Raw genomic sequence first — 57242 nt, forward strand, 5'->3', positions numbered from 1 at the left:
CGACTGTCAGATCCGCATTGATCTGCTTCAGCCGGATCGCAGCCGACAGGCCCGCAGGACCCGCACCCACAATCACGACGTCGAATTCCATGCTCTCCCGCTCCGGCAACTCGATCGCGTCAGTCATTCACTCTCTCCGCTTGGCCGGCATCCCATGATATCGGATCGCAGCCTCATCCCCTTTGGGCGTCTTCCCCGTTTCGTTTATCTCTTGTCAAAATGGAAAGGGATTGTCGAGCCGGGAAGCGACAGGCAATCCCCAATTCGCTCACCGCATCAAACAAGTTAATTTACTCTTACGTTAACGTCAATATTCTGACGGCATCCGCGATCACCATGAGAGCATGACTTTCATAATTGCCCGATGGCGCTCTATAAATAGCGCTCAGGATTTTCGAACAGCATGAAAGGTGTTCAAGATGGATCTTCGTATCGGCGGAAAGCGTGCGCTGGTGCTCGCCTCGTCCAAGGGCCTCGGCCATGGAATCGCGGTGGCGCTGGCCCGCGAGGGCGTGAATGTTCTGCTCTGCGGCCGCAGCGGCGAACGGCTGGAAAGCAACTGCAAGACAATCAATGCCGAGGGCAAGGGCCGGGCCGACTGGATCTGGGCCGATCTCAACGACGAGAATTTCGTCGATGTCGTCAGCAAGGCCGCTATCGAAAAACTCGGAGGCATCGACATCCTCGTCAACAACAGCGGCGGACCGACGCCCGGAACGACGGAGGATATGACCGCCGACCGGCTGGAAATCTATTTTGTCTCCATGGTGGCGCGGATCATCGGCCTGACCAACGTCCTGCTGCCGGGCATGAAGGCGCAAGGCTGGGGGCGCATTCTCACCGTCGCCTCCTCCGGCGTCATCGAACCCATCCCGAACCTGGCGCTTTCCAACACGCTGCGTCCCGCCCTTGCCGGCTGGAGCAAGACCTTGGCAAGCGAAGTGGCGGCCCACGGCATCACGGTCAACATGCTCTTGCCGGGCAGCATCGCGACCGATCGATTGGCCGAACTCGATTCGGCCACGGCCAAACGTGGCGGCAGAAGCCTGGAAGATGTCAGCGCGGAGCGTCAGCAACGCATTCCTGCCGGTCGCTACGGCCGCGTCGAGGAGTTTGGGGCGACGGCCGCCTTTCTCTGCAGCGAACCGGCAAGCTATGTGACGGGCACGATGGTTCGCTGCGACGGCGGAGCGGCACGCTCTCTCTAGAAAGGTGCGGGCCCTTCAAAACAGGGCCCGACAACACATTTGCGTGAGCAGTCACAGCATCCGCTATAAGCGTTGCGATGCATCTTCTGACTATAAAAGCCGCATAAGGCTTTTCGATCACCCGATTATTACATAACGGCAATCAAAAAATAGCCATTTAGCTTTCTGCTGCAGTGCAAAAGCGGGGGCAATGCGAAAGCTTTCCAAGCTTTAATTTTTCGTCCCGCCGAACTGTGATAAATTGCACTGGATCAGCGTTCATGAATACACGTTATAGGGACAGAATTACCGAACGTTAGCGGTAACAGCGATGTGATGGATTGCGGCGAAACCCGTCTTTGTTGTGCGGCGCAATAAATACACCTCGATGTCATCGTGTTTCCCGCAACTTGCCTCGACCGGTTCTTTAAATATGAAAAAAATCTGGCTTCCCCTCGGCCTTCTCGTCGTCGCAGCCCTTCTAGTCTGGGGTTATCGCGATCGCATTCCCTTTCTTTCCTCATTCGTCGACCAGGCTTCCGCAGAAACCAAGGATGGCGGCAAGGCAGCGCAGGCCGGCAGCAAGCGTCAGGCTGGGCCGATCTCCGTGAAGACGGTTGCCGCCGTCAAAACCACGCTTCCCATGGATGTCTCCGCGACCGGATGGGTCGTGCCGATCGATTCAACGACGATCGCCGCACAGGAAGCTGGGCTGATCACGCAGATCGCGGTCAAAGATGGCGCAACGGTTAAATCCGGCGACCTGATCGCAAAGCTCGATCCGCGTACGGCACAGGCCGCCGTCAACAAGGACCAAGCGACCCTTACAAAAGACCAGGCAAACCTTGCCCAGGCGCAGACCGCGCTGACCCGCGCCAATAGCCTGCTCACGAGCAGCGCCGGCACTCAGGCGACTGCCGACGAAGCACGAGCGACCCGCGATGCCGCTGCCGCCACGCTCAGCGCGGACCAGGCACAGCTTGCCGCGGATCAGGTCCTGCTCGGAAACACCGACATACGGGCACCCTATGACGGCCGGCTTGGCGATGTTCAATTGAGCCTGGGCGCTTATGTCAGCGCCGGCACGCCAATCGTGACGATCAGCAAATATAATCCGGCATACATCAAGTTCACCATGCAGGAAAACAACCTGCGCGAACTGCAGGAGCAGATGGCCGCAGGACCTGTCCAGGTCACCACCGTTCCCCGCTCCACACAGGGCAAGCCCCGCACCGGAACCATCACCTTCTACGACAACACGGTCGACCAGGCTTCCGGAACGATCGCCGTGAAGGCAACCTTCGAGAATGCCAACGGCGCCTTGTGGCCGGGACGCTCCGCGAACATCATGGTTCACTTTGCCGACAACGAGCAGCTTGTCGTCGTGCCGACCGTTGCCGTCAGCCCGGGACCGGATGGCTACATCGCCTTCGTAGTCAAGGACAACAAGGTCAAGATCACGCCAGTGACGATTGCTCGCGCCAATGGCGGCCGCACGGCCGTCGCCACAGGCCTTTCGGTCGGCGATCATGTCGTTGTCGAAGGTCAATCGCAACTTAACGATGGCACAGAAATCAAGGAACAGTTTAGCGCCGATCCAAACGAGAAGGTCGCTTCGGCCGATGATGGAAAAACCGAAACCATCGCAGTTGGAGCGCAACAATGATCCCGACCTTCTGTATTCAGCGACCGGTCGCGACGACGCTTCTCGCCATCGGCGTAGTGCTTGCCGGTCTTGCCGGCTACCAGCTCATCCCCGTCGCAGCCGTGCCGCAGGTGGACTTCCCGACGATCAACGTCTCGGCTCAGCTGACGGGTGCCTCGCCACAGACAATGGCGACATCGGTCGCCACGCCGCTGATCAAGCAGTTCGAGACGATCCCCGGCATCAGCGAAATTTCCTCGACGAACTCGCTTGGCAATACCAGCATCGTGCTGCAGTTCAATCTCGACCGCAGCATCGACGCCGCCGCCGGTGACGTGCAGGCGGCGATCTCGACCGCGCAACGAAAGCTTCCCAACAACCTGACCACCCCGCCGAGCTACAGGAAGACCAATCCGGCCGACGCGCCCGTCATGCTGATCGCCGTACAAAGCGACACGCTGCAGCGCAGCAAGCTCGACGATATCGCCGAGAACATCATCGCTCCGTCGATCTCGACACTGCCTGGCGTCGCCGAAGTGACCGTAAACGGCGCGCAGACCTACGCGGTGCGTATCGACGTCGATCCGAACAAGCTTCTGGATCGCGGCATCGGTATCGACACGGTCAATACAGCCGTTGTCAACGCCAACAACCAGGTCCCGGTCGGCACGTTGCAAGACGCAGCGCAGAGCATGACGATCAACGCGAATACGCAGCGCGTCAACGCCGACGAGTTTCGCACACTTGTAATCGCCAATCCCAATGGCAATCCCATTCATCTCGGCGATGTCGCCGACGTTCAGGACAGCGTCGAAAACCAGAATATCGGCAGCTGGTATGATGGCCAGCGGGCGATCATCCTGGCTATCCAACGCCAGCCCGACGCCAATACCGTCGACGTCGTCGATGCCGTCAACAAGACACTGCCGAAGCTGCATGCCGAAATGCCGGCTTCCGTCAAAATGACCGTCATGAACGACTCGGCCCAGCCGATCCGCGAGGCCATCTCGGACGTCAAGTTTACCTTGCTGCTGACCATCGGCCTCGTCGTTCTCGTCATCTACCTGTTCACCGGCCACGTAACGGCAACGATTATCCCCGGTCTCGCCGTACCTCTTTCCCTGATATCAACCTTCGGCATGATGTATGTGCTCGGCTACAGCGTCGACAACATCTCACTGCTCGGATTGACGATCGCGGTGGGCCTCGTGGTGGACGACGCGATCGTCATGCTGGAAAACATCCTGCGGCACATGGAAGAAGGCATGCCTGCGCTGCAGGCGGCCATCAAGGGCGCGGGCGAAGTCAGCTATACGATTATCTCCATGTCGATCTCGCTGATCGCCGTTTTCATCCCGATTCTGCTGATGGGCGGCGTCGTTGGCCGTATCTTCAACGAATTCGGCATGGTGGTGGCAATCGCCATCGTTTCGTCCGCCGTGGTCTCGCTGACCGTCACGCCGATGCTCGGTTCGCGTCTCTCCAACGCCCACAGCCATCCTCCCCTGCCGGTACGCCTCTTCAACAAGGGCTTTAACTGGACCGAGGTCAATTACGGCAAGGGCGTGGAATGGTGTATTCGCCATCGCTACATCGTGCTTGGGAGCTTCCTTGGCTCGGTCGCGCTCTCGGGCTATCTCTTCCTCACCCTGCCAGCCAGCTTTTTCCCGCAGGAAGACATCGGCCGGCTGCAGATTTCAACGCGCGCCCGCCAGGACATTTCTTATCCGGCGATGCGTGACCTGCAGAATCAGGCCGCTGCCGCGATCAAGGCGAACCCTGCCGTGCAGCACGTCATGTCGGTTGTCGGCGCCAGCGCACGCCAGACACTCAACAACGGTACGATCTACGCTCAGCTGAAGGATAAGAAAGAGCGTCCGCCGCTCGACCAGACCTTGCGCGAAATGCGCGCCGCCGTCGCCAAGATCCCGGGCATTCAGGTCTTCATCAACCCACAGCAAAGCCTTCGCTTCGGCGGACGCCAGACCGCCAGCCAGTATCAGCTTATCATCCAGGCACTCAACGCTGATCTGACGAACCAGTGGGCCAACAAGATGCTGCAGGAGATGCGCAAGGATCCACGTTTCACCGACGTGACCACAGACGCGCAGTACAATGCATTGCAGGCCAATATCGTCGTCGATACGGAGAAGGCCGCCGCCTACGGCATCAACAACAACCTGCTGCGCACCACGCTTGAAGAGGCCTTCAGCGACTACGCCGCCGCACAGATCCAGTCTACGGGCGACAGCTATGACGTGATCATCGAATATGATGCGAATCAGCCCTGGGACGACCAGAAACTGTCGCGCATCCATGTGACGTCTTCGAAGGGCGACCAGGTTCCATTGTCGGCCTTCGCGCACATCGACCGCAACACCGGCCCGGTCACCATCAACCAGACGGGCCAGTTGGTCTCGACCACGGTATCCTTCAACCTGCCCGCCGGCGAAGCGCTCGGCGACGCCACCGCGCAGATCGACCAGATCAAGAAGGATATCAACATGCCGGCGGACGTCTTCACGTCCTACGGCGGCACGGCGCAGATCTTCCAGCAGTCTCAGGGCAGCACGCCTTACCTGATCCTGGCGGCGGTGCTGACGATCTATGTCGTTCTCGGCGTTCTCTACGAGAGCTTCATCCACCCGCTGACCATTCTGTCCGGCCTGCCGGCCGCCGCGCTCGGCGCCCTGCTCGCCCTGAAGGTCTTTGGCTTCGACCTGTCGATCATCGCTCTCATCGGCCTGCTGATGCTGATCGGTATCGTCAAGAAGAACGCGATCATGATGATCGACGTGGCGCTGGAAACGCTGCGCTCGAGTACGGGCATGTCGCCGCCGGAAGCGATCCACGAAGCCTGCGTACGCCGTTTCCGCCCGATCATGATGACGACCTTCTGCGCCCTGCTCGGTGCCCTGCCGATCGCCGTCGGCGGCGGAGCGAGCTCCGAGCTGCGCCAGCCGCTCGGCATAGCAGTCGTCGGCGGTCTTGTGGTCTCGCAGATCCTGACGCTGTTCATCACGCCGGTCATCTTCCTGGAAATGAACCGCCTGAACGATTTCCTCGGCCGGCTCGGCAAGCGGAAGGACGCGGATCCGCATCACAAGGAGCCGCCAGCGGCCATCGCTGCGGAATGAGATCGACGGGCGCCGAAAGGCGCCCGTTTCGCTTGTCGGGGATCCCGGCCCGCGTTCGGGGAGGGATTGCGGCCAGCGGATACGGCGACAAACAAAATAAAGGCTTTGCCACGACTTGAACTTGAGGCTCAGCCATGTCATGACGCGCCCTCTTTGCGACAAGGCGCGTCTTGCGTCTCTCAGGGGGCTTGGCCCCAATCCAGACAATTTCGACGGAAAGGAGTGCGGGCATGGCTCGGGCGCTTGGTTTCGACTTCGGCACGACGAACACGGTCCTGGCGATGGCCGATGGACCTGCAACACAATCGGTTGCCTTCCACAGCGCGGCCGGCACGGCGGACAGCATGCGTACCGCTCTATCCTTCATGAAGGATGCGGGGCTGGGCGCGACCGCGCTCAAGGTCGAGGCCGGTCATGCGGCGATCCGGCAGTTCATCGACAATCCCGGCGATTGTCGTTTCCTGCAGTCGATCAAGACCTTCGCGGCGAGCGCCCTCTTCCAGGGCACGCTGATCTTCGCCAAGCGCCACAGCTTCGAGGATCTGATGGAGATCTTCGTACGCCGCCTGCGCGCCTATGCCGGAGACGGCTGGCCGGCGGACGTCTCCCGCATCGTCACGGGGCGCCCCGTGCACTTTGCCGGCGCCAATCCCAATCCGGCACTTGCCACGGAGCGCTACAACGCCGCCCTCTCGCGGCTCGGCTTCCCGGAAATCCATTATGTCTACGAGCCGGTGGCGGCGGCCTTCTATTTCGCGCAGCATCTGAAGAAGGACGCGACCGTACTCGTGGCCGACTTCGGCGGCGGCACGACCGACTATTCGCTCATCCGCTTCGAAACCCAGGCCGGAAAGCTCTCCGCCACTCCCATCGGCCACTCCGGCGTCGGCATCGCCGGCGATCATTTCGACTTCCGGATGATCGACAACATCGTCTCTCCGGCCATCGGCAAGGGCAGCTTCTTCAAGAGCTTCGACAAGCTGCTGGAAGTGCCGACCTCCTACTACGCCAATTTCGGACGCTGGAACCAGCTTTCGATCTTCAAGACCTCGCGCGAATATGCCGACCTGAAGACACTGGTGCGCAGCAGCCTCGAGCCCGAGAAGCTGGAGACCTTCATCGAGCTGGTCGAGCATGACGAGGGCTACCCGCTCTATCAGGCCGTATCGGCGACGAAGATGGCGCTTTCGAGCGAGGAAGAGGCAGAGTTCAACTTTCCTCCGCTCGGCAAGGCCGGTCGCAAGCAGGTGCGCCGCGCCGATTTCGAAACGTGGATCGCCGAGGATCTCGCGCGCATCGAGGGCGCTCTCGACGACGTGCTCACCACCACGAACACATCGCCCGATACGATCGACAAGGTGTTCCTGACAGGCGGCACATCCTTCGTGCCGGCCGTGCGGCGCATGTTCACCGAGCGCTTCGGTCAGGAGCGGATCGAGACCGGCGGCGAATTGCTGTCGATCGCCCACGGCCTTGCCCTTATCGGCGAGCGCGACGACATCGCCCAGTGGACGGCTTGAGATAGCCGACCACCCTGCCCTTTCGTTCCCGCTCCGCATTGGCTAGAGTTCAGCCATGATTTCCGCCAGCGACCTCACACCGGCCGAACTTGCCGCCCTTCTGCATTTCCATGCGGATGCCGGCGTCGATTGGTTGCTGGAAGAGCAGCCGGTGGATCGCTTCGCCGAGTTCGAGGCCATGCGCGCCGCGCGGCAAGGCTCGCGGGCGACGCAGCCACGGGCCGAAGCACCGCCGGCCGCGGCAAGACCGCAGCCTGAGCGTCGCCAGGCCGCAAAGCCGGCCGCCGCCTCTCCTGCGCCGCCGCGCGCCGCACCCGCCATTCCCGACGAACAGGCCGTGGAGCAAGCCCGATTCGCGGCCGAAAGCGCGCGGTCGCTCGCAGAGTTGAAAACTGCGATCGAAGCCTTCAACAGCTGCAACCTCAAGAACAGCGCCCGATCGACGATCTTTGCGAGCGGTACGCCGGAAGGCCGCGTCATGGTGATCGGCCCGATGCCGAGCGCCGACGACGATCGCGAGGGTGCGCCGTTTGCCGGCCGTTCGGGACAATTGCTCGACAGGATGCTGGCCGCCATAGGCTTGCAGCGCGACGCGATCCTGCTCACCAATGTCATTCCGTGGCGTCCGCCCGGCAACCGGGCGCCGTCCGCCCATGAAATCGAGATATGCCGCCCGTTCATAGAACGGCAGATCGCGCTTGCCGAGCCGAAGGCCGTGCTGCTGCTCGGCAACTTCACCGCGCGTCACTTTTTCGGAGGCGGCGAAACCATTCACGGATTGCGCGGACAGTGGCGGGAATTAAGCATTCTGGGCCGTACCGTACCGGCTATCGCCAGCCTGCATCCGCAGGAATTGCTGACCGCCCCGATCAACAAGCGACTGGCCTGGAATGATCTTCTGGCCTTCAAGAATTATATCACCGCCGAAATATTAGGCTGATTTTCTTAGTCATTAACGAAAAATGACACTAGCCATGCGTTCTTCGCATGGCAGTCCTCTTTTACTGTGCATTGCAAAATCCATGCTGCACCGCAATATATGGAGGTGTCTTGGGAGGAATCTCTAAAGGAACCAAGGCCATGACTGCACGTTTTCGTCCTATTCACTGCGGGTTTGATACCTTGCGCCGCGCCATCGAGCCCGTGCGCGCCACAAGCGGACATCGCAACCTCGGCATCGCTGCCAACGAGCAGATGATTGCACGAGGCACCGGCGTTTCAGCTCGCGTCGGCCGCCCCACGACCTTCTTTGCCGATTTCCGCGTCTGCTGACCGGCAGGACGCGGAAATCCAGCGTCGTATTTGATTATCAGGAACCACATCATGTCTTCGGGTTTGCGCTCGCTCATCGCGCTGTTTGATTCGGTCGGCCACATCGGCTCCGCGGTACGGGCCGCCGAGGAATTCGAACGTGCGCGCAACTTCCGCAAGGGCGACTGCCCCGACACAACCGCGGCAAGGGCGACGGCAAGCATCCCGCTTTGAGATATGAGAGGCGGAATTGCACCGCCCTGTCGCGCGCTTTCCGGAGACGGGGCCCGCACATCTTGCCCCTCCCCTGCGGATAGCTAGTTCGGATCGCCACGATCCTCGTTGGACTGCGCCCAGGAAAAAGCCTCATCGACTGCCGCGAGCTTTATGGCCTGCCATCCGCAATATTGATCCAGAAAATCACGCGATACCCACATGCGCGTCTTCCGGGCTTCGTCGTGCCATCCGATGTCTCCGCGCTCGGCCGACTTGCGCAGGAGACGCTGCAAATGGGTTCGCGATATCATGAAATGCGTGGCCAGCGCCCGCGCGTCAAAGCGGCCGATATCGATTCGATCGCCGCCTTCTCCGGCAAGGTCCAGCTTCGACATGATATGATCGACGACGAGGCCGCCGGCCTCGGTCCAAAGAAACAGGCCGACGCATTCGGGCGGATCGCGCCAGACGTCGGTAGCAAGGCAATTGCGCGCCATGCGCGGCTGTGCCAGATCCATCAGCATCGGCGAGGCAACGAGAGCGGCTGCGCGGCCGCCACCGTCGAGCAAATCGATGGCAGCCAGATTGGCGAGATACCAGCCGAACATCGCCGTGTAGCTGACTTCGGTCGGCACGTAGCGGCGCGGACGTCGGACAGGCCCCGGAGCCAGCTCCAGGAAACGATAGGTCAGCAGCTCCTCTATGAAGCTCAACACGGTATTGCGGCTGGCAATACGATGGTGGGTAATGACGTCCCGCAGAGCGACCACGGTAAGCCCCGAGCCCGGGACCGCCGAATCGTATTCAAGATGAAGTGCATAGGCAGTCTGCGTCAGAAGCCAGCGTTGGTGCGAGGCGAGCATGCGCGCAATCCTCGGACCGCTATCGTAGCGATTGCGCAATGCCTCGGAGAGAAAGCGCAATGACGGCACGAACTTGGGATGGCGAGCAAGTTGCTCGATAGAAAAGCTCAATCGGGCCTCCTTGGGGTGCCCTTCTCAATCTACGACAAAAAGATGATGTTTCATTTTTGTGAACAAATTCACCGGAATCGATCATAATTCCGATACCTAATAGCATGCTATAGGTATGCAAGAGCGCTTATATCGCAAGAGGTTAAACAAATAATTTACTTTAAGTTACTGCTCCGGCGACAGTGGAATATTGATGATACACCTGAACGCTATGGTAGCAATTGCGCCGACAGTTTGCAAATTCAGGCAGAAAGCGGCTTATAACCAGTCAATATCCATTCAATAATTATCCTCGACCGGGCGACGACGGCGGAGCGCAAAGCGAATACTTATTGTGCCATAACAAAACATGTCGATGCCGCGACATGACTTTAACTTTGGTTCAGATTTCGATGTAATGATGCGGCCAGTTTCAGTCCGGAGGAGGGCTTCGGACCGTGCCCGCCATAGCATAGCCTGATCAGGATAGACCATGCGAACAGATACCGGCCAGATCGTCAATCTGGCAGACTACCGTGCTACCGACTTCGTTCTGGAACGCGTGGACCTTACATTCGATCTGCATCCGACCGAGACGAAGGTGGAAGCACGGCTGATCTTTCATCGGCGGGAAGGCACGGATCCAAAGGCGCCGCTCGTGCTGGACGGCGATGAGCTGGTGCTGTCCGGGCTGCTGCTCGACCAGGTCGAACTCCCCGCCGCGCAATATGATGCAACTCCCGAAAGCCTGACCGTCCGTGACCTGCCGGAAGCTGCGCCCTTCGAGCTGACGATCACGACCGTCATCAATCCGGAGGCCAACACGCAGCTGATGGGCCTCTATCGCACCGGCGGCATCTATTGCACGCAATGCGAAGCCGAGGGTTTCCGCCGCATCACCTATTTCCCCGATCGGCCGGACGTTCTCGCGCCCTATACGGTCAACATCATCGCCGACAAGGCGGCAAACCCGCTGCTGCTGTCGAACGGCAATTTCCTCGGCGGCGCCGGTTATGGCGAAGGCAAGCATTTCGCGGCCTGGTTCGATCCGCATCCGAAGCCGAGCTATCTCTTCGCGCTTGTCGCCGGCGACCTCGGCGTAGTCGAAGATGCGTTTACGACCGCATCCGGCCGCGAAGTCGCGCTGAAGATCTACGTCGAGCACGGCAAGGAGCCGCGCGCCGCCTATGCCATGGATGCGCTGAAGCGTTCGATGAAGTGGGACGAAGAGCGGTTCGGGCGCGAATACGATCTCGACATCTTCATGATCGTCGCCGTGTCGGACTTCAACATGGGGGCGATGGAGAACAAGGGTCTCAACGTCTTCAACGACAAATATGTGCTGGCCGACCCGGAGACGGCGACCGACGCCGATTACGCCAATATCGAAGCGATCATCGCGCACGAATATTTCCACAACTGGACAGGCAATCGCATCACCTGCCGCGACTGGTTCCAGCTCTGCCTCAAGGAAGGTCTGACCGTCTATCGCGATCACGAGTTTTCCGCCGACCAGCGCTCGCGCCCGGTCAAGCGCATTGCCGAAGTCCGGCACCTGAAATCGGAACAGTTTCCGGAGGACAGCGGCCCCCTCGCCCACCCGGTTCGCCCGACGAAATACCGGGAAATCAACAACTTCTACACGACAACAGTCTATGAGAAGGGCAGCGAAGTCACCCGCATGATCGCGACGCTGCTCGGCCGCGACCTGTTCAAGAAGGGCATGGACCTCTATTTCGACCGGCATGACGGACAGGCTGTCACGATCGAAGATTTCGTCAGATGCTTCGAGGATGTCAGCGGCCGCGACCTTGCGCAATTCTCGCTGTGGTACCATCAGGCCGGTACGCCCCTCGTAACCGCCTCGGGCGCCTATGACGCCGACGGCAAGACATTCACGCTGTCGCTCGAGCAGATGGTGCCGGCAACACCGGGCCAGACGGTCAAAAAGCCGATGCACATTCCGCTGCGCATGGGCTTGCTCGCCGAAGACGGTTCCGCGATCGTTCCTGCGTCCGTGACCGGGGCGGAGCTCACCGGCGATGTATTGCACCTGACGAAGAAGGCGCAGACGGTCACCTTCCACGGCATTCCCTCGCGGCCGGTTCTGTCTCTCAATCGCAGCTTCTCGACGCCGATCAACCTGCAATTCAGCCAGAGCGCGCACGATCTCGCGCTGATCGCCCGCTACGAGACCGATCATTTCGCCCGCTGGCAGGCACTGATCGACCTCGGCCTGCCCAATCTGCTGCAGGCGGCGCGCGATGCGCGCCAGGGCCTCGATATCAAATGCGATTCCGCCTTCATCGACGCGTTGCTCGCAGCTGCGGCCGACGAAAGCCTGGAACCGGCATTCCGGGCTCAGGCGCTCGCCCTCCCGAGCGAATCCGACATCGCTCGCGAGCTTGGCGGCAATAACGACCCAGACGCCATCCATGCCGCGCGCCAGACGATCATCAAGCGGGTCGCGGAGGCTGGAAAAGATGTGTTTGCTGCGCTCTACGACAGCTTGCAGACACCCGGCCCGTTCACTCCGGATGCGGCAAGCGCCGGCCGGCGCGCATTGCGCAACGCGGCGCTCAGCTACCTCTCTCAGCTGGACGAGGCGCCGGCGCGAGCGAAGGCAGCCTATGACGCCGCCAACAACATGACCGATCTCAGCGCCGCACTCACCATCCTCGCTCAGCGCTTCCCGGATACGGCCGAGACGGCAGCGGCACTTGCGCACTTCCGCGACCGCTTCGCGGACAATGCGCTCGTCATCGACAAATGGCTCGCCATTCAGGCTGCTATCCCCGGCGCAGGCGCGCTGGAGCGCATCCGGCTGCTGATGGAAACGCCGCTGTTCAAGCGCACCAATCCGAACCGCGTACGGTCGCTCGTCGGCACTTTCGCCTTCGCGAACCCGACCGGTTTCGGCCGGGCAGACGGCGCCGGATACAATTTCCTGGCCGACGAGATCCTGGAAATCGACCAGCGCAACCCACAGCTTGCGGCCCGCATCCTGACGTCGATGCGCTCCTGGCGCCTGCTGGAGCCGGTGCGCGCCGATCATGCCCGCTCGGCACTGATGCGCATCGAGCGCGCAAGCGGCCTTTCGACCGACGTGCGCGACATCGTGGACCGCATTCTCAAGGAGTGATTTCGGTCGCTCCGCATGCCGATTTAAAAGGCCGATGTGCATCGGCCTTTTCATCCTCAGCGAGTCCCGAATTCGCGCAACTTACCGCTGCGTGTGCAAATCATGCTGAAATCGCAGATGGTTAAGAAAGTTTTACCTCACCCTCTGGACAAGCCGAATCGCGAATGATTCATTAAGGCAGATTCGGGCGAGCGGCGCAGCGAATCACACGAGGGACAAGGCTAAAGCGATGGTGGACGTGCGGCGGACAACCGCGGCCGATGGACGGCTGCGTGTTAATTTCGACGGCCTGAAATCCTGGCATAGCGGCGTTGCTGATCGAACCGGAGTGCGGATGGAGACGATCTCCGGTCGTTTTCCGCAGACCGAACATATTCTCAAGCGCATCATTCCGGTCCTCATCGTTTCCTTCCTGATGGTCGTCGCCGCCTCGCACTTCTTCGGCATGGTCACGGAACATAGCCGCATGGCGGCTTCGGCTCGTCGCTCGACCTCGCTTTCCATCGCAGCCGCAGCCGCCGCATTTTCGAACGATGCCAGCCTGTTCCAGGCTGGCGACCGCGGTGGCGCGGAGCGGAAACTGGCCTCCTACCTGCCGCAGGATCGACTGGACACCGGCGCTTTCGTGCTGCTCGTGCAGTCGAGCGGGCGCGTGTTCGGCTCATCCGCCGCCGGCTCCGCCTATATCGGCATGTTGGTCTCCGACTTCTTTCCCGAAGTGTCGGCCATCCGCAATTTCGGCGACCAGGCCGGCGTGATCGAAACCATGATCGGCGGCGAGCCCTATTATGCGGCGATTTCCCTGATCGGCGACAAGGGCGATTTCATTCTGTCGGCCGCCTCGATGGACCAGATCGACAAGCTCTGGCGTGACGAGCTGACGCTCAACGTCACGCTCTTTGCGGGCATTTCCTCCATCCTGCTCGTCATCCTCTATGCCTATTACACCCAAGTAAAACGAGCTCGAGACGCGGACGAAATCTTCCTCGAATCCAACCTGCGGGTCGAGACGGCGCTGTCGCGCGGCCGCTGCGGCCTCTGGGATTTCGATTTCACCAGCCGGAAGTTCTTCTGGTCGCGGTCGATGTACGACATGCTGGGCTTGCCGGCCGCCGACAAGCCGCTCGCCTTCACGGATGCGGCGCGGCTGATGCACCCGGATGACAACAGCCTGCACATGCTCGCCCGCGCCGTCACCCGCGGCAATGCCGGCCAGGTGGATCAGATCCTGCGCATCCGCCATGCCAAGGGGCACTATGTCTGGATGCGCGCCCGCGCCCAGGTCATCCGCGCTCATTCGGGCCGCGTGCACATGATCGGCATCGCCATGGACGTAACCGAGCAGCATCGGCTGGCACAGCGTTATGCCGAAGCCGACCAGAGGCTCGCCGACGCCATCGAATGCACCTCCGAAGCCTTCGTGCTATGGGACAAGAACGACCGGCTGGTCATGTGCAACGCGCACTTCCAGCAAGCCTACGGTCTGCCTGACAACGTGCTCGTGCCCGGCACCGAACGCGCCGTCGTCAATGCCGCGGCGGCGAGACCGGTCATCGAACGGCGTATCGTCGATCCTGGCCGTATCAGCCATTCGCAGACGACCGAAGTGCAGCTTGCCGACGAGCGCTGGCTACAGATCAACGAACGCCGCACCCGTGACGGCGGCCTCGTTTCCGTCGGTACGGACATCACGCAGCTGAAGCGCAACCAGGAGCGCCTTCGCGAGTCCGAGCGGCGGCTGATGGCGACGATCAACGATCTTTCCGCCTCGCGGCAAATTCTCGAACGGCAGAAAGCCGAGCTTTCGACCGCCAACACCAACTATCTCGCGGAAAAAGAGCGCGCCGAAGCCGCCAACAGGGCGAAATCGGAATTCCTCGCCAACATGTCGCACGAGCTGCGCACGCCGCTCAACGCCATTCTCGGCTTCTCGGAGATCCTGCACGATCAGATGTTCGGACCGCTCGGCTCGGCCCGCTACAACGAATATGCCAAGGACATCCACGACAGCGGCAAGCACCTGCTCAACGTCATCAACGACATTCTCGACATGTCGAAGATCGAAGCGGGTCATATGAAGCTCTCCTGCGAGCGGATCAATCTGGCGCCGCTCATCGAGGAATGCCTGCGTTTCACCCGCATTCCCGCCGCGCAGAAGAACATTCTCGTCGAGCAGAACATTTGCTCCGACATCAAGCTCAACGCCGACCGGCGGGCGATGAAGCAGATCGTGCTCAACCTGCTTTCCAACGCCGTGAAGTTCACCAATGACGGCGGCCGCATCGCGGTTCGCACACGCAAGGTCGAGGATGCGGTGATGCTCGTCATCGCCGATACCGGCATCGGCATTCCGAAATCCGCCCTCGGCAAGATCGGCCAGCCCTTCGAACAGGTGCAGAGCCAATATGCGAAAAGCAAGGGCGGCTCCGGCCTCGGGCTTGCCATTTCGCGGTCGCTGACTGCGCTGCATCACGGCCGCATGCGTATCCGCTCCCGGGAGGGCGTCGGCACGGTCATCGCGATCCGCATCCCGGATCAACGCTGATCAGTTTCCAACCGTCGCCTGGAAAATCTTGCGCACCGCCTTCGACAAGCGCTTCAATTCTGCTTCCAGCGTGCGGATATCCGGGCAGTCGCCGGCGCGGCAGACGAGCTCGATCAGCCCCGAGGGCGCATTTTGCGGATCGAACGAACCGTCGATGCAGAGCCGAATGAGCTGCGACAGCTCCGTATAGAGATGCAGAGCCTCCAGGCAGACGTCCAGGTCGTTGCGGTCCATCAGGCTGCCGCCGAGCAGTTTCAGCGCTTCCGCCGTGCTGAGCCCGTTCGCATCGATGCCGACACCGCGCTCCGGCGCGATCAGCCGCAAATATTGCGCGATGAATTCGATGTCGATCAGCCCGCCGGGAATAAGCTTCAGGTCCCAGATGTTTTCGGGCGGCTTTTCCTGTTCGATGAGACCGCGCATCTCGCGAACGTCCTTGGCGATCTTGGCGACGTCCCTCTTTGCCGAAAGAACCTCGCCAATGACGCGCTCGGCATCGTTCACCAGTTCCTCGTCGCCGCCGATCAGCCGCGCCCGAGAGAGCGCCATGTGCTCCCAGGTCCAGGCTTCGGTGCGTTGGTATTTCTCGAAGGCGTTGATGCGGGTGGCGACAGGTCCCTTGTTGCCCGAGGGGCGCAGGCGCATGTCCACCTCGTAGAGGATACCTTCGGCCGTCGGGGCCGAGAGGGCGGCAATCAGGCGCTGGGTGATCCGCGTGAAATAACGCGTGGCATCGAGCGGTTTCGGACCATCGGATTCGCCGGCCGTGTCGTCGTAATCGTAGAGCAGGATGATATCGATATCCGATCCCGCCGTCAGCTCGAAACTGCCGAGCTTGCCCATGCCGACGACGGCGACGCGGCCGCCGGGATATTCGCCATGGGCCGAGCGGATTTCCTTCATCACCGCATCCAGCGCCGCCTCGACGATCAGATCGGCGAGATAGGTGAAGGCGCGGGCGGCCATCTGGCCGCCGATCGCGCCCGTCAGCAGGCGAATGCCGATCAGGAAGCGCTGCTCGGATGCGAAGATGCGCAGGCGGTCCAGCACCTCTTCATAATGCCGTGCAGGCGCCAGGAAGCTCCTGATGCGCTCCGCCAGATAGTCGCGCGTCGGCAGTTCGGCCATGAGGCCCGGATCCAGCATGCCGTCGAAAACATGCGGCTTGGCTGCGATGATCTCGGCAAGACGCGGCGCCGAAGACATGATGTTGACGATGAGGGAGAGCAACGCCGGGTTCGTGCCGAGCAGCGAGAACAGCTGAATGCCCGCCGGCAGGCCGGAGATGAAGCTGTCGAAGCGCAGCAGCGCCTCATCCGCACGCTTGCTCTCGCCGAAGACCCGCAACAGCTCCGGCGTCAATTCCGTCAGCCGCTCGCGCGCCTCCACCGATTGCGTGGCGCGATATCGCCCATAATGCCAGGTGCGGATGACGTTGGCGATGTCGGACGGCCTTTCGAAGCCCAGGCGGCGCAGCGTCTCCAGCGTGTCGGGGTCGTCGCCCTGACCGGTGAAGACCAGATTGCCCGTTTCGGACGACAGTTTCGTCTCCTGCTCGAACAGGCGCGCATAGCGGCGCTCGACGGCCCTCAACGTCGTCACCAGCGCCTCGGAGAAAGCCGATACATCGGCAAAACCCATCATGAAGGCGATACGCCGGAGTTCCACATCCGTTTCCGGAAGCAGATGCGTCTGCTCGTCGCGCACCATCTGGATGCGATGTTCGACATCGCGCAGGAACCAGTAGGCCGATGTCAGCTCGTTGCGCGTTTCGGCGTCGATCCACTTCGCATCCGTCAATTCGGCAAGCGTCCGCTCCGTCGACCGGCTGCGTAGCGCAGGCATACGGCCGCCGGCGATCAGCTGCTGGGTCTGCACGAAAAACTCGATCTCGCGAATGCCGCCGCGGCCAAGCTTGACGTTGTGACCCTTGACCGCGATCGCACCGTGCCCCTTGTGCACATGGATCTGACGCTTAATGGAATGGATGTCGGCGATCGCGGCGTAGTCCAGATATTTGCGGAAGACGAAGGGCACGAGATCGCGGATGAAGGCCTGACCGGCGGCAAGATCGCCGCCGACGGCTCGCGCCTTGATGAAGGCGGCACGCTCCCAGTTCTGGCCCCTGCCCTCATAATAGATCATCGCGGCATCGACCGGGATCGCAAGCGGCGTCGAGCCGGGATCGGGGCGCAGGCGCAGGTCGGTGCGGAAGACATAGCCATCCGCCGTGCGCTCCTGCAGGATGCGCACCAGCCGCCGCATCAGCCGCGGAAAGATGTCGATGGCGTCATCCGGATCGGGGACAATGCCCGCCGTCTCGTCGAAGAAGACGACCAGGTCGATATCGGAGGAATAGTTCAGCTCCTCGGCGCCGAGCTTGCCCATGCCCAGCACGATCAGCCCCGATTTCTCGCTTGGGACGGCCGGATCGGGAACGGAAATCTTGCCAGCTTCGTGCGACGACAGCAGCAGATGGTCGATCGCCGCGGAAATCGAGGCCTCCGCAAGCCTGCTCAGCCAGCGGGTCGTCGTCTTGCCATCATAAATTCGGGCAAGGTCGGCAAGCGCGACGAGAAAGGCGGCACGGCGCTTGGCGACGCGCAGACGGCTCATCACCTCGGATTCCGATGGCGAGGGATTCCCTTCCTCCGCCGGCAGCCATGCGCGTCGAGCGTCTTCGACCAGCGCTTCTATCTGCGGCGACAACGGCTTCTCGATGGCGGCAACGAGCAGCGGCGGTTCGAGATTGGCGATGTCGCGCAAATGGGGGGACAAGGTGAGCGCCGCGACAATGAAATCCCGCAGCGCGCTTTCGCCAGCCAGCAGATTGGCGACGGCGGGTTCGCTCCCGCCGATCTGCTTGAGGTCGGCCAGCGCGGACTTCGTCTCCGTCTGGTTCAACGGCCGCAATCGCCCGGACGGAACATCCCGCAGCCAATCGCTTTGCGTCGTCGTCATGCAGTTCTCCCCAACAGCAAGCGGATACTGCAGGATTAACCTATTGTTTCTGCATGGGGAAGATCATGGTGACCGTTAATCCCTTGGCGTCGGGACTTTCAGGATCGGTATGGGAAAGCTCCAGCCGGCCGCCATGCAGCTCCATGACGGCCTCCACCAGCGAGAGGCCAAGGCCGGTTCCCGGCTTCGAGCGGCTCTCGTCGAGGCGGAAGAAACGCTTGACCACGTCGGCGCGCTGATGGGCGGGAATACCGGGGCCATGGTCGGCCACGGCGAGCGTGACCGCATCATGGGTGCGCGCCAGCTTGAATTTGATCGTCTGCTCGCCGTTGCAGCCCGTCGCGTATTTGAGAGCATTGTCGATGAGGTTGAAGAGGGCCTGGCCGATCAGTTCGCGATTGCCCTGCACCTCGACATCGGGTTCGATGTCGGCCGTCAGCGCCAGTCCCACTTCTTCTGCGACCGGCTCATAGAGCTCGGCCGTGTCGGCGACGATGGACGAAAGATCGACACCGGTCATCTCGGCGGCAACCGATCCCGCCTCGACGCGCGAAATCATCAAGAGTGCATTGAAGGTGCGGATCAGCTGGTCGGATTCGCCGATGATGCCCTCGAGCGCGGTACGGCGACCCTCGCTGTCAGCATTGTCGAGCGCATCGGCGGCCTTGTTGCGCAGGCGTGTCAGCGGCGTCTTCAGGTCGTGCGCTATATTGTCGGAAACCTGCCGAAGCCCTTCGTTCAGCTTCTCGATGCGCCCCAGCATGGCGTTCAGCGACGCCGACATGCGGTCGAATTCGTCACCGGAACCGCCGACAGGCAGGCGCTGCGAGAGGTCACCGGCCATGATCTTGCGGCTGGCGGCCGTCATCCGGTCTATGCGCTTCAACGCATTGCGGCCGATGCCGAACCAGATGACCAGTGCGCCAAGACCCATGATCGCCAGAGCCAGCATCAGCGCCTGGCGCACCAGCACACGAAAACGCTCCGGCTCGCCAAGGTCGCGGCCGATCAGGATGCGCAGACCGTTGTCGAGGATGAAGATATTGGCGATCGCCAGATGCTGGCGCTCCGGATCATTGGAGGCATCCGTATAGCGCTCATAGATGAACGGCAGCTCCGTCCAGCCTGCCTGGCCGAGCACGCCGGGCTGCACGGACGCGACGTTGCCGGCAAGGATATCGCCCGAGGGACCGGCAATGACATAGAGATTGGCGCCCGGCTGACGCGCGCGACGTTCCATCGTGCGCAGAAGCAGATTCAGCCCGCCGATGTCGTAGGCGCGCTTGACCTGATTGACCTCCTGCTGGACGGCATCGCGGATCTGCCCCGTCAGCAGCCGTTCGGACATGGCCGTGACGTAGAAAACCAGCGTCGCGGCACAAAGCGCAAAAAGAAGGATGTAGAGGGCGGAAAGGCGGACTGCTGTGGACTTGAAGAGGACGCGAAAGCGACTCATCCCTCGTCCTTGATCATGTATCCGGCACCGCGGATGGTCTTCAGCAGCGGCTGGCTGAAATCCTTCTCAATCTTGGAGCGCAGCCGCGAAACGTGGACGTCGATGACGTTCGTCTGCGGATCGAAATGATAGTCCCAGACATTTTCCAGCAGCATAGTGCGGGTCACCACCTGGCCGGCATTCTTCATCAGATATTCCAGCAGGCGGAATTCGCGCGGCTGCAGCAGGATTTCCTTGCCGCCGCGGCGAACCTCATGCGAAAGCCGGTCCAGCTCCAGATCGCCGACGCGGTAAAGGACATCCTGTTCCGGCGTGCCCTTGCGGCGGCCGAGCACTTCGACACGCGCCAGCAATTCGCTGAAGGCGTAGGGCTTCGGCAGATAATCGTCGCCGCCGGCGCGCAGGCCCGTGACGCGATCGTCAACCTGGCCGAGCGCGGAAAGGATCAGAACCGGCGTATGCACGCCCTTGCGGCGAAGTTCGCTGATGACGGAGAGCCCATCGCGGCGGGGCAGCATGCGGTCTATGATGGCGACATCGTAGGCGTTCTCCGTGGCCATGAAGAGACCGCTCTCCCCGTCGCTCGCGTGGTCGGCAATGATGCCGGCTTCACGAAACGCCTTGGTGAGGTAAGCCGCCGCCTCGAGATCGTCTTCGATAATCAGAATCTTCATGTGGGCGACACTACCTGTCGAGGGTGCATCGGCACAACCAGAATCGGCGGAATTCACGGCATGTTGGCCAGCGGTTGTCATCTTTCACCTGCCTTGGAGCCAGTCAATTTTGACGTCTTTCAAAAGGGAAGCCGCACAAGCCGTGGCCTGCGCGGCTTCCCGAAGCACTCTATCGTCTGAAGAGATCAACCTGCATTGATCGGCAACGCGACGAAGCGGCTGCCATCACCGGACTGAATCTGGAACAGGGCGCGCGTGCGGCCGTCCTTCTTCGCCTGCTCGATGACCTTGGCGATGTCGCCGGCGTTCGAGACCTGCTGGTTGTTGACCGAAGTGATCTTCTCGCCTTCCTTCACGCCCTTGTCGGCGGCATCGGAATCGGGATCGACGGCGGTGATCGCAACACCCTTGCCATCGTCGGAGGGGCCGACGGTCAGGCCGAGATCGGCCAGAGCCTTTTCAGAAGACGGCTGCTGCGGCTGGTTCGGCTGCGAGTCGTCATCGGAGGCCTGGTTCTGATCGGCAGGCAGGCTGCCGAGTTCAACCGTGACCGATTGCGACTTGCCAGCACGCCACAGCGAAACCTCGACCTTGGAGCCCGGCTGCATGGCACCGATGCGACGAGCGAGATCGCGCGGATCCTTGACCGTATCGCCGTTGACGGCCGTGACGACGTCGCCGTTCTTGATGCCGGCCTTCTGGCCCGGAGAGCCATCCTGCGGAGAAACGACCAACGCGCCGCTCGCTTCGGAAAGGCCGAGGGATTCGGCGATATCCTTGGTGACGGGCTGGATCTGTACGCCGAGCCAGCCGCGCGAGACGGTGCCGGTCTTGATCAAGTCGGTAACGACATCCTTGGCGGTCGTTGCTGGAATTGCAAACGCGATGCCGACGCTGCCGCCCGACTGCGAGAAGATGGCGGTATTGATGCCCACCACCTGGCCGTTGAGGTTGAAGGTCGGGCCACCGGAGTTGCCCTTGTTCACCGGCGCATCGATCTGGATGTAATCATCGTAGGGACCGGAATGGATATCGCGGCCACGAGCCGACACGATACCCGCCGTCACGGTGCCGCCGAGGCCGAAGGGGTTGCCGACGGCAACGACCCAATCGCCGACGCGGACCTTGGCGTCATCGGCCCAGTCGACATAGGTGAACTTCTTGCCCTTGCCGTCGACCTTCAGCACGGCGAGGTCGGTACGGGAATCCTTGCCGACAAGCTTGGCGTCAAGCTCGGTGCCGTCGTTGAGAACGACGACGAAGGCAGCGCCGTCGGAAACGACGTGGTTGTTGGTGACGATGTAGCCATCTTCCGAGACGAAGAAGCCCGAGCCCTGGGCGACCGGGCGCAGGCGGCCCTTGTCGTCGGAATTCTTCTGCTGGTTCTGGCCATGCTGCGGGCCGCGACCCTGCTGCTGCTCAAACTGGCGGAAGAACTTCTTCAGCGGGTGATCGTCGGGAAGATCGTCAAAGCCGCGACCGAGGCCAAAGGAGTCGTCATCATCGGCGACCGGATTCACTCGGGATTCGACACGAACGGAGACGACGGCCGGAGACACGGCGTCCACCACGTTGGCGAAGCTCGGAACCTGCGGAGCCTGGACATTGACGGCATCGGCATAGGAACGGCTGACTTCGGCCGGAACACCCATGGCCAGGGCAGCGACAGCGAGGCCGGCGACGGCGGTAGCCTTCATAGCGGTGCTGCGAGACAGGGTGTCCTTGATATTCCTGAACATATGCGAGTTACCTTCTCTTTTCTCGTCGGATTTGTGCCGGGGGAACCGGCTATGGTGCGTCATGATAAAGATATAGGGCACGACACCTTACAGCGAACTGTCCGCCCCATGAAAAATTCGTAATGTAAGGAAATGATTGCAGCGGCGTGAAGGAAAATGACGGCCGCGTCACTTTTCCAGGATCTCGTTCAATTGCGCCTCTTCTTCGGCGCTGAGGGGCTTGCCGGTGGGCTTGCCGACGCGGCGGCGTGCGTAGACGGCAAGCGCCAATCCCCCGACCACGAAGAGCGCGACCGGAGCGCCCCAGAGTATGAGCGTCTTTTCGCTGAAGCGCGGCTTCAGCAGGACAAATTCGCCGTAGCGGGAGACGATGTAGTCCAGCACCTGCTGATCGGTGTCGCCATCGGTGAGGCGCGTGCGCACGAGCAGGCGCAGGTCGCGGGCCAGATCGGCATTGGAATCGTCGATGGACTGGTTCTGGCAGACCATGCAGCGCAGTTCGGCGGAGATCGTGCGCGCCCGCGCTTCCAGGGCCGGATCGGACAGAACCTCGTCCGGATTGACGGCGAAGGCGGACAGCGGCGCCAGCAGCGCGACAAGGCAGAGGCAGAGACGCGTGAAGCCGCCCATGCGCCTTGCCGCCATGTCAAGAGATTTGAACCGCCTGCTCATTCGGCCGGCTCCATCGCCGGGCGAACCGGCTTTACCTTGCGGCTTGGCGCGCCAACGCGCAGGCGACGGTCGCTGAGCGACACGAAGCCGCCGATCGCCATGACGAGCGCGCCCATCCAGATGCAGAGAATGAAGGGCTTCCACCAGATGCGAACGACCATGCCGCCATCCTTGCTGGCATCCCCGATCGACACATAAAGCTGGCTGAGACCGAGCGTGAGAATGCCGGCTTCGGTGGTTCCCGTCCGGCTCGCGGTGAAGACGCGTTTGGAAGACGACACTTCGCTGAAGGCGACCCCGCTGCGGCTCACCGTGAAATGGGCACGATCCTCGGTGAAATTGGGGCCGACACCCGGCTGCATACCGTCGAAGCGAAGGCTATAGCCGCCAAGCTCCGCCGTTTCTCCCGGTTTCATGCTGGTGATGTTCTCGCCCTCGAATGTGGTCACCGCAATAATGCCGAGCACGGTGATGCCCAGGCCCGCATGGGCCAGCGCCGTGCCGAAGGCGGAACGCGGCAGCCCGCTCAGGCGACGCCAGGCAACGTTCAGCGCCACCTTGCCGATACCGGCGCGATACCAGAGATCGGCCACCGCGCCAAAAATCAGGAAGAAGCCGGCAGCAAGACCGAGTATGGCGAGCACCGGACCGCCATGCCTGACGTAGAAGAGGACCAGACCGGCGATAAAGGCAAGGCCTGCCACGACGTAGAGCCGTTGCAAGGCGCCGAGCAGGTCGCCCCGCTTCCAGGCGAGCAGCGGGCCGAATGGCACGGCAAGGAGGATCGGCGTCATCAGCAAGCCGAACGTCATGTTGAAGAAGGGCGGGCCGACGGAAATCTTGTCGCCGGTGAGCGTTTCGAGCGCCAGCGGATAGAGCGTGCCGGTCAAAACCGTACCGCAGGCGACCGTGAGGATCAGGTTGTTCAGCACCAGCGCGCCCTCGCGCGAGATCGGCGCGAACAATCCACCGGCGGCAAGCTTGGGCGCACGCAGGGCGAACAGCGTCAACGCTCCGCCGATAAAGATCAGAAGAATGCAGAGAATGAAGATGCCGCGCGTCGGATCGCTGGCAAAGGAATGCACCGAGGTGAGCACGCCGGAGCGCACGAGGAAGGTGCCGAGCAGCGACAGGGAGAAGGTCAGGATCGCCAGCAGCACCGTCCAGATCTTCAGGGCGTCGCGCTTTTCCATGACGAGCGCCGAATGAAGCAGCGCCGTGCCGGCAAGCCACGGCATGAAGGAGGCGTTTTCCACCGGATCCCAGAACCACCAGCCGCCCCAGCCGAGCTCGTAATAGGCCCAGTAGGAGCCCATGGCGATGCCGAGCGTCAGGAAGCTCCAGGCGGCCAGCGTCCATGGACGGACCCACCGCGCCCAGGCGGCATCGATGCGGCCTTCGAGAAGTGCGGCGACAGCAAAGGAGAAACAGACGGAGAAGCCGACGTAGCCGAGATAGAGCAAAGGCGGATGGATCGCCAGGCCGATATCCTGCAGGACGGGATTGAGGTCCTTGCCCTCGGCCGGGGCCGGGTCGAGGCGGATGAAGGGGTTGGAGGTCAGCAGGATGAAGACCAGGAAGGCCGAGGAGATCCAGGACTGCACGGCAAGCACATTGGCGCGCAGCACCTCGGGCAGATTGCGCCCGAACAGCGCGACGAGCGCGCTGAACAGCACCAGGATCAGCAGCCAGAGCATCATCGATCCCTCGTGATTGCCCCAGACGCCAGAAATCTTGAAGATCAGCGGCATCAGCGAATGGGAATTGGCCCAGACGTTCAGTACGGAAAAATCGGAGGCGACATAGGCATAGGTCAGGACGCCGAAGGAAAAAGCGACGAGCAGGAACATCACGATCGCGCCGACCGGGGCAATATCCATCATCGACACGTCGCCGCGGCGCGCGCCGACGACAGGCAGAATGGAGACGATGAGCGCAGTCGCGAGCGCCAGCACCAGGGCATAATGTCCGAGCTCGATGATCATTGGGTGGCCTCCTCGCCCTTCCACACGCCATCGGCCTTCAGCTTGTCGGCGACCTGCTTCGGCATGTAGCGCTCATCATGCTTGGCCAGCACGCTGTCGGCAACGAAAACGTCGCTGCCCGGTTCGAACTTGCCTTCGGTCACCACGCCCTGCCCCTCGCGGAAGAGATCGGGCAGAATACCGTCGAACCTCACCTTGATCGTGTCGGTGCCATCGGTGACCGAGAACTGAACCTGCGTGCCCTGACCGCGCACGACGGACCCTTGGCCGACAAGGCCGCCGAGACGGATCAGCGTACCGGCATTGACCGGGGTCTTGGCGAGATCGGCCGGCATGTAGAAATAGGCGACCGATTGGCTGAAGGCGAACAGCACGAGCAACACGGCGGCGGCGATAAAACCCATGCCGCCGGCGATCACGGCCAGACGTTTCTGCTTGCGGGTCATTGCTGCGTCACCTCCGTCGGCAGTCCCAATTCCTTCGCCAGCGCCAGAAGCTGCTGGCCCTGCCCTCCATCGGCCGGAAAAGCCGCAAGACCGCGCTTCAGCGCATCCACGGCCCGATCCCTGTCGTTCAGCACGGCATAGGAGCGGATCAGCCGCATCCAGCCTTCGAAATTGTTTGGATCTTCCTTGAGCTTGGCATCGAGGCTATCGACCATGCCGCGGATCATCTGCTGACGATCGCCGCTGCTCAACGCATTGGCTGCCGCCACGTCCTGCGCGGTCGGATTGCCCGGTGCGTTCACATTCGCGGATGCCATCGGCTGGCCGCCATTCTTGACGATGTGTTCGTCGACGGCGGCGAGCCAGGGCGCATCCGGCGGCGATTGTTTCGCAAGGGCCTCGAAAGCGGTCTTCGCATCGGCTTCCTTGCCCTCCTGTTCCAGCGCCAGCGCCAGATAGAAAAGCGTGCGCGGATTGGCGGCGTCGAGCGCCAGCGATTGCTGCAGCACGCTGCGCGCCTCCGCGGTCACCACGCCATCGGCCTTGACGACAAGGACCTCGCCCAGATCGCCGAGGCGTGCCCCGTTCGGCCCCAGCAGACGGATGACATTGCGGTAGGCAAGCTCGGCATCGCCGACACGATTGGTCTTGAAATAGATCGGCGCCAGGACCTCCCAGCCCTTGGCATCATCCGGGTTCTTCGCCAGATGCTGCTCGATCTTGACGATCGAGATGGCGAGATCGTTTCCGGGTTTTTCCAGCCGGGCGTCCAGCGGCTGCGCCGGCAGGCCGGGATCGCCGTTCGCAAGATAAAGACAGAGCCCCACCGCGGGAAGGATAACGATGATAAAGGCCTGGGCGAGACGATAACTGCCGCCGACGGACGATTTCGCTTCCGCCTTCTCGTCCTTGGCGACGGCGATCAGACGCCGGCCGATTTCGGCGCGGGCGTAGCCGGCCTCCTGCGCGGAGATCAGGCCGCCGGCAAGATCGCGATCCAATTCGCGCAGCTGGTCACGATAGACTTCAGCCTCACCGGAACGACAGTCACCCGCCTCCTTTGCGCCACGCAGAAGAGGATAGAGCAATACAGCGCCGACAACCGCCGTGAGAACGGCCACGAGAATCCAGAACAGCATACACGCCCAATACTTTAACGGGGCGCTTATTCCAACCGGGAAAGGCCTTCTGACGAAGATTTGAGGCGTTTGGCCGCGCTTTGCGGCGCAAAGGCCGATAGCGATTGCCTGCCCGACCGAAGCAGGAGACCGCCAAAGGCCGCTGTTGCCGCGCAATTCCTCTTTCGAGGAAACGCCCTAGTTCAGCGGCGTCCAGGTGCCGTCGTCATTGCGACAGGCCGCGCCCCTCGCCGTCGTCGGCTTGTCGTCGACGGTGATGGTATGGGTGTATTGCCGGCAGTTCTGGGAACCGACCTGGTAGGGTGCGGCAGCGATAACCTCACCACTTGCATCCCTGCCCTTCCAGGCGACGGGCTGGCCGAGCGGCGAGCTTTCAAGAGCCCGGTACTCCGCTTCCAGTGCGCGCTGCTTGTCGCTATCGCTGAGCTTGATACCGGTGCGCCCGACGATACCACCTTCGAGTGCGTCGATGAAGGTCGCGGAAGCCGGCGGCTTTGAAGACGGAAGTAAACTCGTGCCGCTGCCCTTGCCGCCCGTTGTGGAACAACCAGAAAGCGCAACCGCGACAGAAAGAGAGGAGGCGATCAAGAAAAAGGTACGAAGCTTCATACAACCGAACCAGTATCAAAAAGCAAAACCATAGGTACTGCGCCGCGGCATCATCATGACCCACAACGCCTTTTTGGCATCATGCCGTTCCTCACGCAACATCCTTCGTCAGGCCCGGCAAAATTAGGCTCGCGCGAAGCCCGCCCCAGTCACCCCGGGAGAGTTCCAAACGGCCCTGATATTCATTGGTAATCTCGCTGACGATCGACAGGCCGAGCCCGGTGCCAGGCTTGCTCTCATCCAGCCTGCGCCCTCGTTTCATGGCTTCGCGGATCTGATCCGGCTCCAGGCCCGGGCCATCGTCCTCAACCACCAGTTCCACCCAATGGCGCCGGGCCGGATCGATGCCCTTGATTTCGGACGGCGCCTCGTTTGCAACCACGCGCACCTTGTGCTCGGCAAAGCGGGCGGCATTTTCGAGCAGGTTGCCGACCGTCTCCTCCAGATCCTGCTGCTCCATGGCGAGCGCCAGATTGGGCGAGACGGAAAGCTCGAATTCCTTGTCGGCGTTCAGCCGCCGCATGACGCGGACAAGCCGTTCCAGCGCCGGCTCGGCCTCGGTGCGCGCCAATACGGACTCGCGCTGCGCGGCGATGCGGGCACGATTGAGGTAGGATTGCACCTGTCCCTGCATGGCTTCAGCCTGGTTCTTCACCAGATCGCCGTGCGAGCGCTCCAGTACGCGGGATTCGTTGAGCAGCACGGCGATCGGCGTTTTCAGGGAATGGGCGAGGTTGCCGACCTGCATGCGGGCGCGCTCGACGATACGGCGATTGCTTTCGATCAGCGCGTTGACCTCGTTGGCAAGCGGCAGGATTTCGCGCGGGAAATCGCCCTGCAGGCGCTCGCTCTCGCCGGCGCGGATGCGCTCCAGCGCGGCACGAGCCTTGTCGAGCGGCTTCAGGCCATAGAGAATGGCGAGCGCATTGACGATGAGGCTGCCGACACCGAAGCCGACGAGCGCGAAATAGAGACTGTGCGAGAAATTACGCACATCGTCCTCGACCACGGCGACATTGCCGGTGACGCGAAAGCGCGCGGCGCGGCCATCCGTATCGAGCACGACCTCGGTTTCGGCCACCTGCACGCGGTTTCCGAAGGCGTCGGTGACGATGTAATAGCGCTCGTAGCTCTTGTCGAAGGGCGCTTCCAGCACGGACAGCACCGGCAGGTTCGAAGCACCGAGCGAGGGAGAGACCAGCGGCGTCGCCGTATAGGTGCCGAGCGGCTCGACCATCCAGTACCAGCCGGTCTTCGGCTGCGCAAAGCGCAGGTCGCCGAGCTGCGGGCTGCCCGATAGCGCACCCTGATCGCCGATCGTCACGGAGTTGATGACGTTGTAGAGCTGGGCGCGCAGCAGGTCCTGAAAGCCGCGCTCCGCGCTTTTGCGGTAGATATTGGAGATGACCAGGCCGATCACCACCAGCGCCACGGCGGACCAGAGCGTGGTCAACAGCAGGACGCGGGCGGTAAGTGACTTAATTCGCATTGGTCGGCGCTTGGATGCGATAGCCGAGACCGCGGACCGTCTCGATCAGATCGACGCCCATTTTCTTGCGCAGGCGACCGACGAAGACCTCGATCGTATTGGAATCGCGGTCGAAATCCTGATCGTACATGTGCTCGACCAGCTCGGTGCGCGAGACGACCTCGCCCTTGTGATGCATGAGATAGGCAAGCAGCCGATATTCGTGAGAGGTGAGCTTGAGCGGCTTTCCATCCACCGTCGCCTTCGAGCTCTTGGTATCGAGCCGTACCGGACCGCAGACGATTTCCGAGGAGGCATGGCCGGCGGCACGGCGGATCAACGCGCGGATGCGGGCGAGCACTTCCTCGACATGGAAAGGCTTGGCAACGTAATCGTCGGCGCCGGCATCGATACCGGCCACCTTGTCGCTCCAGCGGTCACGGGCGGTCAGGATCAGCACCGGCACGGCCCGACCGGCGCCACGCCATTTCTCGAGCACGGTAATGCCATCCATCTCCGGCAGGCCGATATCCAGGATGATCGCGTCATAGGGTTCGGTATCGCCGAGAAAATGGCCCTCCTCACCATCAAAGGCCGTATCGACCACATAGCCCGCCTCTTTCAAGGCTTCGGCAAGCTGGCGATTCAAGTTGATATCGTCTTCGACTATGAGAATGCGCATGTCTGGATCCAATGTCCCCGGTTCGAAAAACAGTACTGTAAATCGCGCTACAGTGGAATCACGGAAGCAATAAGATTTCCGGTGAGATTCAAAGCTTTAGATGGTCCATTGCATGTTGGCGCCCGAAATGCGCCGCGTCACATCGGCACCTTCATCGTTACCTTGCGCGGACGCTGCCCGTTGCCCTGCACGAGGACGGTGATGATGCAGCTGTCGCCCGACGGTTGAGCCGAAAGAAGCTGCCCGCCAGTTTTGGCAACGACCTCCTCGGCGGCCTCACTGCAATCGCTGTTGGCCCGAGCGACCAGGGTCGACATCGGCGCTGGCGCCGGCAGAACAGCCGAGCCGGCCAGGACAAGGGCCGCCGCTGCTATGCTTGAAAATGAGGCCATGCTTCAGACTTCCCACAGGGACATTAACTTGGGCGATTATTTACCCAAACACGTCTGAATGGCAAATGAATGGGCTGTAATTTTCCGCCCGCAGGCCGGGCAAGGCCTTCAAACCACAGTCTAACCATTTGAAATTATTGAGCTGAGAGACGCCAGATCACGGAAAAGGCAACCAGCCGGCGTTCCGTTGCCCGGCTTGGATACAATCTATCGGCGATACGCAGGAAGCAGCTGATTTCGAATGCATGGCCCATGCCGGTAGCTGCAGGCTTAGCCATTTTTAATCATTCCCGCTTATCATCGCCCCGTGAGCGCCACGTAAGCAGTCGCGCCGCCGTGAGCAGATGCAACCGGCCTTCCCGTGCTTTACCGACGTAAAGCGCAAGGATTTCCTTGAGTCCTTTGAAACGCTTGGAGCCATTTCTTCGAGAGTTGAGTCCGGGTCTTCAAAGGTTGATTCAAGAACCTCCGGCAAAGAATCTAGGCGGCGACAATCCGATTCCGCCCGAAGCCTCAACCCGTTGAAATGGCTGGCGAGAGGCCGGGCGGTGCGGCCTTCCCGCTCAGATCGGCTCGCGGACGGCGGCTTTGGTCTCGTAGTCGGCAGCGATCCGCATTTCGCGCAACGGACGCACCCGCTCGATGGAGCGCTGATAGTTGGGATGAGCCTTGTAGGCGGCCAACGCCGCCTCGTCGTCGAATTCGCCGTACACGACCAGATCGACGTCGGTTCCGAGCTGATCGGTCTTCACGTTCGCGCCGATCTCCAGCAACCGCGCATGTGGAATGGCCGTCAGAATCGAGAGGCCGGAGCGAACCTCCTCAAGGTTGGCGCGATCGGGAACGGTGAAGAAGACGATATGGCGGATCACGCGGCGGCTCCTTGTTCATATGCGGAAGCATGGCGCGATATCATGCACGCAGGTTCAATTCAATGAACGGACCGCTTCCTTGCGGGGCCGTTTCGTCGCAGGCCATGCGCGCCTCCATTACCGTGTGGCTATGGAGCGTGATATCATCGCCGCCATGACGGACGAGGAACTCGTGACCATTGCCCTCGGCCTGCCGGAAGCGACGGAGGGCTCTCATTTCGGAACCCGCGACTTTCGCGTGCGGGGCAAGATCTTCATGACCCTTCCGGGTTTGGATTTCTGCGTCGTCAAGCTGACACCCGATCAGCAGCAGATGGCATTGGCGACCATGCCGGGCCACGTTGCGGCCGTGCCGGGCGGCTGGGGCCTCAAGGGCTCCACACGGCTTTTCCATTACGCTGCCGCTCCGGACGAGATCGAGACGCTGGTGCGAAGGGCATGGCGAAACGCGGCGCCGAAATCTATGGCTTTGCCGGAGGATTAGGCTCCATGTCGTCTTCGACCGTCAGCGGCCAATCGACGACATAGTCCTCGAAATCGTCCAGATCGACGTCGTTTTCGCTGACCGTGCGCCCGCGGGCGGAAACACGGGCGATATGCACCGTTTCCGGATCGCCCGAGATCAACGGATGCCACCAGTAGAGATCGCGGCCATCATTGACGAGGCGGTAGGCGCAAGTGGGCGGCAGCCATTCCAGTTCCGACACCTTCTCCGGCGTCAGCTGAACGCAGTCCGGCACGAAATCCCAGCGGTTCGGATAGCTCGTGCAACGACAGCTCTCGCCATCCATCAGCTTGCAGCGGATCGAGGTGAAATAGACATCGCCGCTATCCCACTCCTCCAGCTTGTTGAGACAACAGAGACCACAGCCGTCGCAAAGGCTTTCCCACTCGGACGGACTCATTTCCGTCAGGGTCTTGCTTTTCCAGAAAGGTATCTCGTCTGTCATCATCGTCGTCCTCGCCACCCGACGGAAGGGGGAATTCGGGCTGCGGCATGCATGTCTCTTGTTCTTTTCTCTAAATCAACCAATTATTCAATTCGCCGTTCTATGAGATAATGGGCTTTGCGTGTGCCACAAGCAAACACGCAGCAATATTGTGGTCGGGAAGTAGAGCGTGGAAGACCCATCCAATCCAGAAAACGGGCCGAAAGCGGAGCCCGAGACGCGGAAGGACAGCGGGGCCGAAAAGCCGCGGCGGCGGAAACGCTATTTCTTCCTGCGCCTTGATTCATGGATCGACTCCACTCTCTGGAACGCCGGTTTCCGTCTTGCCGAAGCCTGGGAAGACATCACCATTTTCTTTCGCCGCTTCCGCGTGCGCGGCTGGAAACGCATCGTTTTCGAACTGCTCGGCGAAGGCCTGACGCTGGGTGCCGCCGGCTCCGTCGTCATGCTGATGCTCGCCATGCCGGCCTTCGAGGCGACGCAGGGCGACTGGCGCAATCGCGGCAACTTCGCCGTCACCTTCCTTGACCGCTATGGCAACGTCATCGGCCATCGCGGCATCATTCACGAGAATTCCGTGCCGGTCGACCAATTGCCGGACTATTTCATCAAGGCCGTGCTTGCGACCGAGGACCGGCGCTTCTTCGACCATTTCGGCATCGACGTCATCGGCCTGTTTCGCGCCGTGACCGTCAATGCGCAGGCGGGCGGGGTCGTCCAGGGCGGCTCGACGCTGACGCAGCAGCTCGCCAAGAACATCTTCCTCAGCAACGAGCGCTCCATCGACCGCAAGATCAAGGAAGCCTTCCTGGCGATCTGGCTCGAAGCCAATCTCTCCAAGAAGGAAATCCTGAGCCTTTATCTCGACCGCACCTATATGGGCGGCGGCACGTTCGGCGCGGCGGCGGCCGCCCAATTCTACTTCGGCAAGAGCATTACCGACGTCAATCTGGCCGAGGCGGCCATGCTGGCCGGCCTCTTCAAGGCACCGGCGAAATATGCGCCGCATGTCAACCTGCCGGCGGCGCGCGCCCGCGCCAACGACGTGCTGTCCAATCTCGTCCAAAGCGGCCTGATGACCGAGGGCCAGGTGATTGCCGCGCGGCGCAACCCCGCCTCCGTGGTCGATCGCGCCCAGATCGACTCTCCCGACTATTTCCTCGATTGGGCCTTCGATGAGGTCCAGCGGCTCGCCGTCAAGTTCCCCGAGCGCTCGCTGATCGTGCGCACCACCATCGACATGGGATTGCAGAAGGCAGCCGAGGATTCCGTCCAGTCCAGCCTGATGGAATTCGGCGAGCGCTATCATGCCAAGCAGGGCGCGAGCGTCATCATCGAGAACGGCGGCGCCGTGCGCGCCATGGTCGGCGGCAGCGATTACGGCGAAAGCCAGTTCAACCGCGCCACCAAGGCGCTGCGCCAGCCGGGCTCGTCGTTCAAGATCTATACCTATTCCGTGGCGATGGAGAACGGCATGACGCCGACATCCACCATCGTCGACGCGCCGATCACCTGGGGCAACTGGAGCCCGCACAATTACGAGAACCGCTACGAAGGCAAGGTGACGCTGACGCAGGCGATCGCGCAGTCGATCAACACGGTGCCGGTACGTCTCGCCAAGGAGAAGTTCGGCATCCAGCCGATCCGCGACATGGCCAAGGCCCTGGGCGTGGAGACCCCGATCCGCAACGACAAGACCATTCCAATCGGCACGTCGGAAGTGACGGTGCTCGACCAGGCTACGGCCTACGCTGTCTTTCCGGCCGACGGCATGCAGTCGCGGCGGCACGGCATCGATCAGATCACCAGCTACGGCGGCAAGGTGCTCTACGATTTCAATCGCGACGAGCCGGCCGCCAAGCGGGTTCTCAGCGAAAAAGCCACCTCCTACATGAACCAGATGCTGACGCAGGTTCCCGTGATCGGCACCGGCCGCAAGGCCGCGCTCGACAACGGCATCGTGATCGGCGGCAAGACCGGCACCACGCAGGCCTATCGCGACGCCTGGTTCATTGGCTTTACCGGCAACTACACCTGCGCCGTCTGGTTCGGCAACGACGACTACACGTCCACGAACAACATGACGGGCGGCACGCTTCCCGCGATGACTTTCAAGAAGATCATGGATTATGCGCATCAGGGCGTCGTGCTGAAGCCAATACCGGGCATCAGCAATCCATTCCCGGTGCAGAAGCCGCAAGCCGTCGCGGCCAAGAAGCCGGCGGATGCAGCCAATGGCGGGCTGCCGCCGCTCGTGCGTCCGCGCTCGCTCTCGGTCGATTCCACGAATATCCTGCGTGATATCGGTGAACGGCTAAAAGCCGCGGCACCGCTCGGCGCGCAGAAGGTGGCCACGGCCGAATAGCGATCATCCCGGCAAGGAAGAAAACGGAGGGCGTATCGGCGCCCGCCCGACCACATTCCGACGACGATATCAGGCGATCGCCCGCGCGTATCGAAACCGGCCGAGAGACCAACGAGGCGATGACGACGGGGGTTTCGACCGTGGAATGCCGTGCCCGGCGATCGATGACACTCTGTATGGATGTCGCCTGAAAGCACCCTGCCCTTCCCCCTGTGGTCAGAATCAGGAATAAATCGATACTGATTTGTCACGAGGACGATCCCAGGGTGTTCCGAGTTCCCCTTCTTGTCGCGCTTTCGCTTCTCATCGCCTTTGGCGGCGGTATCGTGTTCACGCTCCTGGCGCTGGACGCGACCTCCGGCTTCGGCGCGATCAAGCTCGGCGCCTGGCAGGCTTTTCCGGAAATGCAGACGGCGGACGCGGACCCCTATGCGAAATCCCACAGGGCCCGTGCGGGACGGCTGCTCTACGGCACGGCGGAGGGACTGGTATTCACGGCTTCCGACGACGATGCCGGCGCGCGCCTGACGGCAGGCTGCAGCTATCGCATCAGCGGCCAGACACCGCCGGCAAGGCTCTGGACCTTGTTCATCGCCGGCAATGACGGCCGGCCGATCGAAGGGCTCGCCGGGCGCCCTTCTACGATCAATTCGTGGGTCGTGCTGCGCAATCCGGACTCGAGCTTCAGCATTACGGTTTCACCCAATGCTCAGGCGGGCAACTGGCTCGCCTTGCCTTTCTCCGGTAATTTTCGCCTGGTCTGGACACTGCTGGATTCACCGGCGGCCAGCAATTCCGGCCTGATCGATCTCAGTATGCCGAAGCTCGAAAAGATCGGGTGCGGCAATGTTTAGATTTGTTTTCGCGATCCTCACCGGCATATTCGGCGCAGCGCTGCTACATATCGTCATCATATTGTCGCTGCCGCACTTTTCCGACCGCGACGCCTATACGCGGGTATCGGACGAAGGCGACGAGAACCATTTCTACATGCTCGACGACAAGGACGACGAGGCGGGGCTTTCCAACACCGATCCCTATATCCGCACCGCCGTCTGCGCGTTCGACATCGAGGACAAGCCCGTTCACCTGATCGCCAAGGGTAAGGTGCCGTTCTGGTCGCTTGCCGTCTACGATGCCGCATCGAACGAAGTGTTCAGCATGAGCGATCGCACGTCGGTCGGCGGCGCGCTGGATCTGCTTCTCGCTTCCCCCGTCCAGCTGACGGGCATCCGCAAGGCCCTGCCGCCGGCCCTCGCCCAATCGATTCTGGTGGAAGTGCCGCGTGCCCAGGGCTACGCAGTGCTGCGCACGATGGCGCCTCAAACGAGCTTCGATGACGCCGCCCGAGAATTTCTCACGGAAGCCGGCTGCGACGAATTCGACAATAACTGAAATCCGTCCCTGACATGGGCTGCCGCCAAAGCGGGGCAAGGCATCCCCATAAGTCGCGACGGTGCGATAGGAAATCCGCCGGCTTGCAGCGGCAATCGGCGGCTGCCGCCTCGGCGCGTATAGGGCCGCATATGACGGGCGCTATTTTCCCTTTGCCCGCTTCGATCCCGTTCCGGGACGATGGTCGGGCGTATCCAGGTGTTCATAGCGTACGCCGGTGAACAACAATATCTTTGCTTCCACCTGCTCCTTTCGGACGCGCGGCGGCATACGCAATCGCCAATCCGAAAGAGATATGATCTTTGCCATTCTCGTCTCCATCGACATCTCGAGACGGATGAACCTGCGACTTGATTTCACCCTGCCCGTCCCTGAAACGGGCTAGCGCTTCCCTCCATCCCAGCCCTGTTCTTTCGGCTGCAACAGAGGCATTTACGCCTTCTCACGGCATTTCCTGCACACCGTGGCATGGGCGCCGCTTCCGGCTTCCATGCTGTCATTACACTCGAACACATTCTGCCAATCGCTGCTTTCATCGGAATTCAGACATATCGCAGTTAACAGAATGCTAATTCTCGTCGCACCTCGTCCTTGGCATGAAGCTGTCATACTCTATTAACGCTGATGGAGCGGTTTTGGTTTCATCGGCCATGGAAAAATCGGCGAAAACAGTTTCGCCATGAAATCAAGCAATATCATATTCTTAGGTAAACAAATCACGCTGCGGGCGAATAGATCGAAAATGGCAGCGTTGCATAAAAGCGTCACGCAAATATTATTTGCGCTCACAAAAAATTAACGTATTGTGAGGCGCGAATCGAGGGCGATCAATGTTTGCAACGGGCAATTCTATCTTCTCTCCAGAGGATGTCATCGTCCTGCGCGACGCGCTGGACGAATGGTGCCAGGAGAAGCGGGTCGATATCAAAAGCGCCGAAGCCCAGTTCGCGGCAACGGCGGCGCTCGGTCTCTTTCAGTCCGGCTACAACACCTCGGAAAAGCTGCTTGCCGCCATGCGCGAGCACCGAGGCATCTGAGAGATTTCCGACCTCAGCAGGACGCCAGCCGATGCTGGAAGCACGCTTCCCGAGCGGGATGGAATGCCCTGCGGCTAACTTTTCAGCAAAACCCTCATAGGTTGAGTATCGATTTGGACGCGCGTCCGGGGAAAGGTTGTCCACAGGAGGCCTAGCCCATGAAACCATGGCGGATGCAGCCAACATCCGCCTGATGTTCCCACGCAAGCTTAACGCGCAATTTTTATTCGGATTTTAATAAAGTTTTCACGAACCGTTAACTCTGACGGCCTTAGTCTCCTGGTGAAAGCCAGATAAGGACGACCGTGTCCAAACCCGTTTCGACAATCGCCGCCAGAGAAGCCCTCTCCAAACAAAGGGTCGTTCGGCACGACCCGAACGGGGGGCAGCGGGATCCATGGTCGACCATCCGGCTCCCTGCTTTTTTGTTCAGCGTATCAGTATGGGTGTTGGCGTGCGTGACCGGTTTCGAGACCTTGAAGAGCCTGCGACTGTCCGTAAGAAAGACGTGGTTCTGATGGCGACGATCACCAGCTTCGAAGGCATGGGACACCCATCCAGATCCGAACTCCGCCAGTTCGCCGAGCTTTTCACCCCCGTCTTCCAGGCCTCCTCGGAGGAGGCGAAGCGACAGGCGGTCGCTGCTCTCTCCCAATGCGCGACCGTGCCACAAGCGGTTGCCCTTTTCATCGGCTGTCAGCCGATCGCCATCGCCGCTCCGTTCCTCACCAGCTCGCAAGCGATCGACGACGATACGCTCATCACCATTGCCCGCACGCAAGGGGCCGCTCATGCGCGGGCGATCGTCGGCCGGCCGGCACTCTCGCCCAAGGTCATCGACGCTCTCGTCGGCCTGCATCAGGCGGAACCGGAACGCGGCATGACGGTGCAGGAAGAGCGGGCAGAGGCCGTATCGACGCTCGCCGAAACGGTGGAAACCGAACGGCTGTCGCGCGAAGAGGTCTTGCGCCAACAGATCAAGCAGGCCGCCCGTCATCTGGCGCGCGACGACAAGGATCGGCTCGGCCTGCGCAGCCTCAGTGAAACGCAGGAAGCCCTGCTTGTTCGCTTTGCGCGCGAGCGCGACGCGATACAATTTGCAACGACGCTGGCCGACGCGCTTTCCTCCAGCTACTGGCTCGCCGAACGCATCCTGCTCGATACGTCGGGCCAGCAGCTCGCCGTCACGCTCGTCAGCCTCGGCATGAGCATTGCGGATGCCGTCTACTCGCTCGAGCGTTTCTATCCGCATCTGGCCGAACGGCACGGCAGCGTGAGCCGAGCGTGGCTGGTGCTGGACGGCATCGACGCCGAAGAGAGCCAGGCCCGCGTCGAGGCGTGGCGCCGCGCCGACAACTATACCTACCTGCCACAGGAAAAAATTGCCCAGCGTCCGGCAGCACCGCTGTTCGGCGCGAAATCGGGTTCCATCCGCGAATTGCGGGTGGCAAACCGGCGGTAAGGACGGCTCAATCCAGCGGATTGCCGCGCAAACCGGCTAAAGGGACGATATCGCCGATATCGTCCGTCTCCAGCTCGACGATCCACAAATCCGGATCGAATTTCAGTTCGCGGTCGAGGGTAGCGCGGATGTCCTGCGCGTCCTTGCGCTCGATCCGGATTTCGAAGAGCCGCATTCCGCTCTCCTCCTCGTCGAACAGGCTCTGCGGAGCGGGCCCATAAAGGGTTTCCAATCCGTCACGGAAACGCTGTCGGATGAAGATCGCGCCGGCGTGCTCCTCGCCTTTCCGCTCGACGGCGGCAAAATCGCCACGGGCGAACAGGCGGCGGACAAGAGCGGAAACAAAGATGTCGCTGCGCAATCTCATATGCGAGCTATAGCGGCGCCCGACGGCCAAGGCAATTGAAGCCGCCGCAAAGCGCTCGGCAATCCTCAGGTCGAACCCTGCGCTTCAGGTTCCCTGATCTCCGGCATGTCATGCAAAGCTCTGCGCGGCATCGTCAAAGCGCGCCGATATCCTGCAGCTTCCTGAGAACCGCCATGTTCGGCTCCCCGGTTTCCGGCAGGCGATAGTGCTTCTGGAACCGGCGGATGGCCGCTTTCGTCTGTTCTCCGGCAACCCCGTCGATGCTGACATTGCTGTAGGCAATGTTGCTGAGGCCCTTCTGGATCTGCATGACGATGTTGACCTTGTCGACCGCATCGCTCGGCCCAGCCTTCGCCGCAACGGCACCGGTCCTCAGGTTCTTGTCGGCATTCTGGATGGCGGCCGCGACCGGGTCTATGGCATCGGCCGTGGCGGAAACGTTGACAGGGCGCTCGGCAGGGACGGCGGCGGCCGTGCTGGTCCTGCCAGTCGCAGGCGGGGCGCTGGCGGCATTGCTGGCCTTCAGAGCCGCCAGAAGCTCCGGCGTCGGCACACCGGTCTGCGCCAGGCCGGACGCTTCCTGGAAGAAGAGAATGGCTGATGTCGTGCGCGACCCCGGCTTTCCATCGGCGGCGCCGTCATAGAGGCCGTGACGGATGAGCTCGGCCTGCACGTCGGCGACCAGCTTCGATGGAGCGGCGGACGGCTGCGTCGCGGCCGGGTTTGCAGGCTGTCCCGCCAGCGCGGGCGTCGCGGGATCGGAGACCGCATCCTGCCTTTCGATCCGGAAGGTGGTGACGTTGCCGGCATCGGCCTGCTGCGCATGCAGGAAGGATTTGCGCCCGGGAATCTGGTAGGGCGAGCCGGGATCGCGGGTGCGCAGAATGGGCGACGGATGCGTGCCCGTCTGATACCAGAGCGCGTTGGCGGTCACGAAGCCGAAAATTCCGAAGAAGAGAGCGACACCGCCGACAATGGCGGGATGGCGGCCGACCGCGCTGCCGACAAGACCGGCGAGCGCACCCACGCCGCGAAGACCAAGGCCGCCCAGCGCGGTGCTGCCGCGCAGGCTCAGGCTGCCCAGGGCAACCGCTCCACGGGAAGCGAGGCCGGGCTGCTTGCGCTTGCCCTTTCCTCTTCCCTTAGGCGATTTTCGCTTTTGCGGGGCCATTCATCCCTTCCTTGTTTCGCCCTTCATCTATCTCCACAGTATGTTTCAGGCGCGGCGGAAAATCGACAGTGCGATTGACATCCACAGGCTGCATCGCCGCGACACCGGAGCCGTCGAATGGAATCAAGATGGTAATGACCGTGCCCTCGCCCGGCGCACTGGCAATGGAAAAGCTTCCGCCGTGCAGGCCGACAAGGCCTTTGACCAGCGACAGGCCGAGACCGGTGCCGGCGTACCGGCGGGTATAATCGTTCTGGATCTGCACGAATGGCTGCCCCAGTGAGGCCAGCCGCTCGCTTGCAATCCCGATCCCGGTATCGCCGATCGACAGCTTCAGCATGCCATCCGTCAGGGCCGCATCGATGGTGATCGCGCCGCCGGTGTCGGTGAACTTGATGGCGTTGCCGACGAGGTTGATGAGGATCTGCTGCAGGGCCCGCTGGTCGGCGACGATGTCACCGAGACCGCGCTGGATGCGGCTCGTCAGGGTCAGCCCTTTTTCCTTCGCCTGCAGACCCAGCATGGCTTCGCAGGTTGAGATCGAATCTTCGATCGAGAAGGATTCGAGCAGCAGCTCATAGCGACCTGCCTCGATCTTGCTCATGTCGAGCATGGTGTTGACCACCGACAGCAGATGCGCGCCCGACTGGCGGATCAGGCCGACATATTCGCGCTGGCGGTCGTTTTCCAGCTTGCCGAAATATTCGCCGCTGAGAATATCCGAGAAGCCGAGGATCGCATTGAGCGGGGTGCGCAGTTCATGGCTGACGGCGGCCAGGAAACGCGACTTGGCGTCATTGGCCGATTCCGCCTCGGCGGTCTTGCGCGCCGCGTCCTCGCGAAGCTTCTGATCCTGTGAAATATCGCGCAGCTGGGCGATGATCGCCGTCAGGCGCCCCTCGCCGTCGCGGCGGGCGGTCAGCTCCATGCGAATATGGACGAACTGTTCGTCGCCGCCGACGACCGCGGACCGCTCCAGGCGCAAATCGGCGCCATAGGCATCCCTGCCCTGGCGCAGCACATCGATCGCCTGCAGGAAGACGATCCTGTCGGAAACGTGGATCTGCTCGACGAAGCCGCGCCCCGTCGGATCGTGCATCCAGCTGAGGAATTCCGAGCGGTCGCGACCGCCGACGGTGGTCACGTTGCCCTGAGGATCGAGCAGCAGAACGAGACCGAAGGCGGCTTCGAGCATAAGATCCCGATGCTCGACAACGACGGCCTCCGGCGAACGGGCGAGTGGCCGCTGGCGCGACAGCGCGATGCTGCCGACGGCCGAAAACAGGAAGCCGGCGCAAACGGTGGCCACACCGGCAGGCAGGGCAACCGCGGGGCTGGTGATGAAAGACAGCCCGGCCGGAACGACGAAGAGTGCGACCGAGGAGATGAGCGCGAGCCGGCGCAAGATCGCCAGCTCCTGTCCATGGACCTCGCCATTGCCGCTCGTCCGGGAGAGCCAGCTTTGGCCCACACGGTCAACGAGGGCTGCGGCCCCGACAGAAATGTCACTCAATACGCGCACACGACTATCCGTCAAAACGGTCTCTTATTGGACTGCACAATAGGCCTTGCGGACTTAAGGAAAGAATAAAGACAGAACGGGCCGGCCGGCCGAAAAGGCGGCAAAATCCCGTTTTGGCGCAGAAAGCGGGACCTTTGTTTTTTGTGGTTAACAGCGGGTAAGCAACGGATTTTATTCGTATTTCCGTCGCTCGTTAACTTTTGCAGCAAAGCCATCCGCCGCAAAGCCCTGCTTATCAACAGCATCGAGCGAGACATGCTTAACATCAATCGCTACAATTTGAACCAAATGCTGCTCAAAGTCGGAAAGCTAAAATTTGAATCAAAATTGCCGAAAATGCCGCCGAGTTTTGAAAAGCGCTGTTGTCCTCTGCCGGTTAGGGTTCGAACCAGATCGGACAGGCAAGTCCGAATCGGCGAGCGAGCCGAGCGACAAAGAGGATGGGCTAGGCAATGTGGTTTCTGATTAGAACAGGGTTCTGGTTTTCGCTGGTTCTCATGTTTCTGCCGATCTTTGCGAAGCCCGAGGGCGCCTCGCGGCCGGCCAGCGAAACGACGCTGCAGGTTTCCGACGCAATTTCAGCCGCCTCCGGCGTCGTTCAATATGTCGGCGCCATGTGCAGCGAAAAGCCGGACGTCTGCGTGAAGGGTGGCGAAACATTGACCGCTCTCGGCAATCAAGTCGGCGACGGTGCCCGCGTCGCCTACGATATGCTCGGCCGTCACTTCAAGGATCAGCCCTCAAACCTCCAGGCCGACGCAGCAGCTGTACAGGCAAACACCGCCCAGGTTGCCGCGCTGGTCCAGCCGATGCCGGCCAAGCGCGCGATCGGCACGGAAACGGCCGATGTCGTCATCACCGGCACCGTCAAGCTGCCATCCTCCATTCCGCTGCCGATGCCCCGCCCGCGCAGCTAAGACTTTTTCATTGGCCCAACTTCAGCGCCGCGGACCTGTCTATGGTCGGCGGCGTTCTTTATTGTCGCGGGTTCAAATCGCGCGTCGTTTGGCCTATATCCAACACAATGGACAATCTGGACTGTTGCAATGACATCGCTTGACAAGATCATCGAGGACTTTTCCTTCCTGGACGAGTGGGAGGATCGCTATCGCTACGTGATCGAACTCGGCAAGGAGCTGCCTGACCTGCCCGAGGACAAGCGGACGCTGCAAAACAAGGTGCAGGGCTGCGCCAGCCAAGTCTGGCTCGTAACCCATGCCTCCGGCAACCCTGAAAACCCGATATTGACCTTTGAAGGCGATTCCGACGCGCATATCGTGCGCGGGCTGGTGGCGATCGTGCTTGCCACCTATTCAGGAAAACCGGCTTCGGAAATCGCTGCCCTCGATGCGCTCGACGTATTCGGCAAGATCGGCCTGGTCGAACACCTCTCCTCGCAGAGGGCGAATGGATTGCGTTCGATGATCAAACGCATTCGCGAGGAAGCCCGGATCAGGGCGGCTGCCTAATTTTGCAAAAGCGGCGGTAAGACAAAACCCGGCTCGAAAGCCGGGTTTTTCTTTAGCTCAACGGTGGAACTCTCAGCGGCTGCCACGCTTGCGGCGCTGACCGAGGCCCATTTCCTTTGCAAGGCGCGAACGCGCTTCGGCATAGGCGGGCGCCACCATCGGATAGTCGGCGGCCAGATCCCATTTCTCGCGATATTCTTCCGGCGAGAGACCATGGTGGGTCATGAGATGGCGCTTCAGCGACTTGAAGCTGCCACCACATTCCAGGCAAGTGATCTGGTCATCCTGCACGGATTTACGGACGGATACGGCCGGCTTCTGCTTTTCGACCACGGTTACGGCAGGAGCCGGAGCCGAGGTGTTGCTCAAGGCGGAATGTACGTCGGAAATCAAGTTCGGAAGGTCGCTGACCGGTACGACATGGTTGCTGACATAGGCCGCTACGATGTCGGCAGTCAGTTCAACCAGTAACTCCTGCCCGTTGCCAAGGGCCGCATCTGTCATTGTGTTCTCCTGTTCATCGGCTTGCTTGCTGCGCCGCGCCTCCGCGGAGCGCGCAGGGCACAACGTTGCTATATGATCTGCGCTTGGCTACGGAAATCTGTTGATTTCGATGTTTCCCAGCGCCGGGCAATTCGCGCGAACGTATTGCTCGTATTCGTAGCAGCCATCAGCAAGAAAACGGTGCATAACGCCACATTTCTTACTGCATGAAATCCACCCCTAGATCTCATGCAAGGGAAAAACCGCCTCTTGCCGCCCGATGTCAGAATTAGCGACCACGATAGCGATCTTTAATCGCTTACCGGAAGAAAGTTTTGCTCAGCTTTTCATCAAAGAAAGATAAAAGCATCGAGAGCTTAAACCCGGTCGAGACTAACTCAACATCAGAACTCTACTTGAATCTGAATTAGCACTCTTTACCCAAATGTCCAGTTTTTAATCCCGACATTTCTTTGCAAAAAATTCATCTACTAAAAAATAGATAACTAATAACGCGAATAGCTATTCCTTCCTTAACAATCTGCGCGTTTGTTAGCCCCTTTTTCTATACCCGCCTTTCGCGATTCGCTCCCGCTGCAGCAATTCATCTCGCACCGAAGGCGGCGTCAACCGATGTCCGGCCTTGTGAGCGGCCCGTGCGAGAAGATGCGCCGAAATCGGTGCCGTCAGCACGAAAAAGACGAATCCTGCCAGTGCTCGTGCCAATATCGACAAGTCCTGCGAGTGAATACCGACTGCAAGTAGCAATAGGCCGGAACCGACCGTACCCGCCTTCGAAGCCGCATGCATGCGGCTGTAGAGGTCAGGCAGACGAACGATGCCGATCGCGGCAATGAGCGAGAACAACGCACCTGCCAGCAGGAGCAACGTTACTATGACGGCCCAAAGCATATCCATCATTGCCCGCCCTTCTGTCGCTTGTTGCGTTTGTGCGCCTTCCTCTCCTTCGGGACACGGTCGTTGTCGTGGCCGGAGACCATTGGCTTCGGGGCATCGGATGGCGCCTGCGTCAGTATGAACCGGGCGAAGGCGACGGTGGCGAGAAAGCCGACAAGGCCCAGCGAAATGGCGATATCGATATAGAGCGTGAAGCCGGTCTTGATGGCGATGACGGCAATGAAGCCGATGGCGATCGCCACCAGCATGTCGAGCGCCAGAACCCGGTCCGGCAAGGTCGGACCGGCCACGACGCGATAGACCGTAAGCAGGAAGGCAATACTTAGAATTCCGAGCGCCACCATTGCGGCGGCCGAAACGACGGAAGCCGCGATCATCGGAAAGCCTCCAGGATCCGCCGTTCGAAGCCGTCGGCTATGCCGCGCCGGATGGCGTCCGGATCGGAACAATCGAGCGCGTGAACATAGAGCGTCTTGCGATCATCGGAGACGTCGACGGACAGCGTGCCGGGCGTCAGGGTGATGAGATTGGCCAGCAGCGTGATTTCGAAATCGCGGTCCAACGTCAGCGGAAAGGCAAAAATGCCAGGCTTCACATCCATTTTCGGGCTCATGACGGCGACGGCAACCGCCCAGGCCGATTTGGCGAGCTCGCACACGAAGAGCAGCAGAAGCGCAAGAACCCGGCGGACGCGTCCGAGGTAGAGCACGCCGCCGTAGGATGAACGAACAATCGCCAGCGCGATCGCCGCAAGGATAAAGCCGAACAGCAGATTGAGGAAGGAAGCGCTGCCGGTGATGGCGACCCAGACGACGGCAAGCAGCAGATTGAAAACGAACAGGATCATTGGGCGCCTCCCGCCGTGGGAAAGACGGAGTGAAGATAGGCCGACGGCTGTTCGAGACCGGCAGCGGCCGCCTGCGTCAGGCGCAGGAGCGGTTCCGGAAACAGGCCGAAGCCCACGACAAGCACGGAAAGGGCAAGAAGCGGCAGTGCCGCCTGCCATGTGATCGGCCCCGCCACCATGGCGTTGCCTGCCGACGGGCGCCAGTAGGCCAGCAGAAACACTCGCCCGAAAACGATCGTCGTCAGGAAACCGGTCAGGAGGATTGTTGCAGCGAGCGACCAGGCGCCGGACGCAAGCGCCGCCTTGACCAGCACGACCTTGGGCCAGAAACCGGAAAAGGGCGGCAAGCCGCTGACCGCAAAGAACAGCACCAGCGAAAGGCCGGCAAACCAGCCGCTGCGCCGATAGAGCCCGCCGAGGGCCGCGAGCGAAAAGCTGCCGCCGAGCCGAGCCGCCTGTCCCGCCAGCAGGTAAAGCGCGGTCATCAGCACCATCGAATGCAGCGCATAGAAGATCGCGCCGCTGAGGCCATCGGCATTGCCGAGGGCGACCCCTGCCAGAATCGTGCCGATGCCTGAGATGACCACATAGCCGAGCATACGCCGGATATCGTTCGCTCCGAGCGCGCCAACCACGCCGACAAGCATGGTGGCCATGGCGACGACCGCCACGAGCGGCCCAAGCCCCGCCCGTTCGACGGGCAGCAGCATGACCAGAACCCGGATGAGCGCATAGATGCCGACCTTCGTCAGCAGGCCCGCGAACAGGGCGGACACGGTGACACGCGGCGTATGATAGGAGGCCGGAAGCCAGAAATTGACCGGAAAGGCAGCCGCTTTCATGCCGAAGGCCAGGAAGAAGAGGCCGGCAAGCGTCATCATCGGCGCCGTATGGTCACTCGTCCTCGCCTTCACGGCGATATCGGCCATGTTGAGCGTGCCGAAGACGGCATAGAGATAGCCGACGGAAACGAGAAAGAGCGTGGTGGCGATGAGATTGAGCACCGCATATTTCAGCGCCCCGTCGATCTGCTCCGGCTCCGAACCGAGGATCAGCAGCCCGAAGGACGAGATCAGCAGCACCTCGAACCAGACATAGAGATTGAAGACGTCGCCCGTCAGAAAGGCGCCGCTGACGCCGGCGAGCAGCAGCATCAGGAAAGGAAAGAAGCCGTATCGCCGGCCGCTCACGCTGATTTCGCCGAGCGAATAGACACTTGCCGCCAGCGCCACGACGGCCGCCGTCAAAGCCATGAGCGCGCCGAAGATATCGACGCTGAAGGCAATGCCGAACGGCGGAAGCCATCGCCCCATGACCATGGTCACGGCCCCATCGCCGGCGACCTTGCAAAGCAGGACGACGTCGATCAGCACGAGCACCACGAGGCCGGGTATGGCGATCCAGGCATGCCATTCCGTGCGGTTGCGCAGCATCAGAAGCAGAGCGCCAAGACCGATGCACAGGGCGACCGGCAGGATGACCAGCCAGTGCCCCATCGGAACAGGTGCGGCGACGAGCGCGGCGGAGAGTTCGATTGCGGTATCGGTCGGGCTGGCCATGGCGTCAGTATCCCAACGGCGGCAAAGGCCGCTCGTCCGGTTCGGCCACCAGCATATCGCCTGTGTCGTCCGTCTTGAGGTCCTGATAGGCGCGGTAGGTCAGGACTAGCAGAAAGGCGAGGAACGAAAAGGAAATGACGATCGCCGTCAGAATCAATGCCTGCGGCAACGGATTGGCGGCAGCGTTATCGAGCGTGCTCGCTCCCTTCCGGATGATGGGCGGCACTTCGGGCGTGATCCGGCCGGCGGTAAACAGCAGGAGATTGACGGCATTGCCGAGGATGGCGATGCCCAGCATGATGCGGATCGAGAATCTCGACAGCATCAGATAGATCGCGGCGGTAAAGAAGATGCCGACGACGACGGCAAAGACGGCCTCCATCAATCCACCTCCCGCTCTTCGAGCGCAAGCGCGATCGATGTTATGGCCCCGACGACGACCAGATAGACGCCGATATCGAACAGCATGACGGTGGAAAGCGCCAGCTCGATGCCGAACAGGTGCGGATAGATCCACAGACCCGTCATGAACGACACGCCGGCAAAGACAGATAGAAAGCCCGCGACGGTCGAGGCCAACAGGCCGAAGCCGGCAATCGCCAGCGGATGAAAGACGATTGCGCGCCGGACGGCAGTCACGCCGCAGGCGATGCCATAGATCGCCAGCGCCGAGGCCGCTATCAAGCCGCCGATGAAGCCGCCGCCGGGCTCATTGTGGCCGCGCAGCAGCACGAAGACGGAGAAGAGCAGCATCAGGGCGGTCAGGAACGGTGCGGCGGTGCGGAAGATCAGCGTATTCATGTGCGCTCGGCCTCCATTCCCTTGCCAAGACCGGGCTTTTCCTCAAGATCGGGGTCGTTCGCCGCAAGCTTGCGCTCGCCACCGGCGCGGATGCGGATCAACGCCAATATCGCCAGGCCTGTGATGGCGACGACGGCGATCTCGCCCAGCGTGTCCGTGCCGCGGAAATCGACGATGATGACATTCACCACATTGTCGCCATGCGCGATCAGCTTCGAATATTGATTGAAGAAAGCGGTCAGCGTCAGGTCGAACGGCGACTGGGTCGCCTTCAGCAGCAGGAGCGCAAAACCGATGCCGCAGGCGAGCGCCAGCACGGCATGGGCGATCCTCGTCAGCGGCGGACGACGATCGGACGGCGAAAGACGCAGGCGTGTCATCACCAGCGCCAGGATCACGACCGAAAGGGTCTCGACCATGAACTGGGTAAAGGACAGATCCGGGGCGCCGAACAACAGGAAGATCAGAGCGACTGCAAAGCCCTGGATGCCAAGCGAAACGATCGCCGTCAGCCGGTCCCGGGCAAACACGACCGCGGCCACGCCGACGATGGCGATCAGGAAGATCGTCGCCTCATGCCATTGCAGGTTCGGCCATGCAGGCATGGCAGGCAGTTCGCCGTGGATCATCAGAGGGATCAGCAGCATAGCCGCCAGGCAGACGAAGGTGACGGTAACATAGATTTCCAGCCGGCCGGGCTGTAGCACACGCGATGCCGCGTGCGACAGCCGCACCAGGCCGGAGACGAAGCCATCGAAACCGCGATCCGGCCCCGGCCCGAGGGCGCGCAGGACGACGGACATCAGGAAGCGGGCGCGATCGAGCTGCCGGTAGACGACAATGCCGATCAGCACGGTCACCAGCGAAAGCGCCAGTGGCAAGCCGATATGCGGGACCAGCGAAACCGATATCTCCAGTCCCTTGCCGCCGACGGCGCTCGCCATCGGCGAGGAGAGATAGCCATGCCACAGGCCCGAGAAAAAGGCCGACAGAATGCCGAGCAGAGCGAGCACCACCGGCCCGAGCCAGAGCAAGGGCGGCGCTTCGTGCGGATGACGCGGCGTCTCGGTCTGTGGCCCGCCAAAGGGCTTCAACGCCACGGCAAGGGCGATGGCGAACATCAGCGCATTGCCGGCCACGACGATGACCGTCAGGACGATCGCACCCGGCGATGCCTGTGCCAGCGAGGCATAGATCTCTTCCTTGGCGAGAAATCCGAAGGCAGGCGGCAAGCCGCCCATCGAGACAGCGGCGACCAGCGCTGCCGCAAAGGTCAGCGGCATGGCGGAGCGCAGGCCGCCCAGCCGGGTGATGTCGCGCGTTCCCGTCTCGTGATCGACGATGCCGGCGACCATGAACAGCGCGCCCTTGAACAGCGAATGCGCCACCAGATAAAGGACGGCGGCTTCAACTGCGTAATCCGTGCCGAAGCCGGTCAGCAGCACGAGCAGGCCGAGAGAAGAAACCGTCGTGTAGGCGAGCTTCAGCTTCAAATCGGTCTGGCGGATCGCAAGCAGGGTTCCGACCAGCAGCGTCACGGCGCCAAAGACCGGCAGGATGGTGTGCCAGGCCACCGTACCGCCCATGGCCGGATTGAGCCGCATCAGCAGATAGACGCCAGCCTTCACCATGGTTGCCGAGTGGAGATAGGCCGATACCGGGGTCGGCGCTTCCATGGCGTTCGGCAGCCAGAAATGAAACGGAAACTGCGCCGACTTGGTGAACGCGCCACCAAGAACGAGGATCAGCGCGGCAAGATAGAGCGGGCTGGCGCGCAAGACATCGCCGGTCTTCAGGAGTTCGGACATCGAGCCGATGCCGGTGATCTGCCAGATCAGCAGCAGGCCCGCGAGCAGCAACAGCCCTCCTCCGCCGGTCACCAGCAGCGCCTGCAGTGCCGCACGTCGCGATGCCTCTCTTTGATGATCGAAGCCGATCAGGAGGAAGGAGGTGATCGAGGTCAGCTCCCAGAAGACGAAGAGCGTCAGAAAGCTGTCCGAAACGACAAGGCCCAGCATCGATCCCATGAAGAGGAAGATGAAGGAGAAGAAGCGGCCGAGATCGGGGTGCCCTTTCAGATAGCCGCCGGCATAGAGGACGATCAGCGTACCGATGCCGGTGATGAGCAGCGCAAAGGTCAGCGAAAGGCCGTCGAGCATCCAGGAGAAGCGCAAATCCAGGCTCGGCACCCAGTCGAAACCGCCATGCTCAAGCTGCCCGTCCGCGATGGCGGGAAGAAATCCAAAAAAATGGAGAAAGGCGAGAGCCGGAAGCAACGCCAAGGGCCAAGCCGCATTGTGACCCAGCCGCCGAACGGCGACAGGCGCGATCAGCGCGCCCAAAAAAGGCAGACATAGAGCCAGGAACGTCAGGCCCGCGACGGCGGCCATATATCCCCCCTGCTGAACGATCACGCGGAATCCGGCAAGGCCGGAGCGGTGTCAAAGGGATAGGCGAAAGGGCACACCGTCTCAAGGCCTGAACGAGGAAAACCGGTCGTAAACCACCGAAATCGGCACTCCATGGGTGTACTGTCAAGGGTTATGGGATATCGCCGGGCAGTTCAGACATCGGCCCGCCCTTCCGGACGTCATAAACGCATAGACGACATTGCCAATCCTGCATGGCTCGCAATGAAGCTGTAACGAATTCGAGCTAATTTGCGTTAGCCGTTCGAATAGTGTTGGAATTTTCGCTGAAAAATGCGCTATTCTTGATCGGTTTGCAGCTCCAGCCTCCCGGAAACCGCAATGCTCGCCCGCCTGCTCGCCCTCCTGCTTCTTTCGCCGGCCTCGGCCCTCGCCGCGGACTGGTGGTCCTATGACGATGCAGGCCTCGGCTATGCGATCGAGCTGCCGTCGGAATTCCACCTTGCCGCCCCTGCCGACGACGCCAACCGGCTCTCGCTGTGGCCGGCAGACCGGTCCGCCAGCCTGCAGGTTTTCGGCACGGTCGTCGCCAATGGCGACTTCACGACCGAAGCAAACGGGCGCGTAGCCCTTGCCAGGGATGAAGGCTGGAAGATTTCCTACGCCAAATCGAATTCGCGCGGCATCAGCTTTTCCGGCACCAGACAGGGCCGCATCGTCTATGTGCGCGGCGTCGCGCTTTGCAACGGGGCCGCCGCCTTCTTCCAGATGGACTATTCGAAAGCGGATATGCAGCGCTATGACGCCATCGTCATGCGCCTGGTACGCAGCCTGCGCTCGACCAGGAAATGCACGCCGACGGCACAGATCGTCAAAAGTTTTCCGGCGACAGGCTGAAGCAGGTCAGCACGGCCGAATAATGCACTGCGGCGGCGGCGATGACGAAGCCGTGCCAGATCGCATTCTGGAAGCGCAGCTTTTCCCAGACATGAAAGATCACGCCGAGCGAATAGATGACGCCGCCGATGACGATGAGCAGCAGGGACGCGAACGGAATGTGGTCCGAGATCGGCTTGGCGACGAGGACGCCGCTCCAGCCCATCGCCAGATAGAGCAGGATCGCCAGCCGATCGTAACGCCCGGGAAAAAGGCACTTCAGGACGATGCCGAAGGCGGCAAAAACCCAGACGGCAATCAGCACGCCAAGCAGCAACGGATCCTCGGCCCCTCGCTCGAGAAAGGGCGTGTAGGTGGCGGCGATCAGGACGTAAATGAAGGAGTGGTCGAAGCGCCGGAGAAACCATTTCGTCCGGGATACGGGCCAGAGATTGTAGGTGAAGGACATTCCGAGCGTCAGCACCAGGCCGACGCCGTAAATCCAGGCGGCGGCCATGCCGCCATAGGAACTCCAGACCGTCGCGTAAAAGATCAGCACGGTCGCGCCGATCAGCGCGAAGACCACACCGACGCCATTGACGATGCTATCGGCAATGATCTCATATCGGTCGTAGGCCCACCGGATGCCTCTGTATTCGGTCATTTCGCCCGGTTCCGTTTCCGTGTAAGTTCGATCCTTGCACCGGAACGGCAAGGACGCAACTGCGCCAAACGCGCGCATCGATCAATCTTCGTGAACGGATGCGCCTCTCTCGCCCGTCAATGGAAAGCGAACGCTCAATCCGCAATTTATAGTCTTCTGTGAACAATCGAAATCCGCCATATGAATATGCAAGTACAGCGGGCCAGAGGATATCGAAAAGGCATATCAACCGGCGAAAACCCTCCCGCCCGCCTCTGGCGGCCACAGTGCCGCCAACGCCGGTTGCCTTTTTCAAGACTATCGAGGTTGGAACTGACCATATGACCGAAACCGCCCCCTCCTACGCACTGACCCGCCCGGCCTATGTCGGCCAATCGCATCTCGTCGTCACCGACCTGCCGCAGGTTTCGCGCTTCTATCAGGACATGCTGGGCCTGAAGGTGATCGAAAAGACGGCAAGCGGCGAGGTTCTGGGCGTTGCCGGCCATCCGCTCCTGACGCTGACGACGGACCGGGCCGCGACGCGCGCGCCGAGCACGGCCGCCGGCCTGTTCCATACCGCCTTCCTGCTGCCGAGCCGCGCCGAACTCGCGCGCTGGCTTCGCCATGCCGCGCATAACAACGTGGTGCTCGACGGCGCATCGGATCATATCGTCAGCGAAGCCATTTATCTGTCGGACCCCGAGGGTAACGGCATCGAGATCTATGCCGACCGGCCACACGAGGAATGGACGTTCCACGATGACGGCACGGTCGAGATGGCCACGCTGCGGCTCGATCTGCAGAAGCTTTACGAGAGCGCCCCGGAAGATCGCTGGGACGGCTTGGCGGCAGGCTCGGCCATTGGCCACATCCATCTGCAGGTCGGCGATGTTGCCGAAGCCAACGCCTTCTATCGCGACGTGCTCGGCATGAAGGTCATGGCCGCGCGCTATCCCGGCGCGACCTTCCTTGCGACCGGCGGCTACCACCATCATCTCGGCGCCAACACCTGGAACAGCCGCGGCGCGGGCGTGCGCTCCGAGCACATGACCGGCCTTTCCGACTATACGCTGCGCTTCAACGACAAGGCCGCGCTCGACAAGGCCGTCGCCGCCCTGGAACAGCACGAGATCAAGACCGAGAAGCGCGACGGCGGCGTATCGTTGCGCGACCCCTGGGGCATCGGGCTGAACCTCATCGCCTGAGCCCGATTCTCGCCGATTATCGGACCTAAAGAGACCCGTTGCGGAACCGCAGCGGGCTTTTCGCGTTTGAGTAGCGAGGTAATTCTGCCTTCGGGGACGTTCTAGGCATGGAATTCGATAAGACCGCTGCCGGCCGGCCGGATGCTGCAAGAGCGCAGGACGCTGGCGCAGGCTCCGCCAGAAACATGTCGCGTACGCTCGGCGACGAAGCGGAGAACCTCGACCTCTCCGATGAAGCCGGCCGAGCCAAGCTCGGCACGGCTTCCGCCTGGGCCACCATAGGCATCTTCCTCATACTGGCGCTCGCCGGCGTCTACATGATGTCCATCATCCTCATTCCTGTGACGCTCGCCATCGTCGTCGGCATGATCCTCGGCCTTGCGGCGGAGAAGCTGAGCAAGCTCGGCGTGCCCCGCATCCTCAATGCCGTTCTCCTGTCGTCGGCCGTGGCGCTGGTGATCTTCCTTATCATCAATGCGCTCGCCGGGCCGGTGGCCAAGCTCGCCCAGGAAGCGCCGGATTTCTTCCAGCGCACCTCGGATCGGCTGATGCCCTATCTCGATCGGTTCAAATGGCTGCACATTTCGCCCGAGACCCTTCAGGGCGGCTCGATGTCGGCCAGCACCCTGCTGGAAAACAGCGGCAATGTGCTGCATGTCGTATCCAACAGCCTGACGCCGGCGATCGTGCAGATCCTGATCTTCTTTGCGGCGCTGCTGCTGTTTCTCGCCGGCCGGATCAGCTTGCGCAAGACGATCATCATGACCTTCTCCAGCCGGACATCGCGGCTGACGGCGATCCGCATCATCAATGCGGTGGAACGGGTGCTCGGCTTCTATTTCGCGACCGCATCGCTGATCTATGCCGGCATCGGCGTCGCGATGACGATCATCGCCTATGTCGGCGGCATGAGCGTGCCGCTGCTATGGGGCGTTTTCGCCTTCGTCGCCAGCTTCATTCCATTCCTTGGGGTCACGACGATGACGATCGCGCTGGCCATCGCCGGCATCATTACCCATTCCGACATCATCTTCGCCCTCGCGCCGGCGGCGGCATTCTTCGCCGTGCACATGGCGGTCGAAAACCTCGTCTTTCCCGCGATCATGGGCCGCCAGTGGGAGCTCAATCCCTTCGTCGTCTTCCTTGCCATCATCTTCTGGACATGGATGTGGGGCGCCGTCGGCGCCATGCTGGCTCTGCCCTTGTCGCTGATCGTCATGGCCGTCGTCGACGAGCTTTTCATCGAGGAAAAGACCCAGCCGCAATTGCCGGGCTAGCCGTTCCGGTCACGCGGCTCCCGGCAGTCAGTTCGTCGTGCCGTCATCGCCCTTTTCGGGGATATCCTGCAGGCGGACGAACTCTACGCCCTTCGCCTTCAGCGCAAGGATGCTTGCCGCGACCCCCTCGCCCGCCGCATGCGTCGGCTGGTTGATATGGGAAATGATGACATCGCCGTCCTTGGCGGAGGCATATTGCTTCTCGACCATCTTGGCCGGCAGAAGCGAGCCGCTATCGCCGTTGATCGAATAGCCGGCGATCCGGTAGCCCATGCCCCGGATCTGGGCGATGGCGGAAGGGCTGTACTTCGCGGTCGCACCGCGAAACCAGCGCGGCTGCGGAATGCCGGCGGCAACCATCGCATCGGCGCCGCCCTTGACTTCCTGGGCGACCGCCTGTGGCGAGCCGGCGGCGGGAATGCCGTAGACCTTGGTCGGAGCATCGACGGCCGGGATATGGTTCTGACCGTGGTTTTCCAGCTCGAAAAGATCGGGATGGGCCAGGAAGACGGCAAGCGCATCGGGATTCGTGCGCAGCCAGCGCGCGGTGACGAAGATCGTCGCCGGAATGCGCTGATCGACAAGGGTGCCCAGGATGCGCGGATCGGTCTTGCCCATGCAGGCGTCGAAGGTAAGCGCTATACGGGGAGCTCCGGCGCCTGCCCGGTTGACATGAAGATGCGGCTCGACGAGCTTGATCTTCGAAACGGGCGCCTTGGGCGGCAGCTGCGGCCAACCGGCCGGCGGTTGCTCCGGCTGCGCGGCAAAGGCGGCCTGTGCCGCAAGCAGGATCAGGGATGTCAGCAAAAGACGTTTCATCGGGCGGCCACCGGGTGGATCAAGCAATTGGAATCTGGCGGACGGAACGCACCATTGCCGTCCGGCCTCAGCGCCCGCATCATCCGGCAACACGCCGGAAATATGGCGAACCGGCCGATATCGTGTCTATTTCACATCATAAGTGCGCAAGGCACGAAAGCCGCCAAGTCCGGGCTTCAACCTGACCGCGTCTATGCTACGATTGATATGAGGTTGCCGTAGCACTATCTGCGTATTTTTCCGTGCTCCCAAAGAGAGACATGCATGAGTCGCGATCCCTATGAAGTTTTAGGCGTGAAGCGGGACGCCCCGCAAAAAGACATTCAAAGCGCCTATCGCAAGCTTGCCAAGAAGCTGCACCCCGATCTCAACCCCGGCGACAAGCAGGCCGAGGAGAAATTCAAGGAGGTCTCCTCGGCTTACGGCATCCTCGGCGACGAGGAAAAGCGTGGGCGGTTCGATCGTGGCGAGATCGACAGCAGCGGTGCCGAGCAGGCGCCGCGCAACTACTACCGTGATTACGCGGCGCAGGAGGGCCAGCATGGCCCTTACCAGAATGCGGGCGGCTTTGCCGATTTCGGCGACGCCGACGACATATTTTCCAGTTTCTTCTCGCGGCGCAGCCGAGGCCAATCCCAGATGCAGGGTCAAGACCGTCACTATTCGATGGAGGTCGACTTTCTGGACGCCATCAACGGCGCAAAGAAGCAGATCAGCCTGCCGGACGGACCGGCGCTCGACGTCCAGATTCCGCCGGGAACGCGCGACGGGCAGACGCTTCGCCTCAAGGGCAAGGGTGAGCCGGGCTTCGGCGGCGGCGCTGCCGGCGATGCGCTGATTGCCGTCCATGTGCGCCCGCACCGCTTCTATACCCGCGATGGCGACGACATCCGGATGGAACTGCCGATCTCGCTGACGGAAGCGGTGCTCGGCGGCAAGATCCGCGTCCCCACCCCTTCGGGCGCGGTTACCGTCACGCTGCAGCCGAACTCCAATACGGGCAAAGTATTGCGGCTGAAGGGCAAGGGCGCCCCTGTGCGCGGCAAGGAGAACGGCGATGCCTACGTCTCCCTGAAGATCGTCCTGCCGGATACGCCGGATCCCGATCTGACGCGCTTCGTTTCCGATTGGGAGGCAGGCAAGGCGCAAGATCCCAGAAAGACCATGGGAGGATAAGCGATGAACGAGAGCGAGTTCCGACTGCACCTCCGGATCGAGACCACGGTGCTGGAAATCTGGATATCACAGGGCTGGGTCGTGCCCGAAGTCACGGATGAGGGCCGCAGTTTCCGTGAGGCCGACATCGCGCGCGGCCGGCTCATCCTCGACCTCAGCAAGGCGATGGGCGTCAACGAGCCGGGCGTCGATGTCGTCATGGATCTGGTGGACCAGCTTCACAGCCTCAGAGCGACGCTACGCGACCTGGCGGACGCGGTCCGCCGGCAACCGCCCGACGTGCAGGAGCACATCCTGTCAGAGCTGACCCGCGTGGAATCGCTCAAATGGCGGTAGCGCTTGAGCGCACCGGCCTCTGGCGATCACAAGACGCACTGTGATCGCCGCGGTTTCCTTCCGGAGCAAATCCGGAGCGCTTAGTCGTAGAGATAATGTTCCTGCCAGGCACCGCGCGGCACCTTGTCGCCGATCTGATAGCTCAGTTCCCGTACATGGATATGCTGCGGGCCGGTGATGCATTTGTACGAGAGATGATACCAGTCCCCCTTGCTGCGAAAGACCGCGCCGGGCGCATCCATGGCATCCGGCTTCATATCCGGGTCGCCGAACGTATAGGCGATGACCTTATCCGGCCTGAAGCCAGTCTTGTCCGTGCCGATGCGCTTCATGGCCTCGGCATCGCATGCCTGCTCCATCCGTTCCGACGGATCGAGCTTTTCCAGTTGCTTCTTCATGGCCGGATCGACGGCGAAGGCGGAGGTGGCGACGCAAGCCAATGGAATAATGATGGCAAAGAGTTTCAGCATGAAGACCGGTCCCTTGCATTGTTTTGGATTTGAGCGCGTCCGTTCCATCAGGGAAGGCGCTTGACCGCCTTTATATCGACGCACTGCATGCCGACTTCGGTAAAGAATGTGGTCTCATCAAGGCAACACCCTATGCGGCTTCCCCACGCTGCCTGTCCGATCGAAACTAATATCGACGGCTTGCATGAAGCTTGCCGGTCAGACTTGCCGCTTGAACCTCACGTCGGCGCCCTCTATTTCTCTCTTCACTTCACATCCGACTTTCACACCAGAGAAAGCGCTCCAGTGTCAGTTTTCAAGAATCTTCCCACCCCGCCTGCCGCCCCGAAAAAGCCGCTCTCGGACACACGCCACGGCATCACCCGCACCGACGACTATGCGTGGCTGCGCGCCGACAACTGGCAGGCAATGTTCAAGGATCCGTCGATCCTGGCGCCGGAGATCCGGTCGCATCTGGAAGCCGAGAACGTCTATATGAATGCCGCAATGGCGGACACGAAGGATCTGCAAAAGATTCTCTTCGGCGAAATGAAGGGGCGCATCAAGGAAGACGACAGCTCCGTTCCGATGAAGGACGGCCCTTATGCCTACGGCACGTTCTTCGTCACCGGCGGCGAGCAGCCCCGCTTTTTCCGCGAGCCGCGTAACGGCGGCGACCGCAAGCTGCTGCTGAACGGCGACAAGGAAAATGAAGGAAAATCCTATTTCCGGCTTTCCGGCCTCGACCATTCCTCCGACCATAGCCACGGCATCTGGGGCTATGACGACAAGGGCTCGGAATACTTCACGCTGAAGATCCGCAACTTCGAGACCGGCGAGGATCTCGGCGACGTGATCGAGAATACCGGCGGCGATTCAATCTGGGCGCCAGACGGCAAGAGCTTCTTCTATACCCTGCAGGACGAGAATCATCGCCCCTCGAAGATCTTCCACCATATCATCGGCACGCCGCAGTCCGAGGACCGGCTTGTCTACGAGGAAGAGGATCCGGGCTTCTTCATGGGCGTCGGCGGCTCGCTGCTGGACGACTA

54 protein-coding genes (1 of these 54 running past the window's edge) are annotated in these 57242 nt (G+C 61.4%); 23 read left to right on the plus strand and 31 right to left on the minus strand.

From position 1 onward, the window contains the following. Positions 1–127 (minus strand): FAD-dependent oxidoreductase (locus tag GR212_RS27135; protein WP_163991383.1); only part of this gene is annotated, 127 nt, incomplete at its 3' end. A 292-nt stretch (positions 128–419) separates the two neighbouring features. On the opposite strand from GR212_RS27135, the gene GR212_RS27140 reads away from it, so the two are divergent. The 7 genes from GR212_RS27140 to GR212_RS36960 all read left to right on the plus strand — a co-directional run bounded on the left by GR212_RS27140 (position 420) and on the right by GR212_RS36960 (position 8974). Further along, positions 420–1208 carry an SDR family oxidoreductase gene (locus tag GR212_RS27140; protein WP_163991385.1) on the plus strand — a complete coding sequence of 263 codons (789 nt, stop codon included), beginning with the start codon at positions 420–422 and terminating at the stop codon, positions 1206–1208. Between the two features lie 412 nt (positions 1209–1620). Then, positions 1621–2853 (plus strand): efflux RND transporter periplasmic adaptor subunit, encoded by a 1233-nt coding sequence (locus GR212_RS27145; protein ID WP_163991387.1) that lies wholly within the window; start codon positions 1621–1623, stop codon positions 2851–2853. Then, the gene (locus tag GR212_RS27150; RefSeq protein ID WP_163991389.1) at positions 2850–5969 is read left to right on the plus strand and encodes an efflux RND transporter permease subunit; all 3120 of its coding nucleotides are present in this window, start codon (positions 2850–2852) and stop codon (positions 5967–5969) included. The genes GR212_RS27145 and GR212_RS27150 overlap by 4 nt, the downstream gene beginning before the upstream one ends. 230 nt (positions 5970–6199) lie before the next feature. Next, entirely contained in the window at positions 6200–7489 is a 1290-nt protein-coding gene (locus GR212_RS27155; RefSeq protein WP_163991391.1) for an Hsp70 family protein, read from the plus strand. 55 nt (positions 7490–7544) lie between these two features. Beyond that, a complete protein-coding gene (locus GR212_RS27160) occupies positions 7545–8429 on the plus strand; it encodes a uracil-DNA glycosylase (protein ID WP_163991393.1) in 885 nt (294 codons plus the stop codon). A gap of 140 nt (positions 8430–8569) precedes the next feature. Next, complete coding sequence (locus GR212_RS27165; protein ID WP_163991396.1) at positions 8570–8761, plus strand: hypothetical protein; 192 nt, start codon at positions 8570–8572, stop codon at positions 8759–8761. Between the two features lie 51 nt (positions 8762–8812). Beyond that, complete coding sequence (locus GR212_RS36960; protein ID WP_204326783.1) at positions 8813–8974, plus strand: hypothetical protein; 162 nt, start codon at positions 8813–8815, stop codon at positions 8972–8974. 83 nt (positions 8975–9057) lie between these two features. Here the strand turns inward: GR212_RS36960 and GR212_RS27170 are convergent, their stop codons facing one another. Further along, positions 9058–9930 carry a hypothetical protein gene (locus tag GR212_RS27170; RefSeq protein WP_163991398.1) on the minus strand — a complete coding sequence of 291 codons (873 nt, stop codon included), beginning with the start codon at positions 9928–9930 and terminating at the stop codon, positions 9058–9060. Between the two features lie 472 nt (positions 9931–10402). Here GR212_RS27170 and pepN point away from each other — a divergent pair, with 472 nt between their 5' ends. Continuing rightward, on the plus strand, positions 10403–13051 hold the full coding sequence (pepN, locus tag GR212_RS27175; protein WP_163991400.1) for an aminopeptidase N: 2649 nt from the start codon (positions 10403–10405) through the stop codon (positions 13049–13051). Positions 13052–13280: 229 nt separating this feature from the next. Beyond that, positions 13281–15596 carry a PAS domain-containing sensor histidine kinase gene (locus tag GR212_RS27180; protein WP_163991402.1) on the plus strand — a complete coding sequence of 772 codons (2316 nt, stop codon included), beginning with the start codon at positions 13281–13283 and terminating at the stop codon, positions 15594–15596. Here the strand turns inward: GR212_RS27180 and GR212_RS27185 are convergent, their stop codons facing one another. The 13 genes from GR212_RS27185 to GR212_RS27245 form a co-directional block, all read right to left on the minus strand. After that, positions 15597–18557, minus strand: coding sequence for a bifunctional [glutamine synthetase] adenylyltransferase/[glutamine synthetase]-adenylyl-L-tyrosine phosphorylase (locus GR212_RS27185; protein ID WP_163991404.1), 2961 nt, complete (start codon positions 18555–18557; stop codon positions 15597–15599). 40 nt (positions 18558–18597) lie between these two features. Continuing rightward, entirely contained in the window at positions 18598–20013 is a 1416-nt protein-coding gene (locus tag GR212_RS27190) for a sensor histidine kinase (protein ID WP_163991406.1), read from the minus strand. Next, positions 20010–20768 carry a response regulator transcription factor gene (locus GR212_RS27195; protein WP_163991408.1) on the minus strand — a complete coding sequence of 253 codons (759 nt, stop codon included), beginning with the start codon at positions 20766–20768 and terminating at the stop codon, positions 20010–20012. Before GR212_RS27195 ends, GR212_RS27190 begins: the two co-directional genes overlap by 4 nt. Positions 20769–20872: 104 nt before the next feature. Beyond that, entirely contained in the window at positions 20873–22426 is a 1554-nt protein-coding gene (locus tag GR212_RS27200; protein WP_163991410.1) for a Do family serine endopeptidase, read from the minus strand. Between the two features lie 168 nt (positions 22427–22594). Then, the gene (locus tag GR212_RS27205) at positions 22595–23056 is read right to left on the minus strand and encodes a cytochrome c-type biogenesis protein (RefSeq protein WP_163991614.1); all 462 of its coding nucleotides are present in this window, start codon (positions 23054–23056) and stop codon (positions 22595–22597) included. A gap of 38 nt (positions 23057–23094) precedes the next feature. Further along, entirely contained in the window at positions 23095–25083 is a 1989-nt protein-coding gene (locus GR212_RS27210) for a heme lyase CcmF/NrfE family subunit (RefSeq protein ID WP_163991412.1), read from the minus strand. Beyond that, on the minus strand, positions 25080–25529 hold the full coding sequence (gene ccmE, locus GR212_RS27215; protein WP_163991414.1) for a cytochrome c maturation protein CcmE: 450 nt from the start codon (positions 25527–25529) through the stop codon (positions 25080–25082). The genes GR212_RS27210 and ccmE overlap by 4 nt, the downstream gene beginning before the upstream one ends. Further along, on the minus strand, positions 25526–26668 hold the full coding sequence (gene ccmI, locus GR212_RS27220; RefSeq protein WP_163991416.1) for a c-type cytochrome biogenesis protein CcmI: 1143 nt from the start codon (positions 26666–26668) through the stop codon (positions 25526–25528). The genes ccmE and ccmI overlap by 4 nt, the downstream gene beginning before the upstream one ends. Before the next feature lie 177 nt (positions 26669–26845). Next, on the minus strand, positions 26846–27277 hold the full coding sequence (locus GR212_RS27225; protein WP_163991418.1) for a hypothetical protein: 432 nt from the start codon (positions 27275–27277) through the stop codon (positions 26846–26848). 91 nt (positions 27278–27368) lie between these two features. After that, complete coding sequence (locus tag GR212_RS27230; protein WP_163991420.1) at positions 27369–28766, minus strand: ATP-binding protein; 1398 nt, start codon at positions 28764–28766, stop codon at positions 27369–27371. After that, entirely contained in the window at positions 28756–29427 is a 672-nt protein-coding gene (locus GR212_RS27235) for a response regulator transcription factor (RefSeq protein ID WP_047627335.1), read from the minus strand. Before GR212_RS27235 ends, GR212_RS27230 begins: the two co-directional genes overlap by 11 nt. A gap of 137 nt (positions 29428–29564) precedes the next feature. Then, complete coding sequence (locus tag GR212_RS27240) at positions 29565–29819, minus strand: hypothetical protein (protein WP_163991422.1); 255 nt, start codon at positions 29817–29819, stop codon at positions 29565–29567. A 563-nt stretch (positions 29820–30382) separates the two neighbouring features. Next, complete coding sequence (locus GR212_RS27245) at positions 30383–30691, minus strand: Dabb family protein (RefSeq protein WP_163991424.1); 309 nt, start codon at positions 30689–30691, stop codon at positions 30383–30385. Between the two features lie 154 nt (positions 30692–30845). On the opposite strand from GR212_RS27245, the gene GR212_RS27250 reads away from it, so the two are divergent. Further along, positions 30846–31175, plus strand: a complete 330-nt coding sequence (locus GR212_RS27250; protein ID WP_163991618.1) for an MmcQ/YjbR family DNA-binding protein — start codon at positions 30846–30848, stop codon at positions 31173–31175. On the opposite strand, the gene GR212_RS27255 is transcribed toward GR212_RS27250, so the two are convergent. After that, positions 31153–31641, minus strand: coding sequence for a YcgN family cysteine cluster protein (locus GR212_RS27255; protein WP_163991616.1), 489 nt, complete (start codon positions 31639–31641; stop codon positions 31153–31155). The two genes, GR212_RS27250 and GR212_RS27255, sit on opposite strands and share 23 nt — an antisense overlap. A 169-nt stretch (positions 31642–31810) precedes the next feature. Here GR212_RS27255 and GR212_RS27260 point away from each other — a divergent pair, with 169 nt between their 5' ends. The 3 genes from GR212_RS27260 (at position 31811) to GR212_RS27270 (ending at position 35401) form a co-directional block, all read left to right on the plus strand. After that, complete coding sequence (locus GR212_RS27260) at positions 31811–34006, plus strand: PBP1A family penicillin-binding protein (protein ID WP_163991426.1); 2196 nt, start codon at positions 31811–31813, stop codon at positions 34004–34006. A gap of 266 nt (positions 34007–34272) precedes the next feature. Then, positions 34273–34860, plus strand: a complete 588-nt coding sequence (locus tag GR212_RS27265; protein ID WP_163991428.1) for a DUF1214 domain-containing protein — start codon at positions 34273–34275, stop codon at positions 34858–34860. Continuing rightward, positions 34853–35401, plus strand: a complete 549-nt coding sequence (locus GR212_RS27270) for a DUF1254 domain-containing protein (protein WP_163991430.1) — start codon at positions 34853–34855, stop codon at positions 35399–35401. The genes GR212_RS27265 and GR212_RS27270 overlap by 8 nt, the downstream gene beginning before the upstream one ends. Positions 35402–35542: 141 nt before the next feature. Here GR212_RS27270 and GR212_RS36965 read toward each other — a convergent pair whose 3' ends face one another. Further along, entirely contained in the window at positions 35543–35710 is a 168-nt protein-coding gene (locus GR212_RS36965) for a hypothetical protein (protein ID WP_204326785.1), read from the minus strand. Between the two features lie 521 nt (positions 35711–36231). On the opposite strand from GR212_RS36965, the gene GR212_RS27275 reads away from it, so the two are divergent. Together GR212_RS27275 and GR212_RS27280 are read left to right on the plus strand one after the other, a co-directional pair. Next, positions 36232–36438 (plus strand): hypothetical protein, encoded by a 207-nt coding sequence (locus GR212_RS27275; protein ID WP_163991432.1) that lies wholly within the window; start codon positions 36232–36234, stop codon positions 36436–36438. A gap of 454 nt (positions 36439–36892) precedes the next feature. Beyond that, positions 36893–37900: a DUF2336 domain-containing protein gene (locus GR212_RS27280; RefSeq protein WP_348643559.1), complete on the plus strand. Its 1008-nt coding sequence runs from the start codon at positions 36893–36895 to the stop codon at positions 37898–37900. Positions 37901–37907: 7 nt separating this feature from the next. Here GR212_RS27280 and GR212_RS27285 read toward each other — a convergent pair whose 3' ends face one another. From GR212_RS27285 to GR212_RS27295, 3 genes are all read right to left on the minus strand, one after another. After that, positions 37908–38267 carry a DUF1491 family protein gene (locus GR212_RS27285; RefSeq protein ID WP_163991436.1) on the minus strand — a complete coding sequence of 120 codons (360 nt, stop codon included), beginning with the start codon at positions 38265–38267 and terminating at the stop codon, positions 37908–37910. 133 nt (positions 38268–38400) lie between these two features. Then, on the minus strand, positions 38401–39438 hold the full coding sequence (locus GR212_RS27290) for a peptidoglycan-binding domain-containing protein (RefSeq protein ID WP_163991438.1): 1038 nt from the start codon (positions 39436–39438) through the stop codon (positions 38401–38403). Beyond that, on the minus strand, positions 39410–40960 hold the full coding sequence (locus tag GR212_RS27295; protein WP_348643562.1) for a sensor histidine kinase: 1551 nt from the start codon (positions 40958–40960) through the stop codon (positions 39410–39412). The genes GR212_RS27290 and GR212_RS27295 overlap by 29 nt, the downstream gene beginning before the upstream one ends. 452 nt (positions 40961–41412) lie before the next feature. Between GR212_RS27295 and GR212_RS27300 the strand changes: the two genes are divergently transcribed. Then, positions 41413–41877 carry a DUF5330 domain-containing protein gene (locus tag GR212_RS27300; protein WP_163991440.1) on the plus strand — a complete coding sequence of 155 codons (465 nt, stop codon included), beginning with the start codon at positions 41413–41415 and terminating at the stop codon, positions 41875–41877. Positions 41878–42006: 129 nt separating this feature from the next. Next, complete coding sequence (locus GR212_RS27305) at positions 42007–42429, plus strand: SufE family protein (protein ID WP_163991442.1); 423 nt, start codon at positions 42007–42009, stop codon at positions 42427–42429. Between the two features lie 72 nt (positions 42430–42501). On the opposite strand, the gene GR212_RS27310 is transcribed toward GR212_RS27305, so the two are convergent. The 8 genes from GR212_RS27310 to GR212_RS27345 form a co-directional block, all read right to left on the minus strand. Then, a complete protein-coding gene (locus GR212_RS27310) occupies positions 42502–42933 on the minus strand; it encodes a MucR family transcriptional regulator (protein WP_047627360.1) in 432 nt (143 codons plus the stop codon). Between the two features lie 531 nt (positions 42934–43464). Next, positions 43465–43833 (minus strand): monovalent cation/H(+) antiporter subunit G, encoded by a 369-nt coding sequence (mnhG, locus tag GR212_RS27315; RefSeq protein ID WP_204326786.1) that lies wholly within the window; start codon positions 43831–43833, stop codon positions 43465–43467. Beyond that, entirely contained in the window at positions 43830–44207 is a 378-nt protein-coding gene (locus tag GR212_RS27320; RefSeq protein WP_163991444.1) for a cation:proton antiporter, read from the minus strand. Before GR212_RS27320 ends, mnhG begins: the two co-directional genes overlap by 4 nt. Then, a complete protein-coding gene (locus GR212_RS27325) occupies positions 44204–44677 on the minus strand; it encodes a Na+/H+ antiporter subunit E (RefSeq protein WP_163991446.1) in 474 nt (157 codons plus the stop codon). Before GR212_RS27325 ends, GR212_RS27320 begins: the two co-directional genes overlap by 4 nt. Further along, complete coding sequence (locus tag GR212_RS27330; protein WP_163991448.1) at positions 44674–46236, minus strand: Na+/H+ antiporter subunit D; 1563 nt, start codon at positions 46234–46236, stop codon at positions 44674–44676. Before GR212_RS27330 ends, GR212_RS27325 begins: the two co-directional genes overlap by 4 nt. Before the next feature lie 4 nt (positions 46237–46240). Further along, positions 46241–46618: a Na+/H+ antiporter subunit C gene (locus GR212_RS27335; RefSeq protein ID WP_163991450.1), complete on the minus strand. Its 378-nt coding sequence runs from the start codon at positions 46616–46618 to the stop codon at positions 46241–46243. Continuing rightward, complete coding sequence (locus GR212_RS27340; protein WP_163991452.1) at positions 46618–47037, minus strand: Na+/H+ antiporter subunit B; 420 nt, start codon at positions 47035–47037, stop codon at positions 46618–46620. Before GR212_RS27340 ends, GR212_RS27335 begins: the two co-directional genes overlap by 1 nt. After that, a complete protein-coding gene (locus tag GR212_RS27345) occupies positions 47034–49427 on the minus strand; it encodes a putative monovalent cation/H+ antiporter subunit A (protein ID WP_163991454.1) in 2394 nt (797 codons plus the stop codon). The genes GR212_RS27340 and GR212_RS27345 overlap by 4 nt, the downstream gene beginning before the upstream one ends. Positions 49428–49787: 360 nt before the next feature. Between GR212_RS27345 and GR212_RS27350 the strand changes: the two genes are divergently transcribed. After that, entirely contained in the window at positions 49788–50303 is a 516-nt protein-coding gene (locus GR212_RS27350; protein ID WP_163991456.1) for a hypothetical protein, read from the plus strand. Here the strand turns inward: GR212_RS27350 and trhA are convergent. After that, on the minus strand, positions 50278–50946 hold the full coding sequence (gene trhA, locus GR212_RS27355) for a PAQR family membrane homeostasis protein TrhA (RefSeq protein ID WP_163991458.1): 669 nt from the start codon (positions 50944–50946) through the stop codon (positions 50278–50280). The genes GR212_RS27350 and trhA overlap by 26 nt on opposite strands. A 320-nt stretch (positions 50947–51266) precedes the next feature. Between trhA and GR212_RS27360 the strand changes: the two genes are divergently transcribed. Together GR212_RS27360 and GR212_RS27365 are read left to right on the plus strand one after the other, a co-directional pair. Then, a complete protein-coding gene (locus GR212_RS27360) occupies positions 51267–52133 on the plus strand; it encodes a VOC family protein (RefSeq protein WP_163991460.1) in 867 nt (288 codons plus the stop codon). 107 nt (positions 52134–52240) lie between these two features. Next, positions 52241–53410, plus strand: a complete 1170-nt coding sequence (locus GR212_RS27365; RefSeq protein ID WP_163991463.1) for an AI-2E family transporter — start codon at positions 52241–52243, stop codon at positions 53408–53410. Positions 53411–53437: 27 nt separating this feature from the next. Here the strand turns inward: GR212_RS27365 and GR212_RS27370 are convergent, their stop codons facing one another. Continuing rightward, positions 53438–54229 (minus strand): polysaccharide deacetylase family protein, encoded by a 792-nt coding sequence (locus GR212_RS27370; RefSeq protein WP_163991465.1) that lies wholly within the window; start codon positions 54227–54229, stop codon positions 53438–53440. A gap of 264 nt (positions 54230–54493) precedes the next feature. Between GR212_RS27370 and GR212_RS27375 the strand changes: the two genes are divergently transcribed. After that, positions 54494–55405: a DnaJ C-terminal domain-containing protein gene (locus tag GR212_RS27375; protein WP_163991467.1), complete on the plus strand. Its 912-nt coding sequence runs from the start codon at positions 54494–54496 to the stop codon at positions 55403–55405. A gap of 3 nt (positions 55406–55408) precedes the next feature. After that, positions 55409–55741 carry a chaperone modulator CbpM gene (locus GR212_RS27380; RefSeq protein WP_163991468.1) on the plus strand — a complete coding sequence of 111 codons (333 nt, stop codon included), beginning with the start codon at positions 55409–55411 and terminating at the stop codon, positions 55739–55741. An 80-nt stretch (positions 55742–55821) separates the two neighbouring features. On the opposite strand, the gene GR212_RS27385 is transcribed toward GR212_RS27380, so the two are convergent. Further along, positions 55822–56211 carry a DUF930 domain-containing protein gene (locus tag GR212_RS27385; RefSeq protein WP_163991470.1) on the minus strand — a complete coding sequence of 130 codons (390 nt, stop codon included), beginning with the start codon at positions 56209–56211 and terminating at the stop codon, positions 55822–55824. Between the two features lie 285 nt (positions 56212–56496). On the opposite strand from GR212_RS27385, the gene GR212_RS27390 reads away from it, so the two are divergent. Then, a protein-coding gene (locus GR212_RS27390) for a prolyl oligopeptidase family serine peptidase (protein ID WP_163991471.1) crosses the window boundary here: on the plus strand, positions 56497–57242 show its beginning. It continues 1348 nt past the right edge of the window; only the first 746 of its 2094 coding nucleotides appear in the window; its start codon is at positions 56497–56499; its stop codon lies off the right edge, out of view.

This window comes from Martinezella lusitana, from assembly GCF_010668395.1.
Taxonomy (GTDB): Bacteria; Pseudomonadota; Alphaproteobacteria; order Rhizobiales; family Rhizobiaceae; genus Rhizobium; species Rhizobium lusitanum_A.

Excerpts from the sequence above, each read along its gene's own strand:
- GR212_RS27140 (WP_163991385.1), top strand. The coding sequence starts at position 420 with ATGGATCTTCGTATCGGCGGAAAGCGTGCGCTGGTGCTCGCCTCGTCC.
- GR212_RS27145 (WP_163991387.1), top strand. The coding sequence starts at position 1,621 with ATGAAAAAAATCTGGCTTCCCCTCGGCCTTCTCGTCGTCGCAGCCCTT.
- GR212_RS27150 (WP_163991389.1), top strand. The coding sequence starts at position 2,850 with ATGATCCCGACCTTCTGTATTCAGCGACCGGTCGCGACGACGCTTCTC.
- GR212_RS27155 (WP_163991391.1), top strand. The coding sequence starts at position 6,200 with ATGGCTCGGGCGCTTGGTTTCGACTTCGGCACGACGAACACGGTCCTG.
- GR212_RS27160 (WP_163991393.1), top strand. The coding sequence starts at position 7,545 with ATGATTTCCGCCAGCGACCTCACACCGGCCGAACTTGCCGCCCTTCTG.
- GR212_RS27165 (WP_163991396.1), top strand. The coding sequence starts at position 8,570 with ATGACTGCACGTTTTCGTCCTATTCACTGCGGGTTTGATACCTTGCGC.
- GR212_RS36960 (WP_204326783.1), top strand. The coding sequence starts at position 8,813 with ATGTCTTCGGGTTTGCGCTCGCTCATCGCGCTGTTTGATTCGGTCGGC.
- pepN (WP_163991400.1), top strand. The coding sequence starts at position 10,403 with ATGCGAACAGATACCGGCCAGATCGTCAATCTGGCAGACTACCGTGCT.
- GR212_RS27180 (WP_163991402.1), top strand. The coding sequence starts at position 13,281 with ATGGTGGACGTGCGGCGGACAACCGCGGCCGATGGACGGCTGCGTGTT.
- GR212_RS27185 (WP_163991404.1), bottom strand. The coding sequence starts at position 18,557 with ATGACGACGACGCAAAGCGATTGGCTGCGGGATGTTCCGTCCGGGCGA.
- GR212_RS27190 (WP_163991406.1), bottom strand. The coding sequence starts at position 20,013 with ATGAGTCGCTTTCGCGTCCTCTTCAAGTCCACAGCAGTCCGCCTTTCC.
- GR212_RS27195 (WP_163991408.1), bottom strand. The coding sequence starts at position 20,768 with ATGACAACCGCTGGCCAACATGCCGTGAATTCCGCCGATTCTGGTTGT.
- GR212_RS27200 (WP_163991410.1), bottom strand. The coding sequence starts at position 22,426 with ATGTTCAGGAATATCAAGGACACCCTGTCTCGCAGCACCGCTATGAAG.
- GR212_RS27205 (WP_163991614.1), bottom strand. The coding sequence starts at position 23,056 with ATGGGCGGCTTCACGCGTCTCTGCCTCTGCCTTGTCGCGCTGCTGGCG.
- GR212_RS27210 (WP_163991412.1), bottom strand. The coding sequence starts at position 25,083 with ATGATCATCGAGCTCGGACATTATGCCCTGGTGCTGGCGCTCGCGACT.
- ccmE (WP_163991414.1), bottom strand. The coding sequence starts at position 25,529 with ATGACCCGCAAGCAGAAACGTCTGGCCGTGATCGCCGGCGGCATGGGT.
- ccmI (WP_163991416.1), bottom strand. The coding sequence starts at position 26,668 with ATGCTGTTCTGGATTCTCGTGGCCGTTCTCACGGCGGTTGTCGGCGCT.
- GR212_RS27225 (WP_163991418.1), bottom strand. The coding sequence starts at position 27,277 with ATGAAGCTTCGTACCTTTTTCTTGATCGCCTCCTCTCTTTCTGTCGCG.
- GR212_RS27230 (WP_163991420.1), bottom strand. The coding sequence starts at position 28,766 with ATGCGAATTAAGTCACTTACCGCCCGCGTCCTGCTGTTGACCACGCTC.
- GR212_RS27235 (WP_047627335.1), bottom strand. The coding sequence starts at position 29,427 with ATGCGCATTCTCATAGTCGAAGACGATATCAACTTGAATCGCCAGCTT.
- GR212_RS27240 (WP_163991422.1), bottom strand. The coding sequence starts at position 29,819 with ATGGCCTCATTTTCAAGCATAGCAGCGGCGGCCCTTGTCCTGGCCGGC.
- GR212_RS27250 (WP_163991618.1), top strand. The coding sequence starts at position 30,846 with ATGACGGACGAGGAACTCGTGACCATTGCCCTCGGCCTGCCGGAAGCG.
- GR212_RS27255 (WP_163991616.1), bottom strand. The coding sequence starts at position 31,641 with ATGACAGACGAGATACCTTTCTGGAAAAGCAAGACCCTGACGGAAATG.
- GR212_RS27270 (WP_163991430.1), top strand. The coding sequence starts at position 34,853 with ATGTTTAGATTTGTTTTCGCGATCCTCACCGGCATATTCGGCGCAGCG.
- GR212_RS36965 (WP_204326785.1), bottom strand. The coding sequence starts at position 35,710 with ATGGCAAAGATCATATCTCTTTCGGATTGGCGATTGCGTATGCCGCCG.
- GR212_RS27275 (WP_163991432.1), top strand. The coding sequence starts at position 36,232 with ATGTTTGCAACGGGCAATTCTATCTTCTCTCCAGAGGATGTCATCGTC.
- GR212_RS27285 (WP_163991436.1), bottom strand. The coding sequence starts at position 38,267 with ATGAGATTGCGCAGCGACATCTTTGTTTCCGCTCTTGTCCGCCGCCTG.
- GR212_RS27290 (WP_163991438.1), bottom strand. The coding sequence starts at position 39,438 with ATGGCCCCGCAAAAGCGAAAATCGCCTAAGGGAAGAGGAAAGGGCAAG.
- GR212_RS27300 (WP_163991440.1), top strand. The coding sequence starts at position 41,413 with ATGTGGTTTCTGATTAGAACAGGGTTCTGGTTTTCGCTGGTTCTCATG.
- GR212_RS27305 (WP_163991442.1), top strand. The coding sequence starts at position 42,007 with ATGACATCGCTTGACAAGATCATCGAGGACTTTTCCTTCCTGGACGAG.
- GR212_RS27310 (WP_047627360.1), bottom strand. The coding sequence starts at position 42,933 with ATGACAGATGCGGCCCTTGGCAACGGGCAGGAGTTACTGGTTGAACTG.
- mnhG (WP_204326786.1), bottom strand. The coding sequence starts at position 43,833 with ATGATGGATATGCTTTGGGCCGTCATAGTAACGTTGCTCCTGCTGGCA.
- GR212_RS27320 (WP_163991444.1), bottom strand. The coding sequence starts at position 44,207 with ATGATCGCGGCTTCCGTCGTTTCGGCCGCCGCAATGGTGGCGCTCGGA.
- GR212_RS27325 (WP_163991446.1), bottom strand. The coding sequence starts at position 44,677 with ATGATCCTGTTCGTTTTCAATCTGCTGCTTGCCGTCGTCTGGGTCGCC.
- GR212_RS27330 (WP_163991448.1), bottom strand. The coding sequence starts at position 46,236 with ATGGCCAGCCCGACCGATACCGCAATCGAACTCTCCGCCGCGCTCGTC.
- GR212_RS27335 (WP_163991450.1), bottom strand. The coding sequence starts at position 46,618 with ATGGAGGCCGTCTTTGCCGTCGTCGTCGGCATCTTCTTTACCGCCGCG.
- GR212_RS27340 (WP_163991452.1), bottom strand. The coding sequence starts at position 47,037 with ATGAATACGCTGATCTTCCGCACCGCCGCACCGTTCCTGACCGCCCTG.
- GR212_RS27345 (WP_163991454.1), bottom strand. The coding sequence starts at position 49,427 with ATGGCCGCCGTCGCGGGCCTGACGTTCCTGGCTCTATGTCTGCCTTTT.
- GR212_RS27350 (WP_163991456.1), top strand. The coding sequence starts at position 49,788 with ATGCTCGCCCGCCTGCTCGCCCTCCTGCTTCTTTCGCCGGCCTCGGCC.
- trhA (WP_163991458.1), bottom strand. The coding sequence starts at position 50,946 with ATGACCGAATACAGAGGCATCCGGTGGGCCTACGACCGATATGAGATC.
- GR212_RS27360 (WP_163991460.1), top strand. The coding sequence starts at position 51,267 with ATGACCGAAACCGCCCCCTCCTACGCACTGACCCGCCCGGCCTATGTC.
- GR212_RS27365 (WP_163991463.1), top strand. The coding sequence starts at position 52,241 with ATGGAATTCGATAAGACCGCTGCCGGCCGGCCGGATGCTGCAAGAGCG.
- GR212_RS27370 (WP_163991465.1), bottom strand. The coding sequence starts at position 54,229 with ATGAAACGTCTTTTGCTGACATCCCTGATCCTGCTTGCGGCACAGGCC.
- GR212_RS27375 (WP_163991467.1), top strand. The coding sequence starts at position 54,494 with ATGAGTCGCGATCCCTATGAAGTTTTAGGCGTGAAGCGGGACGCCCCG.
- GR212_RS27380 (WP_163991468.1), top strand. The coding sequence starts at position 55,409 with ATGAACGAGAGCGAGTTCCGACTGCACCTCCGGATCGAGACCACGGTG.
- GR212_RS27385 (WP_163991470.1), bottom strand. The coding sequence starts at position 56,211 with ATGCTGAAACTCTTTGCCATCATTATTCCATTGGCTTGCGTCGCCACC.